The following is a 57,671-nucleotide window of genomic DNA, read 5'->3' as shown; positions in this document are numbered from 1 at the left end:
CTACCGCTCCGCACTGGCACATGCCTTGGCGGCAAGGACCGGGGAGCTGGGTGCTGCCGCCGTGCTGGCCGACGCCACCGCAGAACAGATCGTGCGCGCCAGTCACCAGCTATCCACCGCCGAACAGCAGTCGCTGGCGAATCTTTCTTCGACACAACCGATTACGCGGGATGCTGGCGTTCGCTCGGCCGTCGCCGCCGCTCGACGTCTGACTTCGATTCTCGTTGTCGAGCAACACATGTTGGATATCCAGCTGGCACAGGTGCTCGCCGAAGCTACCCCCGACCAACTGGAGGAAGCGCTCGGTGCGCTCACGGACCGGCAACAGAAGATCATCCGCGCTGTCTTCACGCGCAGGCTGTCCCTCGAAACCATGGTTTCCGGTCTCGGTTACCGGGATGAGGCGACAGCCAAGTCGTTCGTGATGAACACACTCCTGCGACTCGGAAAGCACTTGGCCGGAATACCCGTTTCCGCACCGCTGAGTGACGCAAAGTCGAGTGGAGCGATGCCATTCGGGCGTGAGCAGCATGTGGCTGGACGTAGCGCGGTCGCCCAGGCACCGCCCGGCGAAACCGCCTTCGAGCGCGGTCGTCGTGAGGCCGAGGAGGAACGAAGGGCCGCCGCCTCAGGCATCAGCGAAGCCGAAATCGACCTGCTCGACAAGCTTTTGTCCCGCCTGGCTCCAATCGGGCCCCTTACCGGTCGTGCGTCCGGTCCCGACCCTGTGGCGATCGACCTCGGTGATTCCGACGCGCTCGACCCGGAATCGGGAGAATCCCGCACAGGCGGGCACGGCGCCACCGAATCCTCCACGCAACGGTCGAGCCGGGATTCGGCGAATGGGATCGACGAAGAAGCGACGGCCGCGCATACCCCCGCAGATGTCGCTGCGATCCTGCAGAACAGCCTGCCCGGCGCGGTCAAGCAGGTCCTCGGCCAGATCGATGTCGAGCTGCGCTCCATGACAGATGCCGAGCGCCGCGACGCCGCCACCCGAGCCGACCTCACCCGTCTTCCCGGCTGGGTGGTCGACCGCCTCGCACATGAAGCCAAGGCTCAGGAACTCGCCCGCGACACAACCACCCCCGAGCAGCGCGCCGAATGGCACAGCCGGGCAGAACGACTCGATCACGAACTCGCTCATATCCTCGGCTTGCCCGAGCCGGGAACCGGATGGACCGACCGCATCAGCAGCGACCCGCTGCACCACCTCCGCGCACTCACCCGCCGCCCGGACGCCCCCGCCGAACTCCGTCACCTCGTCGACACCGCCACCCGACGCCTGAATCTCGAGGACGTCGCCGCGGCCGTCGAACCGCTGCACCGGGCGCTGGCCGACTGGCCCATCGCCGAACACACCGACCGGGCCGCCGCCATCGCCTGGGAACTCGCGTCGCAAGCCCGCGCCGACGGCGGCGGGACACCCGAAATCTCCGCGGCCATCCACGGACAACCAGGACAACGCTGGATCGAGATCCACGTCAGCGACGACAGCCGCACCCTGCCTGCGCGCGAGAGCGGCGACCGGCCCGGGTGGCGCGCCGTCGACCTCCTCGACACGCACACCGAAACCTGGGGATGGGCGCTCCCTCGCAACAGCGGAAAACAGATCTGGTTCAAGCTTTTCGAAACCGCCGACACCAACGACCCCTCGCAACCGCCCCACGAACTCATCCTCGACCTGCCCATACCGCAGGGGTCCTTGCGACAGGGCCCGAGCCTCGCGCGGCGAGCAGTACGACAGCGCTTGCGACAGGCCGGTCACCCCGATCCCTTCGATCTGACCGTCCTCGTATCCGACCTCGTCCAAAACGTCTACCGCTACGCCGACCAAGGTGACGCCCGGGTACGAATCCGGCTCGACGGAAACATAATTCGCATCGGGATCACCGATACCAGCCGTGGCCTACCCGCACGACAAGAGGCAACCACCCAGGGCACCGTCAGCGCCGCCGCTTTCACCGATGACCAATCCGCCGAATGGGCCGAAACCGGGATCGTCGCCGAGACCCACGGTTTCTTCCTCGGCATGCTCGAAGCAATGGCCTCGTCCTGGGGCGTGATCCTGGAACGCGCCGGCGGCAAGACCATCTGGTTCGAAGTGCCGATGCCGCCATCTACAGCACCCGACACCACCACCGATCAACCACCGGACACACCCGCATCCGATCCGGGCGCCCCCGAATCGGTCGGCATCGACCTCAGCGCCGGCGACCGGACGGGACTCGGCCAGGACCCTTCGACCACCAGCTCGGACGCCGGTCCAACCCACCCGAACGATGGGACGCGGAACCGGTCGACCCCACCCACCGACACCGACGGCCGGCGCCCGCCCACGCCCGGCAACCGAATCGACCCGGTCGCACTCGCCCTCGAACCCGACGAACCGGAAACGCCCGAATCGCCGGCTTCTACCCGGGCACCGTCCGACCCGAACGAACAAGACCCCGTCCCGCTGCCCACAATCCGGGAACTGGTCACGGATCAGGGAAAACTGAAGACGTTGCGGCAGGAAGTCGACGCACTGCGGCGGCAACTGCTCGAGCTCAGCAACGGGCGCGCGGATCTGTCGAGCGCAGCGGCGGTGGACAGGTTGTTCGGGGCACTGCTGCAACTCGGGCGAGAAGGCAAGCTGAACCCCCGCCAGGCTCGCGCACTCCCGCTGGTCGAGGAGTATCGCGAGAAGTCCGGTCTCCTCGACGACGCCGAACGCGTCCGCGGCGAATACCGGGACCACAAAGCCAATACCGCTCGCCGGACGGATCAGCCGGAAGGCGCCGAGCCATCCACCTCCCACGGACCCGATCCTGTCGCTATCGACCTCGACCCCGACGAAAACGCGCCCGCAGACCGGCAGCCCGACAACGCGGAAGCCCGTGACACCGAACAGCTGCGGACGCTGCGCGCGGCGTTCGCAGCGAGACTGGCAAGCACGGCGGAGACTTCGAACGATCCCGTGCTGAATCGCGCACCCGCTCTGATCGATGAACTGATCGCCGCCCGGCACCGGCCGGACGCGCGGGTCCCGGCGGACCGGCTGCGGTTGCTGGAGCAGTTCGCGCACCAGATGTGGGCATGGTTGGCCGGCGCGGACGAAGCCGCCGAGGCGAACGCCGCCTACGAGCAGGGGCTGCGGGAAGGGACGCCGGCGGTCCTGCGGGCCCGGCAGGACGCCGCGGAGATCCGGCTCGGATCGGCGCTCGCCGCCGTCGCGGAGGTCTGGGCACAGACCCGCCCCCGAACAGACACGCCGATCATGACCCGGCCCGCCGACCACCTCCGGCCAGGAGAGACCGAACGGTTGCGCGACGTGGCCGAAACGATCTTCGGGGAGATGGTGGCCGCGGGGGCAGCGGTCGATGCGGTGAATACCGCCGACAGCCGACAGCTCGCCGAGGCCACGCGGCGCTATGACGCGCTGCGAGATATGTCGCAGTGGCTGGAGGAACTGCTGACCTTCGCGGAGCAATGGGATACGACACGGATCGGCCGAGAGCGCCTCTCGTTCCTGCTCGACCACTTCCGCGCGGTCTCAGAGCTGTTGGCGGCGACCGAACTTCGCGACGCTGCGGCCACTGCCCTGACCGGTGCGGCCGATCGTGAACGACGACGCGCGCAAGCCGCCGAGAACTACGGCATGGCCGACCGCGCGGTCCGCAATATCGCGGAGATGCTGGGCGAACCGCGGCATCGCACGACGGCCGCTCCCCCTTCGGCGCAACCCGGCGCACCCGTCGTCTGGCCCGGCGCGGACGGACAACCCGACTTCATCGCACAGACACAGCCTCGGCAGGACGATCCCACCGAGCTCGGTTCCGGCGAGTCGGCGTCACCCGACCGAACCCCCGAGGGCGCAGCGCAACCCGGGTCGGAACACCCACCGGGACGCCATGTCGATGAACCCCGCGGCTCGGATGAAACCGCACCGCGGCGCTATGTCGAACAGAACCTGACGGTGGAGGATCTGGGTGCGGTCGCGGCAGCCAGCGATCAGGGCAGGCACGCGCACAACGAAGACGCCTTCGCCCTGATCCGAGTGAATGTCGGTGGCGAAGAGGCCACCGCACTGATCGTGAACGACGGTCTGTCCCGGCCGAAGGGCGGTCACCGCGCCTCCGCGGCCGCCAAGGCAGCCGCCCACGATTTCGTGGTGGCGGCGCTGCGGCGAGCCGACCGCGACGGCCGGATCGATCCGGTGGCCGTAGTCGAGGGTGCCGTGGCCGCCGCCCAGGAGGCGGTACTCGCCTTGCCCCCGGAGTCTCCCGCAGACAACCCGCCCGCCACCACGATCGTGGTCGCGCTGATGGAGTCGGGACGGCTCACCGTCGACTGGGTGGGCGACAGCCGCGCGTACTGGATTCCGCTGGACGGCGGCCCGCCGATACAGCTGACCAGGGACGACTCGAAGGTCCAGGATGTGCTGGACGTCTTCGAGGACACCACTCGTGAAGAAGCCGAACACTCGCCGATCGGTGGCCCGGGTCTCACCCACAACCTGGGCCGTTCTCTGGACGGGCTGAAACCGCGCGAGAAGACCCGAGACGTCCGCGGCGACGGTGTCGTCCTGGCGCTGACGGACGGTGTGTGGGAACCGATCAGCCCCGACGACCCCGAACCCGTCGCGGCCATCGTCCGGCAGTCGCTCGCCGAGGCCCCGGGCGATCTCGGCGCCGTCACCCGCGCACTGGTACGGGCAGGCATCGAAGCGGGCACGGCCGACGACGTGACCGCCGCAGCGGGATTCCTTTCGGCCGCGAACGTCGACACCCCCGCGGATACGACGACGGACCACGACGGGCCCGCGACCCCGGCCGACCGAGGACCCGACCCCGTCGCCATCGACCTCGGTCCGGACGAAGCCGATCCCACGCAGGTGGGATCACGACAAGCCGAAACTGCCCCGCCGCGGAACTCGCTGAATCGAACCGGAGCGCAGCAGGGCCCACAGCACGGCACGACCAACGAGGCGAACACCGCCGGCAGGGCCGCCACCCCGTGGGACAGCGCATCGCGGCTGCGGCAGGCCCTCGAGCATTATGTAGCGAGCGGACGACCGGAGCTCGCGACCGCCCTGCTCCGGCGACGGTTCGCCCTCGAGATGGCTGACCTCGCGAATGATTTCGGTCAGCAGGCAGCGCGCCACATCGCCGACGAGGTGGCCGCGACCGCGATCGCACGCCTCGGGACGCTCGGTAATCGAAATATCGAGTTGTGGTTGAACAACATTGCGCGAGAGGTTATCTGGAACCATCGCAGTACCGCGGGCCCCTGGCACAGCATCCTGGAATTCGTTTCCGAATGCGCGCAACTCCAGCGAACCGATCCGCTGGTCCGGCTGCTCGCCGAAGCCCGAACCACGGATGTGCGGCGCATCCTGGAAGGGTTGCCGAGGCACCGGCGTGACCGTTTGATCCGCGCCTTCTGGCCCACGGGTCCGGCCACGCCACCTACCGCGTCCGACGGCACCGAATCCGATCGTGATGCGCTCTGGGTCGCAGCACGCCAATTGGCCACGGCGGTGGCGGCCGCCGCGAACTTCCCTGCCCAACTACCGGTTCAAGCCGCCAGCAGCACACCTCGGATCGCCCGACCCAGTAGCCCCACCGCGACGACGTCCTCGCCTTGGCTCACCGGCAGGGAACTCGAGGTGCTCAACCTGATCTACCAGGGTGCGACCTATGCGGAGATCGGGCGCCGTCTGGGTGTCGACACGAAGGCGGTCAGAAACTACCAGAGGAGTGCGGCCAGGAAGTTCGGTACCGCCGGCCCCATCCAGACGGTCCTGGAGGCCAAGCGGCAGGGATTCGTCCACGACAGGGACCGACCACCGGCCGGTACCGTCCGGCTGTCCCGCGAGCAACGACAACTCCTCCAGTTGATGGCCGACGGCCTCACGGATCAGGCCATCGCCGAGGTGCTGGGTGTGGCCACGCTCACCGTCAAGCGCCGCCGAGCCCGAATCGGCGCCGTACTCGGCGAGACGAAGCGAACTCCGATACTGATGAAAGCCGCGCGGCTGGGAGCCTTCGACGAACCGGCGAACGAAGTCACCGCGCCGAGCGCGCCGCGCAGACCGGACACCGTCGCCATCGATCTCGGCGACCCCGACGAACCCGACACACCGGCGGAACAATCAGAGCAGGGCACCGCGACGCCCGGCGCCACCCCTTGGGCTCGGCCCGCGCAGAGCGAGACACCGCCGGGAACCGCGGCGCTCGATATGAGCGTTTCACGGCCCGGTTCTCTGCTGCGTCGAGTCCAGGAGGCGGAGCTGGCCCGGTACCTCTACAGTCGGCCGGAGGTCAAGACCGCGGCGGTGGCGGTGCTGGACCGGCTGGAGACGGTGATCAAGGGCCTGTTCCAGGACGTGCTCGAGGATCTGCCCGCGACGGAGCGAGACGAGCGGATCCGAGCGGTTTTCGACGCGTCCGCGAGGCCGCGGTGGGGCGGCATGGTGCTGCCGTCGGTGCCGATGGACGAGCTGAAGCGCGACGGAAACCTGCGCGAACTGTTGTCGGCCATGCTCAACGCCATGATTCGCAACGCCGAGCTGGGGGAAGCAGCGGTGGGTCTGACGCTGGACCAGGGCATCGCCCGGTACATGAATCAGACGCCGGAGTGGCGACGGAGCAAAGCGCGCGAACTGGGGCTGGACTTCGACGCGCTGGAGGCGGTTCGCGCGGCCGTTCTCGACGACAAGCAGCCCGGAGAACCGGTCACCTGGAAAGACCTCAACCCGGTCGAGTACGTGCGAAGGCACGACGACGCGGCCGATCGGGCCTACGCGGAGTACGAGCGGCGAAAGGCGGCATTCCCCGAACGAACCTCGGACGCGCCGCATCTCCTTCCCACTTCCCGGGATGCCGCCGCGCTGGGCATGCCGCTGTCGCTGCGCGAATTCGCCGCACTGCCGGAGCGGAGAGTGCTGCGGATCAGCAAACTCGACCTCGGGGGGAGCGTGGCGATTCCCCGTCTCGACGACGGACGCGTCGATATCTCCCGATTGGAAGCCCAGCTGCGAGAACACGACGACTCCGTCGCCTATGTCGCGCCCATCTACTCGCTCGACCCGCGCGGACATCGAATCGTCGACGACGAGGGTTGCCGCATCGCATCGATCAGCGTCTACCACGATGAGGGCACTGTCGGCCCCGAGGAAGCCTTCGCTCTCGACCACGCCGAACGGGTCGTTCAGCTCCCGTGGCGACCGGGTTACGTCTACGTCGATCCCGATCCCAGCAACGACGACATCCGCAGCCTGGCCGAACAGGAAATTCCCTCGAACGCAGGCATTTCCGGCACCGCCACCCGGATGCTCGCCCGCTTCGACTGGCTGCGCCCGCCGGGCGTCTCCCGGCACGATTTCATCGCGGCGCTGATCGCCTTCATGCTTCCCTACCAGCACACCGTGTACGAAATCGTGCGGGGCTTCGAGATGGCGGGCGAGCGGATGGGCGACGACGCGGATTCGATGTACCGCACGATCATCGAACAGTTCGGCCCCGGGCAGCTTTCCGAACGCGCGCCCCGGGCCGATCCGGGTGATACCGAACGGCGACCTTCGCGGACACCGTGGCAGACCGTGCGGAACGCAGGCAGCACTCGGGAAGAGGTGGTGCCACACGCTCTGCCGGGTCGGCAGGCACCGCAGACGACCGCGACCGCCGATTCGTTCGACGAATGGATCCAGGAGCTGCGGAACCTGGGAATCGACACCGAACGGATGGTGTCGGATCTGTCGGAAATCTGGGACTACCTGCACCTCGACCCGAAAGTCCGGGATGCGTTCCCGGATGCTTCGAGGTCCAGTGAAACCGAGCACACCGGCATACTCACCGCGCCCGCGTCGTTGGCCGATTTTCTCCGCTACGGCCGGCCGCACATGACCAGACCGGAACTCGTGTCCGCGATCTCGAATCAGGTGCGTGAACTCATCGAGCCACGGGCGATGGGACACATCGTCGAGCAAGACGTACCTGGAAACGTGCGCACCGCCTACCAGAACGTGGCCGGGTCGCTCGAACTCGCCCGGGTCGGGTCGACTCGACAAGAGTTCCGGGTGTTCACGCGACTTGTGGAGGGCGAGGACTACAAAGAAGTCGCGACGGAACTCGAAGTAACGCCGTGGGCGGCGCAGAAATACGTCAACTCGATCTACGCCAAATTCGGCATCGAGGGGCGCAACGAGCTGGAAGCAGCAATCCGCGCCCGCCACGCCGACAGCACCGCCGCGGCCGCCTCGCGCAATCTCGCGGCGCCGACCGAGACCACCGATGAGACACCGCGAACCGACAAATCAGCGCGCCGCCCCGGGGACATCGACCCCGTAGCGATCGATCTGGGCGACCCGGAGGACAATGAGCCCGCCGAGGGGCCCGCCACACCACAGCAACCGACCGATCCGCCCGCCGAGGAGTCGTTGTCGACGCGAGAGCTGCTGGTAGTCAATAGACCGTTCGCACACCTACTGCTGGGAAGGTGGTATCTCCCGGCAGAGGTCGGCAACATCTTCGGCACCAGCCTCGCCACGACTGCCGCACCCTATGCGCTGATGAACGCAGGCCAATCGCCGGCGGCCGCCGCCATAGCCGCCGCCGCGGGGTGGCTCGCGAAGGGCGCCGATCCACTGGCCGGCCGCACCGCCGACCGTTCCGATCGGCGAAAGATAATGCTCCGGGCCCAAGCGATCGGCGCGGCGGCGGCTGCCACCACCACCGGTTTGATCCTTCTCGATGCGCCGAATCTCGCCCTTACGGCGGCCGCGGCATCACTGGTCGAGGGTACTGCGGCGACCTACTATTTCCGCGCCTTCCAAGCGGTGAACGGGGACCTGCTACTCACCGATGCCCAGAAGCAAACAGGCAACGACCTGAGGAACGTCACCGGATCCACGGCATCTGTCACCGGACAGGCCCTCGGTCCCGGCCTGGCCGGTATCGCGCCCGCGGCGCCATTCGGCCTGAACGCCCTTTCCTACCTGACGAATTGGGTGAACCTGAATAATTTGTCGTTGCCGCCCCAGACCTTCAGTGCGCCGCAATCCCTGTTCCGCGATATCGCCGCCGGTGCACGGACACTGTGGGACGACAAGTTTCTCCGTGACTACACAGTAATCTCCGCGATAAACAATGCCGCGTTTGCGATGATGGGCTTCCGCACCGCCACCGTGGTGGAAGCCTCCGACCTGGGCTGGGCAGGAGGAGCGGTGGTCGCCGCGCCTGCCATAGGCGGGATAATGAGCGGCGTTCTGTCGAAGGCGACTCGCAATGTAAAGACCACCACCTTCTACCCGGTAGCACTGGCCAATATGGCGGGGGGCTTCGCACTCCAGGCCGCGACCACCCACCCCGCGGTGATCGCGGGTGCGACATTCGTGGACTCGATGGTGATGTGGACCATGGGCGCCCGGGCCGGCACGCACGAGCAAAAGGTCATTCCCTCGGAAATGCGAGGTCGAGTAGGAGGTGTGAAGGGCGGGATCTTGAATGTCCCCGCCGGTGGCGGACTTTTCGTTGCCAGCGCCCTCATCGGCGGTGCCGCAGCGAACGCGCACAGCGGTGACACGGTTGCCGCGCTGGCGGCGACTATCAGCGCAATCACCGCGGCAGGCTACGGCGTTGTCCTTTTCGTCAGACAGGGCCGGGTCTTCTATCGGATTGTCAGCAAAAGCGGCCGCGGGTTGTTCGGTCGACGCGGACGCCTCGCCGAGACCGAGACTCCCGCCGAGCCAACGCAGATTCCGCCACGGGCGGGCGCGGGCTCGCCTACGCAGGCATCTCCGGATACACCCGCCCCCGCACCCGAGGTCATCGGCCACTGCGCCATCCATATGAGCCGCGTCCACCGGGCGCTGGGCTACGACACCGCGCCGGAACCCGTCGACACCGATCCGCGATGGAAGGCCGAAGACAATTGGCGCATCACCGAACAGACCCTCGGCGCCCAATTCCGCCCGATGAAGACGAGGGGTCTCGACCCTATCGCTATTGCTGTCGAAAAAATCCGCAGCGAACGCAACAAAATCGACAGTGCCGCTGTCACCGTCGCCGGCCACATCCACTACATCGTCGACGTCGAAGGCCAAATCCTCATCTTCGACACCCTCATCGACGATACCGACAGCGACACCCTCCACGTCCGCAACTACGACGGCGACGAAAACGGTGAGAACGAATGGAAACCCTCGTACGACACCTTCGAAGAGGCCTTCGTCGCCTACTTCAGGAGCACCGAAGACGGCACCCCCGCTCCCGCCCGCCGTCAACTCCCCGAGTTCCTCCACCGCAAACATCCGGTCCAACTCCGGGGGCGACCCGACGATGAAATTGCGACCGGAAGCACGGAGTCGAGCGGACATGCCCGACAATCCAGCCCAGGAACCGACACGCCAGCCCGCGCAGCCGCGGCCGCCCCGCGCAATCCGGCCGCGCCGACCGAGGCGACCGATCGGACACCGCAGACCGACAAGTCAGCGCGCCGCCCCGGGGGCATCGACCCCGTAGCGATCCACCTCGACGATCCGGACGAACCAGCGGGCAACGAGCCCCCTGAGGGGCCCGCCCACGTCCACCGCCCCGGGCCCGATTTCCCGCATCGCGGACACCCCGTACAGCTCCTCGGCCGACCCGAGGACGTCGGCGGGGACGCGGTATCGCGGTTGAACCCAGCGGAGGTCGGTGTTTGGCTGCGCGACGAACTGCGCCGACTGACGGGCAATCCCGATGTCGAGGTGCATGAATTCGATCGGCCCGATCTCGACCCGGAGACTATCCGTGAGATCGCCCGGGCTCTGGTCGACATGGCCACGCAGCACCCGCAGGTCGATATCGGCAGGATCGAAATCGGCTGGCTCTCGTCGAAGACGGGCGCGGCGGCGATGCCGAAGACCAATCCCATCACCGGTTCCGTCACAACCGAATATATGACATTCAACGTCGACTATGCCACGGGTCCGGGCAAACTCCATCGGTGGATGCAAAACCGAATCGCCTCGGGGAAGGCGCATCCCAGCATGGCAGGCCGTCCTGCGTATGCGATCGTCGTGCACGAGTTCGGCCACATACTCGACTACGCGGGACGGACGGAGGCTCGATACCGTGCCGAAGAAACGCTATTCGATTACTACAAAGCAAATCGCCTGGGAGAGCGAACTTATGCGGCGTTCACGGCCTGGTTGCGCCGCTACCTGACCGTCTACAGCTTCGACAAGAAGGGCTATTTCAATCCGACCGAGGCGTTGGCCGAGGCATTCGTCGATGTCGTGCTCAACGGCCGCGAAAGTGTCAACGAGCCGGTGCGGCTGCTCTACGACCTGCTGGTGGACTCCGTCGCGGCAGCCCGGACAACGGCAGACAGCGGCGAGGTGGACCACTCACCGGCCCCCGAGCCCGAGCAGGAGGTTACGCAGGTCATCAGCCAGATGCGCGATCTGGGCAGTGCGCTAGGGCAACTGGCCGACAGCGCCGGAATGATCGATCTGCCCGTGCTGCTTCGCATCCGTGCGGAATTGGACGCCCTCCTGAACGATCGGCTCGCAGCCCGCCCGGATGCCGCGCGCCGACACGATCAGACGATCGCCACGCTGCGGGATTTGACCTCTCGCCCGGACCTCGCCGAGAGCGATGTCCGAGCGCTCGCCGAGATAGTCCCGGTGAAACGCACCCGAATGTCAGGATTGTTGCCCGGGAATAATGATCGGTACGTCCAAGCGCTGCTTGCGGCGGCCCGCTCGCAGCTCGCGGATCTCGACGCCGACCGGCCTTCACGCGTGGCCGTGGACATCGCTGTCAGCGAATTCTTCGACGGCCTCCGTGCCGCGGCCGACGATGTGGCGCGAAAGTTGTACTCGGGCAGTAGATCCGAGTGGACCGTACAGCGCTTGCTCGACAACAGCCGTTCGATGCTGTCCGCCGCCGAGGCCGCTCGGCGTGCCATCACCGACGCGTGGCGCCGCATCCCCGAGGATCGGCTGCTGCCGCTGTTGTCGGAACTTGCCCGTGGCCGGCTCAGCCGAGATGACGTCATCGATACTGTTATCGCCAGATTCCCCGCGCCGCAGGGCGTGTCGGGCGGCGTCCGGGAAGCACTGCGCCGGGCAGAGAATGCGGCGTTGCGCAGCTACACCGAAGCCGCGGTGCGCGGGTACGTGTTCGGGGAGCAAGACGCGCGGACCATCACGGCCTTCGAAGAGGTCTCAGCGACGGTGCGCGCTGCGGTGGGGCTGTCGGAGACCGATCGCGACCTGTCCGCCGAGGTGCGTGACGCCGTGGTCCGGGCCTTCTCTCAGAACGATGCCCCCGCCTCCAGCACCGTACAACCGTCGACACACACGGGAACGACCCCGGGCAACACCGCCGACCCCGTCGCGATCGTCCTCGGCCACGGTGACGAGCACGAATCCACACCACCGATCGACAACGCCGAGTCGCCCGACCCGTCGGCCGCGCGGGCGGAGGGACCTCGGACGAGCAGGACGGCAACCGAGATCGTGGCCGCCCTGGAGCACGCCGACTGGCTGCCGATCGAGGTCAGGGCTGCGGTCGGTGATAACCGGCGAGCGTTGGCCCAGCGCGTCGACAGACTCCCCGATCTACAGCGAGAATGCCTGCGCCAGAAACTCGTCGAGGGGCACACGACCGCTGCGGTGGCCGCCCTGCTGGGCAAGAGCCGCGGGGCCGTCAGCATGGCCCAGCGCCGCGCCATGGCAAGCTTGTCCGAGATGCTGCCGCCCGGCTCGCGGGCTTGGCTGCAGGCCTCGCAGAAGACAGCGCAGCGTCAGGCGGCCGAGCAGGAAAAGACCCCCGACGCGACCGCACCGCCCGTGATCTCCGAAGAAGACGCGGCGCTCGACGCCGAAATACGCAAGGTGGAGCGTGCGCTCGGCATCGAGACCGATGCCGAGCGCACGCTCGAGCTGACGTTGTATATGGAGGACAAATTCCGGGATGTAGCCATCGCGGCGGGTGTGGCTCGGCCCGAGTTGCTTTTCGGACGTAGGGAGTGGCTGAGCTGGCTGGAAGCTCGCCACTACGCCCAACAGCATCTCGGCGATGAGCTGAGCGTGGAGTTCATCCTGAAGTTACATGAGCTGCTCGGGCGGCGGACGGCACCGGAGTCGGCAGGAACGTTCGGTTATTCGAAGAACAGGAACTGGGCCTGGTTGCGCTGGCCCGCATCCGAATACCAGCGTGCGGCAATCAGTGCCAACCGTCTTCTCACCTATGTGCCCGGGCCGTTCGAATCCGGCCCGTACGGTGTCGTGTTCTATCCGGCAGACGAGGGCAAGCCAGGAGCACGCCGGGCCCGGGTCCTGGATGCGCCGTTGACCGAGGCGGAGATCGCGGCCATCGATGACGATCCATTGCTCGGATACCTGCCCGCATTCCAGACCCGAGAATACGGGGTCATCCTGTACCCGAATTTCGGCAGCCCGGACGGGACGGCCGCGGACGTCGCAGCGATGTGCGAGTGGTTCAACGCCGCAGTGAGCAACCCCGACAACGATCCCTACGAAGTAGCGGCAGACCTGGAGCTGTGGAGCATTTCCGGGCATCACGGGAAGGGCGACTATCACGGTCGGCTGTCCAGGATCCTGCTGAACTGGGCGCTCGAAAAGCAAGGGAAGCCCGCCAGCGCTATTCCGGAGTTCGACGAAGATCTCCTCACCATGCGCGACGCCTGGGTGGACACGGTCAAGGCGGGAAGTCTGCGGTACCGACTGCTCGAAGCCCAGGTAGAACAATCCGCGGGTATCGCGGATCCGGTGTCACTACTCGGTCTGGCGGGTGCGCGAGAGCGCTACCGCCGCATGGGTGGAAGGTCCGCGCCCTTCGTGCCGGGAGAAGAGCACGATCCCCTCGCCTGCAAGCGACTGCTGGCCACGCTGCTGTCGGACGCGCCGCTCCCCGAAACCGACGAGCAGGTGGTGGCGATTGTCGACCGATCGCTACGTGACGGGCCGAATGGGGGCGGGGACTCAGCGCCCCAGCCGGATAGCACCCCGCACGAACCCGCAAAACCGACATCATCCGGCAATCGCATCGACCCCGTCGCCATCGACCTCGGCGATAGCGACGAGTCCAACCGAACGACAGCCTCGTCCTCAGGGCCGAGCCGGACCACCTACGACACGGTGCCACTGCCGGATTCCCTGCTCGAGCCTGCGGACGACATCGAACTGGTGTGGCCCGAGGTGGATTCACGCGGCTGGTTCGTGCTGCCCGGGACGGGACCCGACAAGCAGCCATTTCACACCAGCAACCCCGAAGGCGACCCTTTCCTCCTGCTCGCCAACGGAAAGTTCGTCACCGTCGACGGGTTGCACGAGGATCTGCTCAGCGCCCTCCTCGCACAGGGCGTATCGCTGGATGAGATCAGCGGCTTCGGATGGTGGCGGGTCAGCGGCCGGGTGAAGGCTCTCGATGCGTTCAGCCGAGGTTTCGAGGAATGGAACGGGGATCCGATGAACCCCGCGCAGGTCCTCGACGCCTTGGAAAACAGCGGAGCCGATCTCGGCGTGTGTGAATTCGACGCACAGTCCGGTTCCGAGCACCAGGGCCTGATGTGGCGAGGCGCGGCAGCCGAGATGCCTGTCGGACAGATACTCAGCCATGACGGCGACGCATACAAGCTGTTGTCCGGCTACTCGTCCGCCGACGATGGCGCGGGTAACCGCGTTGTCTTCTGGAACGACCTCGTCGCCTGGGAAGCGACCGCCGAGGGCCACTCGTTCACCATCCGGGTCAACGCGGCCCGAAGCGAACCTGCCGAGTTCACGATCACCGTGCGCGCCGACGGCGACTCTGTCACAGCGCATTGCACTGCCGCCCGGTTCGGACAGGATCGGGCGCGAGCAGCGGCCGCGTGGTCGGTCGTGCACGACAAGTTCACCTCCTGGCTCGCCGAGTCCGGCGCGTCCTGGGCGATCGGCAGCGAAACCGCTCCGACCGAGGATATTTCGGTCGCGACCACCCGACCCGCGACAGTGGCGGACTCGGCCCAACGGTCCGAGCGAATCATTCGCGCCGAGCCGGAGGGCCGATACAGCCCGAACGCGGCCTCGGAAGCCGCGTCCTGGCTGGCCGGACAGCTCGACGGCTGGCCCACCGAACAAGTGAACCTCGCGTGCGCCGAACTCACGGCCATGGTGACCGACGCCGCCGAACACCGCCGCGGCAGGATCCATCTGGTGGTGGAGACAACCGATGACCGGCTGCGCGTGACGCTGCTCGACACGCACGCCGCCTCGATGCCGCGGAACGCGCGAGGCGGTATCCCGACCCGCTCCGGTCTCGCTGTTCTCCCCGGACGCGCTGTGGCAGCGGATGGTCCGACGCCGATACGCTCCGGCGTCGAACTGTTCAAACGCCATGAGCACGGCTGGCACCAAGCCGTATGGTTCGAACTGCGTAAGCCTCACCCGGACCAAGGCATAGGGCGAGCCGAGGCACTGCGATCGGCGGGCGAAACTCTGGCCGCAATCCCGGATATGACACAGGCGGGATCGGGGGCCCGCAAACCCATTACCCCGCAGCGACGGACCGGGTCCGAGAACAGCAGCTCCTCCGCGGAATCCGACAGCCGTTCTGGCCCCGAACAGAGCCGGTCCGCGCAGACGAACAACCAGCCGGTCGGCAACCGCAGCGACCCAGTCGCAATCGACCTGCTCCCCGAGCCCCAGCCGGATGACCCGGCGGGTGCCGGGAATCGAGGCGACGCGGATGCACTGCGAGCAAGGCTGGAGTGGTTCCGGCGGAATGCTGCCGGAGGCGATGTAGCCCTCACGCGCATCCGGAACGGCATGGGCCGGGCGCATCTGGCACATGACCCGACGGGAAATCGGGCGGACGAGATCATCGACGCGTTCCGGGAGTATACCAAATTCGCCGGGCCCAACATGCCACTACGCGCCATGGGCCGAAACCTGTCGCCGCATCAGCGAATCGAACTGGCACAACGGGAGGTGACTCGGGAGGAGGTGCTCGCGGCCGGAGTAAGCCTCGGCTGGCCGGAAGCTCGGTTCCGGGAGGAAGCCGGCGTCATCGCCGCCCAGATAAACCGGATGGACTGGGCATTCCGGAACGCCCTTCCATCCACCGGACCGGTCAGGATGATCCGAAAGCTGGACGATCTCGTGCGGGTCTTCGGTCGCACCGACAACTTGCTCGGTTACCGATCGATCAACTCCGGTTACACGTCGCTTTCACTGTCGGATGACGTGTTCGCGGACCACGATGTCGAGGTCATCGTCTACGCGGATACCGGATCGGCGCTGATCGCCGTGGAGTCGGTTTCGGCAATGGACACCGCGGCCGAGGGTGAGTACCGCGAACGAGAAATCATCGCCCCGCGTGGATCGACGCTCGTACTGCTCACCGAGCCGACCGCAGTCGACGGCAAAATAAGACTCGAAGCCGAACTCGTATTCACCACCGCAGCCCAGCACGCAAGTGATCGGGTTCCCAACTCCACACACGACGATCCGCCCGAGGCACCGCTGCCGGCGGAAACCACTACGCCACCCGCTCCCGGTTCCCGGATGTCCGCCGTCGAATTCGCCGTGCGGCTCGATGAAGCCGAACGCTCCGGGCCGCCCGTCCGAACGAAGCCCCGCCATATGGCCGGCCAGATCAGCCGCGTGGAACTGCTCACCTATCCCAACGGTTTCCAGGTGATCGAGAAGAGCCTGCTGGCGTCCGAGTCGCGCGCCGCCGAGATCCTGGTGTCGGCTGTCGGCTATCTGATCGGGGCACCCGTACCGCCGGTGATCCCCACATACGACCGCGAAGATACCGTGCTGATGCCGTGGCTACCGGGCGATTCCGTTCCGAACATCGCCACCCTGGATGCTGCTGCTCTGGAGATGTTGCGGAACCATCCCGACGCGCGCGAGCTGGGTTTCCTCGATGTAGTCGTCGACAACTGGGACCGAATGGACAACATCCTGCGCGACGGACACCACTACTACGGCCATGACCACGCGTTCGCCTTGAAGCGGCCCATCGACCCGAGTTCGAGTCCGATCTCGCAGCGCTATGTCACCGGCGTCGACCGCCACAACGAAGCCGACCCGTACGAATTTGCGGCCATCGACCGGAGCCGATCAGAACTCGATGAGCACATCCGTAACGTCAGCGCACTGCGGGCGTTGTTCCTGGTCTACCGGTCCGTGGACGCGCATCGACGGGTGCTCACACGACTGGAAGGGATGCGCGAGCACGCTTCCGACGACGCACCGCATGATTCGAAACGGCTCGTGTCCGGCGACCGCGAGATCGCCGAGTTCTGGCGAGATTTCCAGGATTTCCTGCTCCGTGCGGGGATCGTAGTAGTGGGGGACCCGGCCATCGAGGAACTGGCCCACGCTCGTACGTCGGATGTCCGGGCTGCATTGGACAGCCTCACGGAGAGGCGGCGACGCCTCATCGATCTGTTTCGGCGCGGGTCCGGGACGCCGGCCTCGGGACAGGCACAACCGATCGATCACGGGATCGAACCCGCCGAGATAGTAGATGCAGCACGCGCACTCGCGATCTCCGCGATATGGTCCGGCCCGGAACAGAATCGGTCCGTACAGACGAACGACTCGGCAGGCGACAACCGCACAGACCCTGTCGCGATCAACCTGGACGACAGCGCGCTCCCGGCCGACGACGAGACCGCCACAGCCGAACCAACTCCGCACACCCGCTGGGCCTTCGGCACCGACGAGGGCGAGGCAGGATCCACGCTTCCAGCCGATCCACTCCCCACCCGGCAGGAGGAGAAGCAGGCGGCGGCGGCAATCGCCGCACTGCGCCATCAGTTCGGGGAGCACGCGACACTATGGTCGCTGGTCGAGCGTGTCGACCCCGACGAGGTGGTCGATGCCGCCCGAGCACGCGCCAGAAGGAATGCGCGCTGGTGGTTCTCGCTGTCCACCGAACAGCAGGCCGGGATGGTGGCGGTACACCCCGCCCTGATCGGCAATACCGACGGCATCCCGTACAGCGTGCGCGATTACGCCAATCGCCGGACGCTCACCCGGCAGCTCACGCAGCTACGCCGGATCATCGGTCACCGCACACTCACCGCCGCGGAGAAGACGCATCTGCTCAACCTGGAGACCACCCGGGATCAGGTGGCCGAAATAGAACGCCGGGTCGAGGAAGTCGGATCGCCGCCGGTACAACTCCTCGCCTTCGACGCCCAGAAGTACGACGGCAACGGCCGGATCTCCGTCTCCATCGGAGACGCCGACGAGGCGACGAACGTCACCCGCCATGTCGGCGGCTTCCGGACCACGCTGCGGTCACTGCTGTACCGATACGGGTTTGCGGGCGCGCAGTACGAGATGACCTCACGGTATGCACCCGAAGAGACCGTGGCGGCCATCATCGATATCGGCTACGAGCACCCGACCAAACTGCTGAAGGGAACGGCGCCGGTTCTCCCGTTCGATCCCGCCTATCACCGGTTCGCCGAAGTCGGTGGCTACGTCGTAGCCCGAGACACCGTGTCCTACAACAGTACTCGCGAGGCGTTGGCCGAGCATCGTGGAACCGCGCTGCCGCGGTTGCACACTCTTCTCGGACACAGCTACGGCAGCACGACCGTGTGCTACGCGGGCCGGGACGCCCGGCTGGCCGGCGAGATCGACCAAGTGGTTCTGACGGCCTCCCCGGGCGCGGGCCCGATGACCGGGGCCACGGACTTCGGTATCGGGGCCGAGAACGTCTACGTGCTGACGGCGACCCGTGATCCCGTCGCCTGGCTCGGCGCCACCACTCCCGACCGGCGCGGCCGATTCCTCAACCGCGGTCTGGGACCGGATCCGGCCGGCGAGTCCTGGGGAGCGGTGCGGGTCACCGCGGAACCACCGAAGACACCGGAGTTCCGCAAGCGCATGCAGGTCCATCAGGGTTATAACTCGTATGCCGATGTCGAGGCCCGGCTGCCGACCGAGTCGCTGGACAATATCGGCCTGATCACCGCGGGCCGTGGCGCCGAGGCCACCCGCGCCGAACATCGGCCGGCCGATGGGGGCCGCGGTCCGGCTCTTCATGTCACCGATCCGGAACGCAGGAGGGCCGCCCGCACCCGCGCATCGAACGATGGCTTCGCTCCGGCGGAGGCCGCCGAAATCGAGCAGCTCATCGCCGAACTGCTGACCTTCCGCGACAAGGACGGCAATCGTCCGTTCGCCTACCTCGAGAACATGCCGATTCCCAGCGCCGCCGAACCATCCGGGCCGGATTGGGTCGCCAACCGCGGTCAGTGGTTCCGGGCGCTGCGCAAGGGCGACCACGTCGAGCTGCGGACCGTAGATCTCACCGCCAAGGATGCCTTCGAACTGAAGCGCTTGCTGCGACGCTCCCCCATCTACCTGACACTCGCGCTGGTCGTCGCGACTGGTTTGAAAGCCGAGCAGCTGCTGGGTATTTCCGACCGCGGCCCGCTGTTGTTCAAGCAGGAGAAGCGAATACAGGGCGACGAGACGATCACCATCTGGAAGTTCCGGACCATGCCGGAGGACCAGCCGGAAGGACCGACCAACAGCGCCGCCGTCGATCGGGCCATGCCGTTCCAGCGGTACCTGCGCGACACATCGCTCGATGAGCTGCCGCAACTGCTGTCGATCGCGACGGGAACCATGTCCTACCTGGCGGGCAGACCGATGCTCGACGGCGACCGTGTCCAGATGCGCAAAGTCCTCACACCCGAGGAATACGAATTCTGGGAGCAGCACCTCAAGAACGACCTGTGGTCGGCGCTGCACTTCCCCGGCTGCCGTGGTTTCGACCGCGAGTCGCCGGAATATCTGCGCACCAGATATCTCGCGGCCCGACTCTATTCGCTGATCGGAAGCCGCTCGGTCGACGAGTACATGCTCGGGGTGATCGACCAGTACCTGCTCGGCATAGTCGGCAGCCAGGGCCGAGTACTGATCCAGAAGCTCGCCGCCCACCTGCACGGCCGTTTCCTCTCCAGCCCCGGTGCGAGTACGGAGACGACCGATGTCGCAGCACAACCGTCGCCCGACGCCGAACCCACGCGATCCCCCGATGGTGACACCGATCGACCGGCCATGGACAGCGGCGCGGCGCAACCGTCACCCACCCCGCTGGTGCCTGCGCCCGACGACACGCTGCTCGAGCGGATCCGCGGGATCAACCCACTGCGCAACTGGGGCATCAGCGCCGAGTGCACCATCACCGCCGACCTCCGGCTCAGCGGCCGGCCCGACATCGTCGCCGAACCGTCGGAAACAGGACGAGCACCCGGTGACGACAGCCGATCCCACATCCGGTTCATCCAGGCCCACTACGACACGACGTTCCAGCACGTCGAGAGCTGGACCGACCTCGAACAGCAACTCCTCGACGCCGGCCACCTGGCACGCGGCATCATCGCCTACCGCCACCAACCCCTCGGAAATCCCCACGGCCACACCGTCAACGTCGTCAATCACCACGGCACCATCCGCTACCTCGACGGGCAATCCGGCCGAGACGTCACCAAGAGCATCCACGCACTGACCAACCGACTCACGGAACCTGCGAGCCATCGCAACCGGCCTCCGGCTATCGACGCCCACTTCCTTCGCACCGACGGCCACTACACCGGATCCCGCCCCGGCGCACCGGGTGTAGCGAAGCCCGTCCCTGGCACACCCACGGTCGACGAACCCGCCCGCGAGCCCAGGGATTCCGACCAGGACTCGCAGAGTTCGCCGGAATCCGAGAATTCCGCGAGCATGTCGAGCACCCGCGATAACAGAAAGACCCCCGGCAACGGCGTCGACCCCGTCGCGATCGACCTCGACCCCCATGGCGAAGACTCCGGGAGCCGCGATGTCGTCGTTCCCGGGCACGCCACCGGTACCCCGGCGGGGGTTGCCGAGCTGGTGGGCGAGGATCTGTCGTTTCGCGGGGATGTCGCCGAACAGCTATTCGCGCGACACATCCCGGCGGGTGAGCCGCCGGTGACAACGACTCGCGCCGCATGGGAGCGGGATGTCCGCCGGGCGGTGCGCAGTGCCGAGGCGAGGCTCGCAGGCCTACGCCCCCGTCCGGGGACCGAATCGGCACTGGGCCTGCTCGGCCTGCCGCTGTTGTCCGAGATGTTTTGGCCACGAAAGGATCTGGCGGATGACGGCGAGCAGCCTATCGGCCTGCACAGCGCCCCGATACTCGACGGCCTCGACCGGGACAGCGCACCGGCGGGATCGGGTGGGAGTCATCACACCCGAATCGGCCCACCCGCGTGGGTGTACGCGGCATTCGCCGCCCGCAATCCCTGGCCGCCCGAAGTACGGCCGCAGGTGCTCGACTGGTGCGTGCAGCAGGTTCGGCTACGGCACGGCGGCGCTGCGGAAGGAGACTTCCACCGCTACCTTGCGATCGAAGCACGAATCGCGGCTATCGGCCAGGCGCTCCACGCGCCCGCGGACATCGCTACCGACCCCCGCCGGTACACCGATCTGCTGTCGGCGTTTTCCACCAACCTCACCTTCGTGCGCCGCGAAGCGGCCATCGGCCGGGCACTCCTGAAGCGGGGGAAGCTCACCGCCGAGTCCTCGTACCTGGCCGCCCTGCGTCAGGAAACAGGACATCGACCGGTACCCGAGGACGAAGGTCAGCGTGTGCTCGAAGCATTCGCGAGCCACCTTTCCCAGGGACGGCCGTCGAGTATCGGCGCCTCTATGACACCGACACTCGATGAGCCGCTCCCACCGCGGCTCGGGTCTTCGATTCGACGATTGCTGGAAAGAGGACGGCAGGGCGAGTTGAGCGTCGCTATCCGGCCTCCGTCGACACAGACACAGAGCAGAACGCACAGACTGCACGTGACCGGCGCCGCCTACGAGCCGGACCCCGCCCGCGAGGACGCGGTACGTCTCCGCATGCACGCCGCGGTGATGATCGATCAAGCTGAATTCGGCGATATAGAGTGCATTTTCGAGCTCGATGCCGCCGGAATCGTCACGGCTTACGTCGAGCCCGGCCCGGCCGACGACTTCCTACCGGAGTATCGGTCCGCCCGGCGCGACACAGGACGAGGGTCGTTCCTCGACTTGGTTCGGCACTTCGTGCGCGGTGCCGGTGCCGATGTGCTGAAGGTGAAGGTGGCCGACGACGCGGGCGCCGCGGAACTGCACGGTCGCGACCTGCTGCTGCGCGCGGGCCTGGCACCGGTCGAGAACGCGCCCCAATGGCTGAGCGAACGCTGTGCACCACCGGTGGTCGCGGCCGACCCCGTCCCTTCGGGCCTGGATCGACGACTCACTCGCGAGCAGGTGATCGGGTTGATGGAACAGGTCCGAGTGACCTCGCCACACGAATCCGAAAACCAGTGCGGTGTCTGGCATCTCCCGCTACCTGCCGGACCGGACGCGACCTCGGAACCGATGGTGACGGTCCGGGTGTACCTGGACGAGGCGGAGCGGTTGGGCTTCGATCTGGACTCCTTCGCCGCGCCGGCGGCGGAAGCGTCGGACCTGTTCCACCAGGCCGGGGTGCGGGGCCCGCGGCTGCTCTATGACTCCGAATCATCGCCGATGGCACTGGATTTCAAGACGCGCGTGACGATTCACGAGCACATCTCGGGCGATGAAGTCCTGCCGGACGAAGGTTGGGACCGCACAACCGAGGACGTCTTTCTCGAGTTGTCTCGACTACACCGCCTGTCCTCCACCCCCCACGCGAAGCATCACTGGGATTGGGAGCAAAGCCGCCGGGTGCTGGAACTGGAGCACGGCGACTTCGACCACAGGCTGGACACACTGATCGGCGGTGTCCCGCTCTTCGTCTCATGGCAGCCGAAGCTCCTCAACGAGGGCAGCGAGCTGATGGGCTTCACGCACGGCAACCCGATCCGCCGCAAGATGCGGCGCGGCGCCGACGGCCGCATCGGGTTCACCGATTCGAAACTCGCGCAGTACGCGCCCATCGCGTGGGATTGGGCCCGGTACTACCTCGTGAACGACTGGGCCGACGACATCGAACGACGTGCTGTGCACTCCGAAATCCGGACGATTCTGCAATACCGATACGGAGACGGTGTCGGTGACGAACTGGTAGCGGACTTCGAGCGCTACGTGCTGCTGGAGGCACGCAAGTCGATCATCGGCGACGCTTACCGGCTACCCAAGAAGATCGCCACAGGGTTCGCGACCATCGAGGAGGTACTTCCGGACTTCTACCGGAACGTCGCCCTCGTCCGCCGCGCCGCCAGGCAGGACCCCATCTCCGAGGAGGCGGTTCACGATCTGCTGGCGGAATGGGCGCTACGTGAGCTGGAACTGCTGGACGCGCCTTCCGCCACCACGGCGACTGCCTGGGAGATTCCGCCGGCTCCCGCGACGGAACCACGCCGGTGGATGCGGCGGATGTCGCAGGCGGCCGACCGGGAGCTCGGTGCCGGCCACCACGATGTGGACAAGTCGGCGGCACTGGCCGCCGTCCAACGCTGGGACGGACCGCGACGGCTGGAGCCGGTCAGGCTGCGGTGGCGGGGCTCTTCGGACAGCGTCACCGCCGTCGTCACCACTGCGGTCGTGGAAGGCACGCGCATCTTCGGCGAGGTCTATTTCACCTTCTCCACAGATGCCTCCGGCCGGATGATCGCAGACTGCGTCGGCGGCCTCGAAGACAATAAGGTCGAACCTCTCGTACTCGACTTCGTTCGTGACGCGGGCGCGGACCGGCTCCGGGTGACGTTGATCAGCGACTGGCCGGCGGCGGCCCGGGCCGGATTCGACTGGAACAGGGAGCATCTCGGTGAGATGGAAGCGATCCGCGAGACCCTGAGCGACGCCATAGAGGAGCTCGAACAGCGCGAGCCGGACGTCCCGCCCGCCGTCGTAGGCGTAGGCCGAAGGTTGCGGGCAGGTGACCTCCCGACACCGAGGGAGCTGTTGGATGCCGGGCTGATCGACGCCGGTATTCCGTTCGAGAAGATCGCCGCGCCGTGGGCCGGGTGCATCGACATGGCCGACGCTCCCACCGCCACGGACATCGAATGGAGCCAACCCGAAGCGCCGCCGGTCGTAGCCATCCCCATGGAACCGCCCGCACAGGAAACGTTGCTGGACAACATCAAGCGCGAAGGCAGCGGCACGCTGGACTCGAAAGTTACCGCCAGGCAGATCCTGCGGGCCAGACTCCGAGCACCCGACTACGAGGGAAACAACAAGCGGGCGTGGCGCTACCGAGACGACAACGGCAACCGGATAGTCGTGCACCAATTACTGCCGACGACCGCAGGTGAAAAGGACCTCACCCGGAACCCCGATCCGTCCCATCGGAATGTCCGCTGGTTCCACCGGCTTCCGTTCGATGCACCCGATGCCGTGCAACTTGCCGGCACTGTGACCGATGTTCCCGCACGGGTATACCGGTGGCGCGATTACTACGTGGAGGAGTATGCCGACGGACGCACCCCGGCGCCGGATGGTCCGGATTGGAACCTGATCTTGAACAAAATGTTCGAGGCGAAGCGACGTCTGCTGAATGTGCAGCTGCCCCCGCATCTGCAAGTGCGTCCTGTGACCGAACACCTCCACCTCTACCTGGATCAGCAGCGCCGCAACTACCGTCGCCGCGCGCCCTGGCTGGATCGGCTGTTCCGCCTCGCGCCGCATCAGGCCTGGTCGCCGGAGACCGACGACGCGATTTGGCGGCCGAGCCTCAATCACAACGACATGACGCTCAGTAACCTGCGAATCGATGACGAGAACGACACCGCCACGCTGATCGACTGGGACAATGCCGCCGTCACCCACCCGCTGTGGGATTACGTGACGATGCTGTGGTCGAACTGGCCGCCGGAGATCGCCGAGCAGGTCGAGAACAAGATCAGGGCCGAGGTCCGCGACCTCGAGGCCCACGGGCTGGTCGGACCGGGCGCAGAAGCGGAACTGGATCGGCTGCTGACGATGGGTTGCCTCGACTCCCTCTACGCCGATTCACGCAATTTCGTCCAGCAGATCGCGGAGGATGCCGGCAAGGCCGACCGGCTCACCGGACGGTTCTACTCCGACTATCGACGGCTGTGCCGCCTGCGCGGATGGGAGCCGGAGTCGCCGGATGTCGTTCGCACGCTGATGCTGGAAGCGGTGAACGAGGTGTGCACGAGGCAGGAGCTGGCGCCGCTGCCGAACGAGCCTGCGGCGCAGCCGAGTCGGCAGGCCCCATCATCCGCGGAAAGTCCGGAGGCTGTCGCGTCCACGGCACGCCCGGATTCCGTTCTGCCGGCCGCCGAGATTGCAGGCGACACCGAACTGCTGGCTGTCGCGAACGGTCTACTGGATCGACCGTACGGTCCGCACGACTACGTCGTGACACCGACCGCCGCACGGTACACCGACAGCGCCGGGAACCGGTGCTTGACCGTCTCGGCCACCATTGTCGCCGGGGGCACGTGGCGCGTCGACGAAGCGGGCGACATGCGCTTCCATGTCGGCCAGGGCGGAGTCGCCGAGGGCCTACCGGGCGTCGACGAAGCGGGCGACATGCGCTTCCATGTCCGCCAAGACGAAAATGGCGCGGTCACGGTTACTTTCGACCACCTGGTGGTCGACGCGGCCTTCGCGGGCGGGCACTTCGCGCAGCATTTCGTTCCGCAACTGCGCCAGTGTGTCGGCACGGATGGCCGGGTCATCGTGCCCGTCAACGGCCCGACCGGCTTCACGATTGCGGCACAGCACGGTCTTCGGCTGGATTCCGATCCGGACCATCTGGCCGAATCGCGGGAGAGCACCGCACACCTGCTGAGCACCGACCCGCGGGAACTCATCGCGGACCCGATGCTCGACCGGTTCGACCGGCCCGCCGAGGCACGACCGACCTTCACGGAGCTGGCCGCGTATCTCGAGCCGTCATCACAGCGGTGGCCGCAAGACCGCCGGTGGTGGGGCGTGCTGGACGGTGCGTCCGCGGACGTTTCCGATCCACCCCCCGGTGCGGCTCCGCGACCGACAGCCCGGATGGCGTCCCCCGGTTCCGCGACCGAGGATCCCGCGTTGACCCGAACCGACATCGAACTTCTCACCACGTTGTTCCGCAACCGAGCCCACTTCGCCGGGAATCATCACGGGGTCTGGATCTTCGAGCTGAACGGCCGGAAGGTTGTCATCCGGGCGTCGATCAATACGCCCAATCCCAATTTCGATCCCCGGATCGGCCTTACGTTCGGGGAATCCGCCGCGGTCCGGCTGTGCCGCAAGGCCGGTGTCCGGGTACCGGCGCTGTACCACGTCGGCGCACAGGAGTCGTACCCCGAGCATTACCTTTTCCACGAGTACCTCGATGGGGAACACCCCACACCGGATGTTCCGTGGCAAGACGTCGCGGAGGCCCTGTTCCCCGCGCTCGATCGCCTGCACGCCCTGCACGCCGAGCACTGGGCCGAGGCCGAACCCGAGCAACAAGTACCCACCACCCGCGTCGAATGGGAGCAGCGACTGGTTCGCGAGGTGGCACGGATCCCCCTGGAGTTCGACACCGATGATCGGCTGCACGGCGAGCTGGGTCTGCCCGGCCTGTACGAGATCTTCGACGTGCGGCCCGCATCGGACGACGATATCCAGCTCGGTGTGCTGCACGGCGATCCCACCTTCCCCAATATGAAGCTGGGCCCCGATGGGGTCGGGCTGCTCGACCTGGAACTGACCCAGCCGGGATCGCCGGTGTGGGATTACGTGGCGTTCGCGACAAGGAACCCGTGGCCTACCCCCACCGTCCGGAACGAGGTCATGAACTGGTGCCGGGCGCGGCTGCGGCGCGACCACGGCGCGGACGCCGCTGCGGACTTCGACCGATATCGGCTGCTGGAGGCATGGAAATCGGTGGCGGGAGACAGCTTCCGGTTGCCGCTGCTGATCGCCCGCGACCCGGGTTTCCTGGACGACGCGACGGATGCGCTGCACCGCAACCTGGAGGTCGTGTTCGCGGCGGCCGGCCGGCGGGCACCGGATGAGGCCCAGGCACGAAGCCTCTTGCAGCGATGGTCACGCCAATTCGTACGGCAACGCGAAAACAACCGGTCGGCAACGGATTCGTCCGCCGACCGGTCGCCGGCCGTCGAAACGGCCACCCATGCGACGGAACCGAACACGTCCGGACTGCCACGCCTGTCGGTGCGCGAGTTGCTGCTGCGGGCCGCGAGCGGGCACGACAGCGCCGCCGCGGATGCCGGCCTGTCCGAAGCCATCGCCACCCTGCGGTGTACCGACGGGCCCGCCAGGCTGGAAGCTCTCGCGGCGGAATACGAGCCACTCGATGACGCCGACCCGAGCGTGGCGAGCCGCATTCGACTGCGCACCGTGCTGATGGACGACACCCGCGAATACGGCGAGATCACCGTGCGTTTCGACCTCGACGAGTACGGACGTGTCACCGCACGTCCGGAACCGATCGGCGCGGACCTCGATCGCCTCGCCGCCGACTACGGCGGCCCGTACCTCCTCGGACCGGCCGAAGACCTGGCCCGCCGGATGGGCGCCGATGCGATCGAGGTCGAGGTCTCGCGCAAAGACGGCGTCCGGGCGGCGCAGTGCGGTTACAGCTCGGTCTCCGAGACCGGCGGGCAGGCCGGGCCGGGTGCGTGGTTCGCCCGCCGATGGGCGTACAAGGACCTCACCGATCCGGCGGCGCCGATCACCCCGATCACATTCCGCCCTGCCCTGCGCCGCCCGCAGGGCACCGATTACCTGCTCGACATCGCCGAACCGGTCCAGAACGGCGGCTTGGATCTCGACGACGCGGCCCGCATGCTGATCACCGTCGTGACGAATTCCCCCGATGTAGCCGGTCACTACACGGAGGTCTGGTGCGTCGCCGACGGCAGCGGAAACCCGGTGAAGGTGCGGCGCATCGTCGCCACGCCTGGAGACAAGGATCTGGCCGCCAATCCCACGCATCCGAAACTGCGCGACGAAGCTCGGCTCGTCAACCGGGTCGCGCTGAATGATGAACGCGCGGAGGATCTGGCCCGGCGCGCAGGTGTCGACGTGCCGACGACGATGGCCCAGTCCGACGACTACTCATTCCGCGAAATGGGCCCCGGCCGCGTCCCCACGACCAGTGACCCGGACTGGCCAGAGACTTTGCGCGCCCTGCTCCGACAATTGCGGCGGTTGCAGGCGGTCGAGCTGTCCGACGATCTGTTGGTCCGCACCGTAGCCGACCAGGAACAGCTGTACCTGAGCATGCAACGGATCAAGCAGGAACAATCTCATCCGTTCCTGCGCAAGATGGGAATACCGCTGCCGCACGAGATCTGGGCGCCGGGCGACACCACTTGGACGGCCGGGCTGAGCCACGGCAACGCCACCCTCCGCAACCTGTGGGTCCGGCCCGACGGCGAAGTACGTCTCGACAACTGGAATCTCACCGGCGTCCGGCACCGGTTGTGGGACTACGTCACCGTCTTCTGGAACTCGTGGCCGCCGGAGGTCCTCGGCCGGGTGACGAGCATGGTGGAGGACGAAATCCACGCCCAGCACGGTGAGCCCGGAGTGCGGGAGTTCCGGCGGCTGCGCGCCATGGCCGCCCTCGACTCGCTGTACACCGACTCCCGATACTTCGTGCACAAGATCAGCCTCGATCCCGCCACAACCGGCCCCCTGACACGTCGTTTCTACTCCGACTACCTCGCCCTGTGGAGCTACGCCGAGGCAACCGGGCAGTGGTCGTCACGGGGGACGCGGCTGACCTATCCGCAGGTCCGCGACCTCATGCTGCATGCCGCCGACCCGAGCCGGGCCCTCCCCGACCTGCCCAGCACCGATCTCGACACCACGGCGCACTCGACTCGGCGGACCACCGTCGCACCGGACCCGAATCTGTCGGAGGTGCCTGCCATACCGGATCTGCTCGCCGACCACCCTGCCGAAAGCGAGTTGCTACCGAGATTGTCCGGCCTGCAACGGGAGTACGGCCTCGAGCTCGAGCTCCGGCTGACCCGTGTCAACTATCTGCGCACCGACGACGAGTCCATCTCCGGAATACGGATCCGCGGTGTGTTCGTCAGCCGCGGCCAGAATCCAGCCGAGGCGGGCGATCTGGATCTTTCCATCCAGTTCGACGAAAATGGCTGGCTCACCGCACGATTCGACAAACTGTGGATCGAACCGTGGCGAGCCGACACCAGAGCCAGTGACCTGGTTGTCTCCCCACTCCGCGCCTTCCTCCGCCGGTCCGAGGTGGAAGATGTGACCTTCACGGTGCACGGTCGCCGCGGGGCTCGCGCCGCGATCAGGCACGACCTCGACTGGAACGGCGTCACCGATCCCCACCATCTCGCCGCGGGCATGCGGGCGCTGAGCAGCCGCATCCGCGCGGATCTCGCCCTGGAACCGGACGCCGTGGTCACCCGGGAGTTGCGACAACTCCTCGACGAACTCGATTCCCCACCGAACGACGCCGCACCGAACGACCGCTACCCCACCCTCGCCGAAATCGACCGCCACCTGCCGAGGGGAATGCACGCGGCCGACTTCTTGAGGGGATTCCACTGGATCGGCCACACCACGCCGTGAGATCGGCACGCCCACACCATTCCATGAGGTGCGCCCACCGGATTACGACCGTCTGGGCGATGGCGACGCCACCATGTCACCGCCCACAGCGTCTGGACAGGACCGAAGGCTCGCGAGAAGGGCTCACGGTCAGGGTTGCCCCGGCTCCTCGCCCGGCCGTTCTACGAGCGTTTCCACGAGGGCCGAGGCTATGACCGCCACGGCGCGCCACCTCACCGATCAGCACGCGGTTGTCTCCTCCCGATCCGGACCGAGCGCGGCAACCCGGCGCGCCGCATCGACGGCGAGGTCGAATCCGGCATCCGGGTCGCGCAGGAGCCGCTCCGTGGCGCGCGCATGCGCCCGCACCGCCGGGTCGGGATTCGCCATCGCGGTCCGGAGGACCGGCTCCACCAGCTCACCGAGCGCGACGAGAGCGCGGCTCAGGCTCAAACGTACCTCCCGGTCACCTCGGCCGAACTGCGTGGCCAGTTCAGCGGCCAGCCATTCCTTCTCGCCGTCGGGCACGAGAACGACAGCAGCACGCCACGCACTTCGGGCGACGTCGTCGTCGGCCTCGTGCAGCAACGACCGGGTGATCGCCGACCAGGCGGTCGGGTCCCCGATCTTGGACAACGTGTGCAGCGCTTGGCTGCGGGCCTGCGCACGCTCGGACCGCAGCTCCGCCCGCAGCCTCGGAACCGCGATCTCCGACGGCATACGCGTCAGCGCCCAGGTGAGCATGTCGCGAACGAAGAAGTCGGGCTCGATCGCGCACCGTTCTATCAGCGCGTCGACGAAACCCGGCTCGGCGCGCGTACCGGCCGCCAGCGCCGCCTCGAGCCGCGTCGACGAGTTCCCGGCCGCCAGTGCGTCGAGCAGCCGCATGTCCTGTGGATTCCTGTGGATCGAATTCATGGGGACCACCTCCGACAGCCAGTGAAGGCGTTGACACAGTGAGAAGGTCAAGAGCCGTGCCGAATTATCCGAAGCTCGGGGCACTCGCCCACTTCTCCCCCGCGAGCACGACGTGGTCGAGGAAGCGCAGGCCGACGGTTCGGGCGGCTTCGCTGAGGAGCGTGGTGGTGCGGCGGTCGTCGGGGCTGGGAGCAGGATTGCCGGAGGGGTGGTTGTGCACGATGGCGAAGGCTCGGCCGTCGTGGCGCAGGACGGTGTTCAGGATTTCCCGGACGGGGACGGCGACCTGGTCGACGGCGCCTTCGGCGACGAAGACCTTCTGACGGAGGCGGTTCTGCGCGTCGCATACCAGCACGAGCAGACGCTCGACCCGGCAGCCCGCGAACAGCGGGAGGGCAGCGGCGGCCACGTCGGCGGAGCCGGTGAGCCGGATCGACGTGTCCGGCCTGCCGCGGGCCCGTGTGCCGAGGTGGAAGGCGGCGATGATCGCGGCGGCCTTCGCCACGCCGATGCCCGCCCGGCGCGACAGCTCCTCCGGACGCGCGGACGCCAGCCCGGCGAGCCCGCCGTGCTCGACCAGCAGCTCCACCGCCAAGTCCAGCGCGCTCGCCCCGCGCCTGCCCTGCCGTAGCAGTAGGGCCAGCAACTCCGCGTCGCTCAGCGCGTGCGGCCCGAGTGCCAGCAACCGTTCCCGCGGCCGCTGCGAAACCGGCACGTCGACTAGAGAGACCGCCATGACTCCCCCACCCCTCGGTCACGCCAACAGTGCCCGCGATTATGCCAAGGGCCACCGACAGTTCGGCCGGACCGGACCGGCCGCGCCTGCCTCGCCGGTTCCTCGCGTATCGACCAACCCGGGAGTTCAGCAGCGCAACGCCGACCCCGGCCCGAGGCACGTCCGCCCCGGGCCATCTCGCGAACCGTACGGACAACTCGGCAGCGGGACGCCGCGCCCATATGCTGGCTGTTGTGCGGTTCGGTTGCCGAGACGGTCGCGAACTGGGGAGTTGATGGCGATGTGGTACCTGAAGGCGCAATGGCACCACGACTTCGACGACGAGCCGGTCGAGCTGTTCAGCGAGATCGGCGACGACGGTTTCGAGGTGCGCAAGGTCGAGGTGTTCCGCGACGGGCACGCCGACTGGGCGGAACCCGGTCACGGCACCGGCACGACCGAACTCGGGCAGATTCCGGTTCCGTCCCCGGACGAGCTGAACGACGAGACGGAGTTCACCGCCCTCCAGATCGACGCCCGGGAGTTCGAGGAGGTCTGGCTGCGCGCTCTCGACGAGCAGCGGCCCGCCTCCCCGCGCTAGCCGGACGTCCGCCCGCGATTCGCCTAGCGGTCCACCACCGCGACGTCCGGTAGTCCGACGAACGCCTTCGCGGCGAGCCTTTCCAGATTATGCAGCTGACGCTCGTGCACGACGATCCGGCGCAAGGCCTCGTTGATGGTGGCGTAGCTCGTCGACGTGCCCATGATGGCGGCGGCCGCGGCGAGCAGGTCCTGGTCGAGATCGATCCGCACGGATTTCATGCGCCCTCCTTCGTACTTTCGCCATCTTGCGGCATAAAGCGGGTTCATGTCCGGCAAATCACGAACTCCGGGTTGCATTAATACCCTACGGGGGTATAGTTCCACGCATGGAACACAGGCACGACCCGTCGGGCGAGCACACCTCGCACACCGCGCACGCGACGCAGGACGCCGGTCAGCACACCGCGCACCACTCCCCCGCTACCTGGCAGATGGCGGCCATGGCCACGCTGCACTGCCTCACCGGCTGTGCCATCGGCGAGATTCTCGGCATGGTGGTCGGCACCGCGCTGGGCTGGAACAACGCCTCGACGATGGTGCTGGCCATCGTGCTGGCGTTCGTGTTCGGTTACGCGTTCACCATGCGCGGCGTACTACGGGCGGGCCTGCCCTTGGCGGCCGCCATCGGTACCGCGCTGGCGGCGGACACGGTGTCCATCACAGTCATGGAGATCGTGGACAACGCCGTGATCCTGGCGGTCCCGGGGGCGATGGACGCCCACCTGGACACCGTGCTGTTCTGGACCACGCTCGCCTTCGCCTTCGCCGTGGCGTTCGTGGTCACCACGCCGGTCAACAAGTGGCTGATCGGACGCGGCAAAGGCCACGCGGTGGTGCATGAACTGCACGGCGCGCACTGATCAGTACGACGCCCAATCCGCGCCTTCCACTTCCGGATTTGCCCGCAATAGGCCCGTTCGGCTAGGCAGATTGCCCAGCTGAACGGGCTTTTGTTGTCGCCGGGTCCCGGTGGTGCTTGCATCGAGATATGTTCAGCGAGGCGCAGCTGTACTCGCCGGTGACCCGCACCGGCGACGGCGACGTGACCGTGCACCTGAGCGACGAGCACCCCGGCGTGCACGATCCGGTATACCGGGCCAGGCGCAACGCCATCGCCGCGCTGGCGCTGGACTACGCGCCGGGCAAGCCGCTGCCCCACATCGCCTACACCGACGAGGAGCAGCGGGTTTGGCAGATCGTGTCGGCCGAGCTCGCCCGCAAACATCGCAGCCATGCCAGCGCGGAGGTACTCGCGGCCGCCGAGGCGCTGTCCTTGCCCACCGATCACATCCCGCAACTGGACGAGGTCTCCGCCGCGCTGGCACCGCTGACCGGATTCCGCTACGCACCGGCCGCGGGCCTGGTGCCGCTGCGCGAGTTCTTCGGCTCCTTCGCGGATCGGATCTTCCACTCCACGCAGTACATCCGGCATCATTCCGCGCCGCTGTACACCCCCGAACCGGACGCCATCCACGAGATCATCGGGCATGCCAACCAGATCGCCAGCCCCCGCTTCGCGGCGATCTACGCGACGGTCGGCGCGGCGGTCGCGCGGCTGAGCACCGACCGCGCATTGAAATTCCTGGCCGACGTCTTCTGGTTCTCGATGGAATTCGGCGTCGTCCGGGAACACGGTGACATCCGCTGCTACGGCGCGGGCCTGCTGTCGTCCTACGGCGAGATCGAGGAGTTCCGGCACGCCGAGCTGCGCCCGCTCGACATCGCCCAGATGGGTACCGCGACCTACGACATCACCCACTACCAGCCGATTCTCTACTGCGCGGACTCGATCGCCGAGATCGAGGACGTGATCGGCGGCTTCTTCGCGACCATGGACGACGACACCCCGGATCGGTTCCGGCAGGCCAGCACCGCCGGGGCATAGGGCCGGTCCGAGGCTCGGCCGTCAGGGCCGGCGATCCGGCCCGAGCGGGAGTCCGGCGTCCAGGAAATCCATCGTGCGCGCGATGTTGTCGAGGTTCATCGGCGCCATCGCCTGGACCGCCAGCCCGGCGCCCGTCATCGCGCCTGCCGCCACCCGCACCTCGAAGTCGTCGGGCGAGCGGCCGAGGTGATCGGCCAGCAATCCGGACAGCAGATCGATGCTGCGCATCATCTCCAAGCCGATCGCGGAGCGCAGTTCCGGCACGTGGAACAGCAGCGCTTGGCGCTCCTGCTCGAACGCCAGCTCGGCGGCGGGCAGGTTCGCGAAGACCTCGCGCACCGCCTCGCGGAAGGCGGCCATCGGGCGGACGTCGCGCGGCTGACGGCGCAGCGCCTCGATGATCACCGGATCGAGATCGTCGGCCAGTACCAGCTGTTCCTTGGACGGGAAGTAGCGGAAGAAGGTGCTCGGCGAGACATCGGCGGCCGCGGCGATCTGCTCGACGGTCGTCTCGTTGTAACCCTGCTCGCGAAACAGCCGGAAAGCCTCGAGGCGAATCGTCCGGCGGGTCCGTTCCTTCTTCCGCTCGCGCAGACCTCGCGCCGTCCCGTTCGCGGGTAGCTCAACCGACATGAATCGATTCTGCCGCACCCGGCTGCCGCGCCCCGTCGGGTTGCCGCACGCGGATGAACGCCGCCGTGAGCACGGCCGCCAGCAGGCACAGCGCGGCGCAGGCCCAGAGCATCGCGCTCATGCCACCGAGGAAGGCGACCTGCACCTGGTGCAGCATCGACTGATCACCCAGGTGGCGCGCCGTGGCGACGCCCGCGTTCACGCCGTCGTCGATCGGTTCGCGGTTCAGCGCGCCGAGTTCGGACCGATACCGGGTGGCCAGCACGGTGCCCAGCACCGCGACGCCGATGGTGCCGCCCGCCTGACGCAGCGCCTGCAACAGCGCGGACCCGGAGCCGGAGCGCTCCGCGTCCAGTTCGCCCATCGCCATGCCCATCGCGGCGGGCATGACCAGACCCATTCCCGCGCCCAGCAGCGTCAGCCACACGGCGGTGAAGCCGTAGCCGCTGTCCACGGTGGTGAGCGCGCCCAGCACCAGGGAACCGGCCAACACGGTGAACCCGGCGGTGATCACGACGCGGACGCCCAGTTTCGGCAGCACCTTGTCGACCAACCTGCTGCCGACGAGCAACCCGCCGATCAGCGGAAGCAACCGCAGGCCGCTGCCGAGCGCGTCCACGCCGAGCACCGCCTGGAAGTACTGCGGAACGGTGAAGAACATGCCGAACATGGCGAAGTTCACCACGATGGAAAACCCCGTGCCCCAGCGGAATCCGTCGGCGGCGAACAGGCCGAGATCGACCAGCGGATGCGTCGTCCTGCGCTGCCAGGCCAGGAACGCGCCCGACAGGAGCACACCCGCCGCGACAATGCCCCAAGCCAGGCTGTCGCCCCAGCCTTTCTCCCCGATACGGATGAAGCCATACGTCAGTCCGAGCATGCCCGCGGCCGACAGCGCCACTCCGGGCAGATCGAGCCGGAAGCGCCGCGCGCTGCGCGATTCCGGTACCAACGCGGCGACGGCGAGCGCGCCGATCACGACCATCGGCACGTTGATCAGGAACACCGAACCCCACCAGAAGTTGCGCAGCAGCCAGCCGCCCACGATCGGCCCCAGCGGCAAGCCGATCGCGGTCGAGGTGATCCAGATCGTCAGCGCGCGTTGGAGCTCGGCGGGCTCGGGGAACATCGCGGGCAGCACCGACATCGACAGCGGCATCATCGCCGCCGCCGCGAGCCCGAGCGCGACGCGCGCCGCGATGAGCTCGCCGGGCGAGGTGGCCACGGCGCAGGCGACGGACGCGACACCGAACAGCAGCAAGGCGGCCAGCAGGAACTTCTTGCGGCCGTAGCGGTCGCCGAGCGCGCCCGCGGGCAGCATCACCGCGGCCAGCGCCAGCGTGTAGGCGCTGCTGAACCATTGCAGCGCGGCGGTATTCGCGTTCAGGTCCACCGCGAGCGTGGGCAGCGCCACGGTCAGCACGGTGACATCGAGCCCGATGGTCAGCATCGCCACGGCCAGCGCGCCGAGGGCGAGCCAGCGGCGGGTCGAGTCATTCTTCATGACGCCTCCGAAAGTGATAGATACAACTTTTTGATAGTAACTGTCATTTGGTAGTTGATGTCAATACCGGCGTCCGGAGGGATGAGTGTGTGCGGCCGATCACCGGCGCGCTCGCTAGGCTCATCGGCGATGAAGATCACTCGCCGTGCCTTGCTCTGCGTGGGCGCCGTGCTGGCCGTCGCCGCGATCGCAACGACGGCCGCGCCGTCCCTCGCCCAGCCCAGCACCACTACGCCGTTCACCACCCCGAACACCGACGGCTGCCCGCAGAAGACGCTGCCGCCCGCGCCGATCGACGCCTCCGAGGTGCCCGCGCCCGGACAGTCGGCTCCCGCACCGCTGCCGATCCCTTCCCCGCCGATCGGCGGGCCCCGTCTCGGCGAGTGCGGCGTCGTGCTTCCCAAAGCCGCACCACCCGCCCCGCAGGAGATTTCGGCGACGGCCTGGTTGGTGGCGGATCTGGACACCGGCGAAGTGCTCGCGGCGAAGGACCCGCACGGGCGCTACCGGCCCGCCAGCACGATCAAGGTGCTGCTGGCCACGCTGGCGCTGCGCACGCTGAATCTCGACAAGGTGGTGGTCGGCACGCAGGCCGACGCCGATGCCGACGGCACCCGGGTGGGCATCGGCCCCGGCGGCCGCTACACGAACCGGCAGCTCATGCAGGCGTTGATCATGGCCTCGGGCAACGACGCCGCGCATGCCATCGCCGCGCAGCTCGGCGGCGACGCCGCGACCGTCGCGAAGATGAACGACCTCGCGAAATCATTGCGCGCCATGGACACTCGCACGGCCACACCGTCCGGGCTGGACGGGCCCGGGATGAGCACTTCGGCCTACGACCTCGCCGTGCTGTTCCGCGAGGCCATGACCATCCCGCTGTTCGCGGAGCTGATCCACACCGAGCAGGCCGACTTCCCTGGCTACCCCGCCGACCCGGCGGTTCCCGGGGACACCGACCGCCCCGGCTACCCGATCGGCAACGACAATCAGCTGCTCTACAACTACGACGGCGCCCTCGGCGGAAAAACCGGCTTCACCGACGACGCGCGCCAGACCTTCGTCGCCGCCGCCCAGCGCAACGGCCGCAGGCTCGCCGTCACCCTGCTCAAGGCCGACGTGCGGCCGATCCGGCCGTGGGAACAGGCCGCCCGCCTGCTCGACTACGGATTCGCGTTGCCCCGCGGCGCCTCGATCGGCAACCTGCCCGGCGCGGTGGTAGCCCAGCGCGATCAGAGCGCGGTCACCCTGGCCGCGCCGCCCACGGCGGGCAGCGACCGGGCCACGCCTTCGGTGCCGGGAAGCGACCCGTCAGCCATGCCCGCAGCCGAGGATCGCCGCACCGGCGCCAGGACCATGCTGATCATCGGCGGTGTACTCTTGGCCGCCGCACTGTTGCTCGGCGCGCGTCAGGCGAACCGGCGACGCTGATCGATCGTTCACCGACGGCCCGGCAACCTGCGCAATCCGGAAAGCGCGAGTGCCGCGAGCGCGCCCGCACCGAAGTAGGTGGCGCCAACGCCCACCGATATATCGCGTGCGCTGACCCGCGGTGCGATCACGGCGGGTCCGGGTACGGGAATCTCCGCTTCCGGCTCGTTCTCCGTGGCGGTGGCGGCCCATGCGGTGGCGAACAGGACGATGCGATAGGTGACGTAACTGAACACCATCAAGCCGATGATCGAGCCGAAGGTTGCGCCCGCCGGGCTGCTCAGCACCGAGCGCAGATAGATCGACGCGACGATTTTGAACACTTCGAACACCACCGCGGCAAGCGCGGCCGCCTTGACGGCGCTGGCCAGTGTCACCGGCTCCCGGGGCAACCTCGCGATGACCCACACGAACACCGCCCAGGAGGCGAGGAACCCGAGCAAGGTCGACGACAGCCACAGCAGCACGCCCGCCCCGGGCGCTTCGCCGAGGCCGAGGCTTTCGAGTAGCCGCGAACCGAGGGCGCTCGAGGCCAGCGCCGACAACCCCAGCGACACCGTGAAGGCGAGACCGAGACCGACGAGCGCCCCCAGATCGGAGAGCTTGGTCATCAGCCAATTGCCGTCCGGAGACTTCTGTTCCCACTGCTCGGTGAGCGCGGCCCGCAGGTTGGCCATCCAACCCAGTCCGCTGTAGACGCCGGTGAACAGACCCAGGACGCCGACCGTGCCCCGCGACTCGACCGCCTGATCGACCAGGTCGTTCACTTGAGTGCCGAACGATCCCGGAATGTTCTCGACGATCTTGGCTCGCAGCTCCTCGAGCAGATCCGGATTGCTGGACAAGACCAGTCCCGCGACCGAGAAAGCGATCATCAGCAGCGGGAACAGCGACAGCACAGTGAAATACGTGATGCCCGCCGCGTAGTAGTTACCCCGTTGCCGCTGGTAGCGCCCCGCCGTACGGACCAGATGGTCCAGCCACGGCTGTGCCTGGACCCGGCGTTCGATCCCGGCCTTGACGTTGTCGATCACCTGCACCATTCGCCCCTTCGACCAAGAGACCTCGCACGACGCCTGACGGGGCGCACGAAGGTGAAGTAGCCGTTCAGCGACTCAGCAAACCGACCCGGTCGTAGACCTGCGCGAGCGTGTTGCCGGCGATCTCTCGCGCACGCTCCGCTCCAGCGGCGAGTATGCGGTCGAGCTCACCTTGATCCGACAGGTACTCTTGCACCTTCGCACGCAACGGCGTGACGAATTCGACCAAGGCGTCGGCCACGTCGGCTTTCAGCTCGCCGTAACCCTTTCCCTCGAAATCCTTCTCCAGCGTGACGATCGGCGCGCCGGTGAGCGAACTCAGGATCACCAGCAGGTTGCTGACGCCCGGCTTGTGTTCCGGGTCGTAGCGAATCTCGCGTTCGGTGTCGGTGACCGCGGACTTCACCTTCTTCGCGGTGACCTTCGGGTCGTCGAGCAGGTTGATCAGGCCCGCGTCGGTGGAGGCGGACTTGCTCATCTTGGCGGTGGGATCCTGCAAGTCGTAGATCTTCGCCGTGCCCTTGACGATGTGCGCCTCCGGCACCACGAATGTCTTCTTGAACCGGGTATTGAAGCGCTGGGCCAGGTTTCGGGTCAGCTCCAGATGCTGGCGCTGGTCCTCGCCGACCGGCACCTGATGGGCGCGGTAGAGCAGGATATCGGCGGCCATCAGCACCGGGTAGGTGAACAGGCCCACGGTCGCGTTCTCCGCACCCTGCTTCACCGACTTGTCCTTGAACTGGGTCATCCGGCTGGCCTCGCCGAAACCGGTGAGACAGCTGAGCACCCAGGCCAGCTCGGCGTGCTCGGGCACCTGGCTCTGCACGAACAGGGTGGACTTCTTCGGGTCGATGCCGAGTGCGAGCAGCTGGGCGGCGGCGGCCTTCGTGCGCGCCTTCAGCTCCTTGGGATCCTGCGGCACCGTGATCGCGTGCATGTTCGGGATGAAATACAGCGCGTCGTAGTCGTCCTGCATGGTCACCCAGTACTGCAGCGCGCCAAGGTAGTTCCCGAGATGGAACGAGGAGCTGGTCGGCTGGATCCCGGAGAGAACCCGCTGCTTGCGTTCGGCGGCCGGGCTGGGCGCAGGACTGGACATACTCCGATCTTCCCATGCGGCTCAAGCGGAATTTCGCTGCACCCAGTTGCGCGGGTCCACCCCCGGCATACTCGGCCGTCCGCCGCTGACCAGTTCGTGTTCGCGCTGCGACAGCCTCTTGTAGACCGGCGCGCTCGGCCCGGCGAGTGTGCCACGCAACACCGGCGGCACCAGCGGAACCGATATGTGCGCGGTGCGAACCGCCCGGGACAGCCCCTGGTAGGCGACCTCCTCGGCCACGCCCCACCGCATCCCGTACATCCGGCGGATCCGGGGCGGCAGGCTGCCCTGTACCAGCAGGTAGAACGCGGAGGTGACCTGCTGCAACGGCACGCCCTGCGAGTAGGGGACGCGCTGTCCGGCCAGGTAGGAGCCGACCAGCCGCGCCTCGTCGGTGAGGAACAGCTCGTCGGAGGCCAGGTAGCCGTCGAAGTACGCGCGGAACTCGCGGTAGCTGCCCGGCGCCGCGTCCGCGGGCATGCCGAACAGCTCGCCCCAGCGCACGTAGTCCTGGTAGAGCCCCTCGCGCTCGCCCTCGGTCATGGTGCGCACCAGCAGGTCGTACATCACCTCGGCCGAGTCGAAGGTGAAGGCCATCGTCATGAACATCAGATGCGGATCGAGCGCGGAGTACCCGGTGCCCGCGGGGTGATGGGCTCCGGCATCCTCCGGCAGCGCGCCACGCACTGTGACATGCCGTTTCCTGGTGAACGCCAGGGCGCGGTCGGCCTCGGACCTGCTGCCGAGGAACACCGCCTCGAACAGGCGGCCGGTCAGCGCGAGCCGGGTGTAGGGCGTCATCCGATGCTCGGTGTTCTCCGCGGTGCCGACATAGAGCAGCGGGTGCACCGCGCCGATCACCAGTGCGCGCAAGCCGTAGGTGAGACCCACCGCGCGCTTGCTCATCACCCGCCGGACCATCGAGTGGTCGCTGAAATAGCCGGGCTCGGACATCGTAGCCTCCTCGTCGAGCGCATCTGGCAACAGCATCCCCCAGAATCCGCCTTTCTGGCAAGACTCTCTGCCAGAATGTTGCGTTGTCGGCACCCGGCGCGGGATCCAGCGCACCTGTAAGAATCGAAGGGTGACGGCGCAACGGACGTACGGGGGCATCTCCGCCGAGGAGCGCCGGGCGCAGCGGCGTGCGGCGCTGCTGGAGGCAGCGCTGGAGATCATCGGCACCGAAGGGCTCGAGAAGCTGACCGTGTCGGGGCTGTGCGCGCGGGCGGGCCTCAACGAGCGGTATTACTACGAGAACTTCGACAGCCGTGACAGCGTGCTCACCGCGCTCACCGACGGAATCGCGGAGGAACTCGCGGCGGCCATCCTCGCCGCAGTGCGCACCACCGCGCCGGACACGCGCGCGACCGCGCACGCCGCGATCACCGCGGGCGTGCACCTGCTCACCGACGACCCGCGCAAAGCGAAAGCAGCCCTGATCGCGGGCATGGCGACACCGGAGCTACGCGCCCGCACCACCGAGACGGTGCGCGCGTTCGCGCACATGGTGGCCTCGGAGGGCACCGACTTCTACCGGATGTCCGATTCGGCCCCGGCCTCGGCGATCGACTTCCGTGCCCTGTACCTGGTCGGCGGGCTGGTGCAGACGCTGACCGCCTGGTTGCAAGGCGATCTGAACCTCACCCGCGACGAATTGATCGAGCACACCGTCGACGTGTTCGTCCTGCTCGGTGAGGACCTCGCGGAAAAACTGCGGTAACGGTCCCGCTCACAGCCGCAGGGACACGTCCTCGAGGTCGGGCGCGTCGCCTTGCAGGACGACCCGGAAGAGCACGTCCCGCCGCGCCCAGTAGGCCGCGCAGTCGCGCATGGCCTCGGCGAACCAGTCGCGCTCGATCGGCTCGTCGGCGAGCAATCCGGCCGAGTCGCGCACCACGGCAACGTATCCGGCCCCCTCACCGAGGAAATCGTCCAGGTCACGCAGGCATTCGTCGAACGCGTCCTTGTTCTCGCCGAAGTAGTAGGGGAATTGGAACGCGGCGGCGAACTCGTCGAAAAGCCGGGCGGTGGTGGTCATCTTCGCGCCGCGCAACTCGCGCACCAGGTAACCGGGGGGCGCCTTGTCCCGCACGCCGCTGAACTCGGCGGCGTCGACGGCGAGGGCGCCGAACGTGACGCGCGGCGGGGCCAGTTCCGCCCTCGGCGGCGCGTCGTCCGCGTCGGGGCGGGCAAGGAACTGCGACAGCGTGACGGTCTTTGTCATCAGCGCATCCTCGTGAAGGTCTTGTAGTGGTCACCGGTGTACCAGGCCGAGCCGTCGCTGCCGGTGACGATGCGTTCGGCGTCGCGGGATCGGCCGGACTGTTTGGGATTGACGTCCCATTCCTGATAGGTGATCAGCTTGCCGGAACCGTCCGCGGCGGGCAGGCCGCCGCCGCGGTTCTGCCATCGCTCGCCCCCTTTGGTGCCCGGGGCATTCGCCGAGCCCGGCCACCGGCCCGCGTCGATCTCCCGCAGCGTGACGTACGCGCGCTCCGGCACGCCGGACGCCTGGGTGACCGGCGACGCGCTGTCCCCGCGCGGCGCGGTGGCCGTACTCGCCGCCGCGGTGGTCGCGCGACTCGCGGAGGTGGACGTGGTGGCATCGCCCCCGTCGTACAGGGCGAGCACCGCGGCGAGCAGCACCAGCGCGACCGCGCCCAGGACGCCGAGACCGCGCTTGACCAACGGCGACCGGTTCATCGGTGCCGCACCGTGAACGGAGCGTGGGCGGACCAACGCTGGTCGTAGGCGGCGGCGCGCTCGACCACCGAAGGAACCGGAATGCAGACCCCGTTACGCGCCTTGCTGGTGGCGCGGCTATCTGTCATGACTGACGAATCTACGTCACCTGCCCGGCAGCCGGACCAGGGACGCAACGCCGTCCAAGAGGCCGGTCCAGGGGCTTCCGTCGTCTCGGTTTCCCTCTGGGCTCACTCGTCCGGCGTGTACTCGGCGTACTGCCCCGACTTGGGGTAGGTGACTACGGCCAACTCTCGTGCGGCTTGCATCAGTGCGTCTATGGCCCGGTGCTCCGGACCGAGGTAGGGGTTCACTTCCTCGGCAATCTTCTGCAACCTGTCACGGAGTGTCACCGAAAGCTCTCGAGGCAGCTTTCCGGGGAACTCCGGCGGGCTATCAGGATCTATCGGGTACTCGACCGGTTCGGGTGTAGACACGAGTCGGGCTCCTTCAGAATCGGCGGTGACACTGCGAGGCGGGCACCTCCACCGTGCCGGATGCGTTGTTGTAGGTGAACTGGTGCCCCTGAATCTTGCCGCGAATACCGACACTGACGCGGCAATACCGTCCCCGGTGATCTGGGGCAGTAGCACCGTCGGCACGCTGCGCGTGAACTCGAAATCGCAACTGCGGGCAGCGTGGGCCGTGCCGGTAGCCGCTGGACTCATGCCGATCAGCACGGCCACAGCGATAAGCCCAATAATGGTTTTCAACGATTATCCCCCGATTTCGCTATCAGTCCGGGACCTAACCCGCTCCAGAAGATCGGGCGGTGGAGGTTGCCACTCGTCGAAGCTGGAGAGTAGAAACAAGTCCAATCTCGTACCGGGGTCACGTTCCGGAATCATCTATGAACCGCCTTCACGTTCGATTCGTTCCTGAATCGCCCGTACGGACTTCTCTTTCGGTATCCGCTGAGGCCAGAACACCACCGCGAAGAACGCGACCAGCGGGACAGCGAACGCCACGAACAACCCCATCACGCGGGCTCCGTCTCGTCGTAGACCGAGCCGAGTCGTTCCGCTTCACCAGGGCCGAACACCCGAGCGTCGTTGCACGACTGCCGGGGATGATGGAACTCGACATGCACGCCCGGCTCTGCGTCGTCGGTGACATCCCACCGTTCGAACACACCACCGGGGAACGGGTAAAGCTCTGTGCCTCTGCGTTGCTGGTCTCCATCTGCGCTCATCTCAACCCCTGTAGTCGGCTGTTGGTAGGCACCCCGTGACCGGTTGGCGTCACATGTCACGGGGGCCAGCTCAGACGCTAAGGACCTGCTATCAGCCGGGTCCATGCTCATGCTCAAACATGCTCGGATTGATGTTTTCGCTCTCCAGATCGCCATGACTAAGGCATGATTAAAGGCGTTCGAAGCATGAACGCGCATGATCCGATTGGAGTTCCCAACCATGCGGTTACAGTTCCTCGGCAGAGGCGGCACAGAGGGCGGCGGCTGCCCGTCGTTGTTCGCCACCGACAGAGATACCTACGTCGTGCAGGGGTGGAAGACGGGCACACCGGGAACCATCGAGATACCACACTTGCTACTAGGCTTCGCTTTACCGGACACGTTCGTCGGTGCCACCATGACCGACACCGGCCGGGGCACATTCACCCTTGAAGGCGAGCCGCTGACGGACGCTGAGACGCTGGCTCAGATGGACATCTACCCCGGCGAAACGGCGGTGGTGGTCCCACGAATGACGAGGGAGTTCTACGGCAATGCTGCTAGCGCAGGGTGAGGCGTTCAACGATCTGTTTCGGCAGGCGAAGCGGGAAGCCTTTCACCTCGAAGTTCGGGACAACTACTATCCGCCCGACTACCCGCCACTCGTTCGGTTCCTTGCAAACGAACCCGATGACTACGAATGGTTTCAGCCGTGGTTGAACCACGTGCGGGAAACTGTCGGACGTGGCGTAGCAGTCAACCGAGCACGGGTAGTCACCGTGCCGCATAACCATTACACGCGATATGCGAAACACGTTGCCCGCCTCAATGCGGAGGCCGGCGAAGATGTGCGGTATCTTCCGCGTCACCGGATAAATCCCCGTGAGCTGACAACTGATGATTTCTGGATCTTCGATGACGAAGTGGTCGCCTTCACGGTCTTCGAGCCGGGCGAAAACGGTAGGTGGCTCGGTGGTGCGGTAACCACTGATCGCCGAATAGTCGAATACATCCGAACAGTCAAAGAACGGGTGTGGTCCATGTCCACCCCATTGGCTGAATACAGTGAGCCGTGACAAGTTCACTGGATCAGGCCAAGGAAGCTCTCGGAGCACGGCTCCGGGAGCTTCGCCTAGATGCGGGTGTCAGCGGCACCGAGCTTGCCCGGCGTGCCGGATGGCATCAAACCAAGGTGTCGAAAATCGAGTACGGCAAGACCAAGCCTACAGACGCCGATATACACGCCTGGTGTGCCCATACAGGCGCTGAAAACCAAATCCCTGATTTGATAGCCACCCTGCGCAATGTTGAAGCCGCATGGCTTGAATGGAGACGTGTACTCGGCACTGGCACCAAACGGAGACAACAAGCGTCTATCAAGCTAGAAGCCAAAACCGAGGTAATGCGGGTTTATCATCCGTTCCTGATACCGGGCTTGCTTCAGACAGCGGAGTACGCCGAGGGTGTTCTACGAAGCGTTGTCGAATTTCAGCAAGTACCGAACGACGTTGACGAAGGCGTATCCAAGCGGATGGAACGCCAGCAGATCTTGTACCGGCGAAACCACAGGTTCCACTTTGTCATTGCGGAACAAGCCCTACTAACCACGGTGGGAAACGAGCAAACAATGATCGGTCAACTCGACCGGCTGTTAGCTGTTATAGGAATGCCGAGGGTAGCTCTCGGCATTGTTCCGGCAGGGTCGCCGTATCGGGTATCCATGACGAACTTCACCATCTTCGATAACACGCGGGTCATGGTCGAAACCGTCACAGCCGAGTTGACGGTCACTCAACCAAGAGAAATAGCCCAATACGGCAGAGCCTTCGGTGTCCTCGCGGGTCAGTCCGTCACCGGCGACGCTGCACGGGAGCTGATCCGCAAGGCGCTGAACGCTCGTACGCCCCGCCCGTGACCGTGACCATGTAGGGGGTATTCGCTGGTCAGCGGTGCGGGAACCTGCTCCGCGAACTCCACCGTCACCGGAGCATGGTCGGACCAGCGCTCGGCGTACGTCGCTGCACGCTCCACGCGTGCCGACACGGCGCGGGATGCGACACCCTCTGTTGTGTAGACCGCGTCGATGCGCCAACCGGTGTCGTTGTCGAACGCGCGGCCCCGGTAGGACCACCAGCTGTACGGGCCGTCGACCCCGGGATGCAGGTGGCGCACCACGTCGACGTAGCCCGCGGCCAGCAGCTCATCGATCCACGCCCGCTCCTGCGGCAGGAAGCCTGCCGACTTCAGGTTGCCTTTCCAGTTCTTCAAGTCCCGCTCGGTGTGCGCGATGTTCCAGTCCCCGGCGACCACGAAGTCCCCGGTTCGCGCGGTGAGATAGGCGCCGAGTTCGGCCATGAAGCGGTACTTCTCGTCTTGGCGCACCGTGCCCGCGTCGCCCGAGTGCACGTAGACGCTCGCCACGGTGACGTCGTCGAAGTCGGCCTCGAGATAGCGTCCCGCGGCAGCGAACTCGCTGCTGCCGAAGCCGACTCGCACGGCGCGGGGCGTCCGCCGGGACAGGATGCCGACACCGGCGCGGCCCTTCGACTCCGGCTCGGCGTGCGACAGTTGCCATCCCGCGTCGAGCGCGGGAGCCAGCGCGGCCCGGACCTGCTCGTCGGTCGCGCGGGTCTCCTGCACGCACACGACGTCGGCTTCGGTGGCCGCGAGCCAGGCCAGCAGCCCCTTGCCCGCGGCGGCGCGGACACCGTTCACGTTCACTGTCGAGATATACGGCACCTCCCGACCGTACAATGCTGGTCAGATCAAGTCCCCCGGACACTGCCGTCCAGGAAGGGGTGAAGACGATGTCGTCCGACACCTCCCAGTCCTCCTCCGCCGCCGCGCGCGGCTCCACCCCGGCGAAACAGCCGCAGCCGATCAAGGCACTGCATGTGGGTTCCGGCGATCCCCTGCTGTTGCTGCACGGATTCATGATGTCGCCGCACTGCTGGGAGCAGACCGCCGCGCGGCTGTCGACGCACTGCGAAGTGTTCGCGCCCGCGTTCGCGGGGCACTGGGGCGGTGCGCCCACCGAGGGCCCGGCGGTCAACGTCTCCACGCTGGCCGACGGGATCTGTGATCAGCTCGACGAACTGGGCTGGCGCACCTGTCATATCGCGGGCAACTCCCTCGGCGGGCTGGTCGGCGTCGAACTGGCCCGCCGCGGACGCGCCCGCACCTTGACGCTCATCGCGCCCGCAGGCGGCTGGCACGCGCCCTCGCTGACCCAGTGGCGGATCAACCTGAAATTCCTCTCGCTGGTGCCGATCGTCCAGCTCGGCAAGCGCTTGGGCGGATTCGCGATCGGCAACCCCCTCGCCCAGCGGATCGCGCTGCTCGCACTGAGCAAGCAGGCCTCCGCGGTCTCCCGCCGCGACGCCGCCGCCGCCCTCGCCGCCGCACTGCACTGCCCGGCGATGGTGCCGATGATCCTCGGCGCGATGCGAGCGCCGGCCCAGGAGGACCTGTCCACCCTGCGGACGCCGGTCCGGCTGCTGCTCGCGGAGTACGACCGGGTCATCCCCAACCGCGTCTACGCACGCCGCTACCTGAAGGAACTGCCCGAATCCGCCGACCGCATCCTGGTCAACGGCGTCGGCCATGTGCCGATGCTGGAAGCGCCCGACCGCATCGCCACCCTCATCGCCGAACACGTGTACGCCAGCCGCACGCGGTTGCGCGCTGTGTGATTTGGCCGCGACTTCGTCGCGGCGTGTTCGCGGCCCGGCTCGAAACTACTGCGCGAGCAGGCCCTTCGCGATGTGGGTCACCTGGATCTCGTTGCTGCCCGCGTAGATCATCAGCGACTTGGCGTCGCGCGCGAGTTGCTCCACGTGGTACTCGGTCATGTAGCCGTTGCCGCCGAAGAGCTGGACCGCTTCCATCGCCACCTCGGTGGCCGCCTCGGAGGCGTACAGCTTCATCGCGGAGGCCTCGGCCAGGGTCGGTGGTTTGCCCGCGCGGCCCCGCTCCAGCGTGTTGAACACCATGTTCTGCACGTTGATCCGCGCGATCTCCATCTTCGCCAGCTTCAGCTGGACGAGTTGGAAGCGTCCGATCTCCTGTCCCCAGAGTTTGCGGCTCTTGGCGTACTCCAGGCACAGCCGATGACACTCGTTGATGATGCCCAGCGCCATGAAGGCCACGCCGATGCGCTCGGCGGTGAAGCTGGACCGGGCGCTGTCGCGGCCGTCGCCGCCCTTGTGCTCCTCGGTCTCGCCGAGCAGCCGGTCGCGGCCGACGCGCACGTTGTCGAAGAACAGTTCACCGGTCGGGGAAGAATGCAGGCCCATCTTCTTGAACGGCTTGCCCTGGGTGAGACCTGGCATGCCCTTGTCGAGCACGAAGGTGAGCACCTTGCGTTCGCGCCTGTCACCGCCCGCGCCGTCGTCCAGCTTCGCGTAGACGATCATCACGTCGGCGAAGGGACCGTTGGTGATGAAGGTCTTCTGACCGTTGAGCAGGTAGTCCTCCCCGTCGCGCTTGACGTAAGTCTTCATGCCGCCGAACGCGTCGGAACCGGAGTCCGGTTCGGTGATCGCCCAGGACGCCACCTTCCGCATGGTGACGATGTCCTCCAGCCAGCGCTGCTTCTGCGCCGGCGTGCCGCGCGACATGATGGTGGTGGCGCCGAGACCGATGCTCACACCCATCGCGGTGACCAGGCCCATGCACACCCCGGACAGCTCACCGATGAGCACCGCCATCAGCGATTCCTGTCCGGCGAACGGACTCGAGCCGGAGGCCTTCTTCTCCGGCTTCGGCTCCCCCGCCGCCACGGCGGCCTCCCGCGCCTCCTGCTTGGCCAGCATCTTCTGCACGGCCTCGCCGCCCATCACGTCGATCCCGAACTCGCGGAACAACTTCCGGATGACGGGGTACGGCGGCAGTTCGCCGCTGTCGAGCGCGTCCAGGTTGGGACGGATCTCCTTGTCGATGAACCCCCGGACGGCATCGCGGATCAGTACATCGGTCTCGGACCATTCGAACATCGTCGTTCTCCTCACATTCCCCGGGATCAGGGCAGCCGGGCGGCGATGTCGTCGATCAGCCAGGGACCCTCGGTCTCGATGGTCTTCACATCGTGCCAACCCGCCAGCTCGGAGATCGCGCCGCCCTGCACCGCGAACACCTTGCCGGTGATCGGGCACGTCTCGGCGGCCAGGTACGCGACCAGCGGCGCGATATTGGCCGGGGCGAAGGCGTCGAACCCGCCCTCGGACGACTCCGCCTCGGCCGCCAGCATCTCGCCCATGCCGGGAGTGGCCAGGGTGAGCCGGGTGCGCGCGATCGGCGCGATCGCGTTGACCCGCACGCCGTAGCGCGCCAGCTCGTCGGCGGCCACCAGGGTCAGGGCGGCGATCGCGGCCTTGGCCGCGCCGTAATTGGCCTGGCCCGGGTTGGGCAGGGTGGTGCCGGACGCCGATGCGGTGTTGATCACCGCGGCAGCGGGCTGATTGCCCGCCTTGGACTGCTGCTTCCAATACGCGGCGGCATGGTGCAGCACCGCGGCGTGCCCCTTGAGATGCACGGCGATCACCGCGTCCCACTGCGCTTCGGACATGCCCGCGATGAAGGCGTCGCGCAGGATGCCCGCGTTGTTGACCACGACGTCGAGGCCGCCGAACTCGGTGACCGCCTGTTCCACCAGCTTCTGCGCGCCGTCCCAGGTGGCGACGTCGTCGGTGTTGGCCACCGCCTTGCCGCCCGCGGCGACGATCTCGCGCGCCACATCCTGGGCGGGACCGCTGTCGGTCCCCTCGCCCGCGTTGCTGCCGCCGAGGTCGTTGACGACCACCGCGGCGCCTTCCTTCGCGAACAGCAGTGCGTGCTCGCGGCCGATGCCGCGACCCGCACCGGTGATGACGGCAACCCGTCCGTCCAGTACGCCCATGTGTTGTCTCCTGAAGTCGCGCCGAATCCGGCGATGGGAAAGAACGCGGCGGAATTCCGTGCCGCCGCTGGAGGATCAGTCGGCGATCTCGGCCAGTCCGTCGCTGAGCACGACATCCTCGCCGCGCACGGTCTCGAAGGCGTAGCGGGTGATCCCGTCGCAGGAGCCTGCCTTCCAGATGCGGGTCTCCAGATCGTCACCGGGGAAGACCAGCTTGGCGAAGCGCACCGCGAACCGCCTGAGCCGATGCACATCCGACTCCGCGACCTCGGTGAGCACCGCCCAGGACGCGAACGCCATGGTGCACAACCCGTGCGCGATGATGCCGGGCAGTCCGGCATCCTCGGCGACCTGCTCGTCCAAGTGCAGCGGCACCGGATCACCGGAAGCCGGTGCGTAACGGAAGGTCTGGTCATGGTCCACGTGCTGCGCCACCACGGCGACCGGATCCTGCTCGCGCAGCCGTTCGTCGAACTTGTGCGCCGGAGCGGCCGCGCCGACCGTCGCGCCCGCGTCGATATTGCGGAAGAAGGCGGTCAGGTATTGGTCGTTGACCGGTTCGCCCGCGTCCGTGCGGCATTCGATGCGGATGGTGATGGCGGTCCCGTTGGGTCGGCTGGTGTAGCCGATCGCCTTGGCGCGCGACACCAGCCGGTCGCCGGGCCGGATCGCGCGGTGGAAGTGGAAGTCCTGCTCTCCGTGTACGACCCGGCCGAAGATGTCCATCGGCGCGACATCGATGACGGGCATCATCATGGCCTCGAAGACCGGGACGATGGCGAACACCGGCGCGGCCACCGTACCGGCCAGATGCGCGGCGATCGGATCGTTCGTCGCGGCCGCGTACTCCGCCACGCGTGCGGCGGTGACCTCGAAACGCTCCTCGTCGGACCAGGTTTCCAAACCACTGTCGTCGAACTCGACGATACGGGCGGTGGCGCTCATGCCGACTCCTCTCCGGCACGAGCGGGGCCCTGCGTGGTCACGCTCCGCTGCCGCCTCCGGGCCTGACCGCTCATGCCGTGTTGGCTGTCGGCATGAGCGGGGCCCTGCGTGGTCACGCTCCGCTGCCGCCTCCGGGCCTGACCGCTCATGCCGTGTCCGATTCGGCATGAGCGGGGGCCCTGCGTGGTCACGCTCCGCTGCCGCCTCCGGGCCTGACCGCTCATGCCGGTGCGGCCAGGGCGTCGAGTTGCTCGAGTGATCGGTCCAGCTGTTTGACGCCGTCCTTCTCCACGGCTTTGCCGAGCGCGCCCTTGATCAGGGCGCCCTCGAAATCACCGGACACCAGGATGCTGCTTCCCTCGCCGTTAGGGCGGATATCGAAGGTGAACTCCGTCTTCACCCCGGCCATGCCGGTGCCGCCGAGGGTCAGCTTGTGCGGCGCGTCCACCGAGACGATGGTCCACTCCAGCTTGTTCGCCATGCCGAGCATCACGATCTTGGCGACCAGCTTGACGCCCTCGGTGAGCACGGCGGGCGGCTCCTCCATGAAGCGTTCGTGGATGGTGAACCATTTGTCCCAGGTCTGCGGGTCGGAGACGACCGCCCACAGAGCTTCCGGGGCGGCGTTGACGTCTTTGGTGGCTTCGATGTGTCCCATGTGTCGACTCCTCGTCGAATTCGTCCGGTGGCCGGGCCGCGTCAGCGATCGGCGCGCTGGTAGGCGGTGACGACGGCAGCGCCGCCGAGGCCGATGTTGTGTTGCAGGGCGGCGGTGACGCCGTCCACCTGCCGCTTGTCCGCAGCGCCGCGCAACTGCCAGGTCAGCTCCGAGCACTGGGCGAGCCCCGTCGCGCCGAGCGGATGCCCCTTCGAGATCAGGCCGCCGGAGGGGTTGACCACCCACTTGCCGCCGTAGGTGGTCTGACCGTCGTCGACCAGCTGTCCCGCCTCGCCCTCGCCGCACAGGCCGAGCGCTTCGTAGAGCAGCAGTTCGTTGGCCGAGAAGCAGTCGTGCAACTCGATGACCTGGAAGTCCTCCGGGCCGAGCCCCGCCTGCTGATAGACCTTCCGCGCGGCCTGGACGTTCATGTCGTAGCCGATCAGGTTCTTGGCGGTCTCGTCGAAGGTCGAGGCGAAGTCGGTGGTCATCGCCTGGCCGACGATCTCCACCGCCTGCCCGGCGAGGTCGTGGGCGTCGACGAAGTCCTCACCGGCGAGGATGACCGCACCGGACCCGTCGGAGGTCGGCGAACATTGCAGCTTGGTGAGCGGGTCGTAGATCATCCGCGAGGCGAGGATGTCATCGAGGGTGTACTCGTCCTGGAACTGCGAGAACGGGTTGTTCACCGAGTGCTTGTGGTTCTTGTAGCCGATCTTGGCGAAATGCTCGGCGGTGGTGCCGTACTGCTTCATGTGCTCGCGCCCCGCGGCGCCGAACATCCACGGCGCCACCGGGAACAGCACCTCGGAGATCTCCGCCAGCGCCATGACGTGCTTGGCCATGGGCTGCTCGCGGTCGTCCCAGGTGGATCCGAGCGAGCCGGGCTGCATCTTCTCGAAGCCCAGCGCCAGCGTGCATTCCGCCAGACCGCCCCGGATCGCCTGCGCGGCGAGGTAGAGCGCCGTCGAGCCGGTGGAGCAGTTGTTGTTCACGTTGACCACCGGGATGCCGGTCATGCCGAGTTCGTAGACGGCACGCTGCCCGGAGGTGGATTCGCCGTAGACATAACCGACGTAGGCCTGTTCCACCAGGTTGTAGTCGATTCCCGCGTCGGCGAGCGCCTTGGTGCCGGATTCCCGGGCCATGTCCGGGTAGTCCCACGCGCGGGTGGTGCCGTCGGCTTCCTCGACCATGCGGCGGCCCGGCTTCTCGAACTTCGTCATCCCGACACCGACCACGTAGACCTTGTTCGCCATCGAACTCCTCAGTTTGTACGTACGCCGCGAGGCGGCCGAACGAGTGAAAACAAACATACAAGGTTGTATGTAAGTGGGCAAGAGGTTTGCACGGCAGCGCAAGGCCCATGCCGGTAACCAGCCGATTGCGTCTCGCCTGCTACATACAGTGAGACATGCATGTTCTGTGATTACCGGGCTGGATAGATCTGATCAGATAATCGCCGGTCGATCGACGAGGATGACGGTCGCGCGGGCGTGAGGAGCGCGCTTCGGACGATTTCCGAGCCATGGCGGCATCCCTCCGCCGACCAGAACATACAGCAGTGTATGTAAGTGTAGGATCGAGCGATGGCCAGGAGCGTAGTCGTGAAGCAGCAGCGCCGGACGCAGGAGCAGCGCAGCACCGAGATGCGCACCCGCCTGCTGGACGCGACGGTGGACTGTCTGGTCGAGTACGGATACTCCGGCACCACTACGCCACGGGTGGCCGAACGCGCCGGGGTGACTCGCGGTGCCCAAGTGCATCACTTCGGCTCGAAAACCGATCTCGTGGTGGCCGCGATCAGTCATCTGGCGCAGTTGCGCGCCGAGACCGCCATGCGGGAGATGTCGCGGGTGGAAGCCGGTGATGATCCGGTGACGGCGGCGCTGGAGTTCCTGTGGGACCTGCACCAGGGTCCGCTGTTCATCGCGACCGTCGAACTGTGGGTGGCGGGGCGCACCGATCCGGTACTGGCCGCGGCGATGGAGAAGGTCGAGCCGTTCGTCAACAACGCCGTCCTGCTGGCGGTCGCCCGTTTCGTGCCGGACGACGTGCGCCGCAAGGAGGCGCGCGACTTCATCTACACGGCCATGGACGCGCTGCGTGGCATCCTGATCTCGAATTTCGTCGATCCGGACGACGAGCGCGCCCGTCGCCGGTGGCGCCGCGCCTCGGCGCACCTGCGCGAGATCGCGGGCCGCGCGCTCGCCGGCCGCACCGCCGAATAGTCCTCAGCGGCGCGTCCGGATTCCGCCGCCGCCCGGCACGTGGTCAGGCGCGGTCGTCGAGCATCGGGAACACGACGTAGTAGTCCCCGTCGGGGACGATGTTCTCCTCCGTTACGACGCCGGTTTGGCCGTCGAGATAGTAGATGTCTCCGTCGATGTTGGCGACGTTGTAGTGATGACCGAAGGCATCGGAGTACCGGTTGCCCGACATGATCGCGTTGTGCCCGGATTCCCGCAGGTTCTCGGATATCGCTTCATGGATCTCGCGATGGCTGTCGCCGTGGAAACGTTCTGTCGAGGGCTCGATGAACTTCTGGGCACCGCTCGGCCCGGCGACGGCGGGACGTCCGGCCAGGATGTCGCGCACCGCCCAAGAGCATTCCATGCAGTTACCCGCCGTCCGTGACCTCGTCGGGTTGACCAGCAGCAGCAGTTCACGCACCTCGGCGAGGGTCGGCGGCCGGTCGATGATCCGGGACAAGATCGTGGCCTGGGCCGCGTGGGCTCGCCGCATGGCATCCGCCTCCACCGGCGTCGGCTGATGGGCGTTGCGAATCAACCGGGACACCCCGGCCGGGCGTATCTCGGCGAGCGGGATCGCGGTCGATCCGGTCGCCCCAGCGGGCGTCGCCCCGGTCCGCGCTGGGCCGATCCCCGCGATCGCTGCCGCGCCTTCCCTATCGGCTCGGTCGAACTCTTGCGCCCCCGTGCGCAAGGTCTCGCCTTTCTCCCGGTAGAACTGGCCCAGTGCCTCGCCCGCGGTGCGGCGCCCACCATCGGAGTCCGCCGGAGTCCCGAGCAGCCCCATCAACTTTCGGCGTACCTCATCGAAGGCCGCGGACAGCGGGCCCTTCATCCCGACTTCGGCGAACCGTGGGAATTCATACGGCCACGGTCCAACGGGCGGCTTACAGTCCCCTTACCGTTGTCTTGTCACCGCTCGCGCCCGTCACCGGATGACGAGTGAAAGCGCTACTGCGGCACTGCCACCGTGCCGTCCGCTGTTCGATCCCGCGATTTCCGCGCGGTCCAGACCGTCACCGCGAACAGCAACACGCCGGTCGCGGCCAAGGCGGCGCCGACCACGGCCGGGGCCGTGTAACCCAGGCCCGCGGCGATGACCAGGCCGCCGAGCCAGGCTCCGGCGGCGTTGGCGATGTTCAGAGCGGCGTGGTTGAGGGCGGCGGCGAGGGTCTGGGCATCCGCCGCGACGTCCATCAGACGGGTTTGCAGCCCGGGTGCCAGCGCGGCCCCGGATGCGCCGACCAGCAACGCGCCGAAGGCAGCGGTATAGGGGTTGTGCGCGGCGGCGACGAATCCACCGAGGATGACGGTCATCGCGACCATCGACACCGAGATGGCACGGTCCACGCCGCGGTCGGCGAGCACGCCGCCGACGATGTTTCCGATCACCATGCCCACGCCGAACAGCATCAACACCAGGGGGACCGCCCCGGCCCGCAGGCCGGCGACGTCGGTGAGCGTGGTCGCGATGTAGGTGTAGACGGCGAACATGCCGCCGAACCCGACCGCGCCGACCAGCAGCGTCAACAGCACCTGCGGACGGCGCAGCGCGCCGAGTTCGGTCATCGGATCGGTCATGGTGATGCCGGTGAGTACCGGTACGAAGCGCAGCAGCGCGGCCACGGTGCAGACACCGATCAAGGCGACCACCACGAACGCGTCGCGCCAGCCGAGATGCTGCCCGAGCCAGGTAGCTGCGGGAACGCCGACGACGTTGGCGGCGCTCAACCCCAGCATAACCGCCGCAACCGCCTTGGCCCGCTGTCCCGCCGGGGCGAGAGTGGCGGCGGCCAGCGAGGCGACGCCGAAGTAGGCGCCATGTGGCAATCCCGAGACGAACCGCGCCGCGACCAGCGTCTCGAACGAGGGCGCTACCACGGTCGCCGCGTTGCCCACGGTGAACGCCGCCATGAGCGCGATGAGCAGCCGCTTGCGTGCCACCCGCGCGCACAGCGCCGCGATCAACGGCGCGCCGATCACCACGCCGAGCGCGTAGGCCGACACCGCGTGTCCCGCGGTGGGCTCGGAGACGTGCATGTCCGAGGCGATGTCCGGCAGCAAACCCATGGTGACGAATTCGGTCGTCCCGATTCCGAATCCGCCGAGGGCCAGTGCCAGCATGGCCGGTATATGCCAAGCGGTTCGTCCGGATGGGGCGGCGGTACTGGTCATCACGGGGCTGGTCACGTGTTCATGTAACCGGTCCCGTCCCGTATCCGCTTCCCGGGCGAACGTGAGTTCGCCCACCGTGATGTCGATGAACGCCGCTCGTCGACCCCGCGAATCGTCCTGAACCGCTACACCCGTCGCGCATCCCCCGCTGCTGCGGCTGTTCGGAGGCGGAGGGCGAACGCGGCAACGGGGCGGCCGTTCACCCGGGCGCTGGTGGGCGAAACAGTGCGGGCACCCGTTCCACCGGTGGGTGGGGCGGGTGCCCGATGTTCAGCCCGGCGCTGGGTGAGCACCCAGCGCCGGAGTCGGCCGAGCGATACGGCTCGGCCCCGCGGTTCGGCGCCTGGTCGGCGCCCGCGAACTCAGCGCAGTGCGCGAGCCAGGTTGGCGTCCAGGGCGCCGAGGAATTCCTCGGTGCTCAGGTAGCCCTGATCCCCGCCGACGAGCAGCGCGAGGTCCTTGGTCATCTGGCCGCCCTCGACGGTCTTGATGACGACGTCCTCGAGGGTCTGCGCGAAGCCGATGACCTCCGGGGTGTTGTCCAGCTTGCCGCGGTGCTCGAGCCCTCGGGTCCAGGCGAAGATGGACGCGATCGGGTTGGTCGAGGTCGGCTTGCCCTGCTGGTGCTGGCGGTAGTGCCGGGTGACGGTGCCGTGCGCGGCCTCGGCCTCACAGGTCTGCCCGTCTGGGGTGAGCAGCACCGACGTCATCAGGCCGAGCGAACCGAAGCCCTGGGCCACGGTGTCGGACTGCACGTCGCCGTCGTAGTTCTTGCACGCCCAGACGTAGCCGCCCTCCCACTTCATGGAGGAGGCCACCATGTCGTCGATGAGGCGGTGCTCGTAGGTCAGGCCCGCGGCGTCGAACTGGCTCTTGAACTCGGCGTCGAAGATGTCCTGGAAGGTGTCCTTGAACATGCCGTCGTAGGCCTTCAGGATGGTGTTCTTCGTCGACATGTACACCGGGTAGTTCTGCTGCAGGCCGTAGTTGAACGACGCCCGCGCGAAATCCTCGATGGACTTGCGGAAGTTGTACATGCCCATGACGACGCCGCCGTCCTCGGGCATCTTCACGACCTCGTGCACGATCGGCTCGCTGCCGTCGTCCGGGGTGAAGGTCAAGGTGACGGTGCCGCCCTGGAACACCTTGAAGTCGGTGGCGCGGTACTGGTCGCCGAACGCGTGGCGGCCGATGATGATCGGCTTGGTCCAGCCGGGAACGAGCCGGGGAACGTTCGAGATGATGATCGGGGCGCGGAAGATGGTGCCGCCCAGAATGTTGCGAATGGTGCCGTTGGGCGAACGCCACATCTTCTTGAGGCCGAATTCCTTGACCCGCGCCTCGTCCGGGGTGATGGTGGCGCACTTCACACCGACACCGTGCCGCTTGATGGCTTCGGCGGCGTCGACGGTGACCTGGTCGTCTGTCTTGTCGCGGTACTCGATGCCCAGGTCGTAATACTCCAGGTTCACATCGAGATAGGGGTGGATCAGCTTGTCCTTGATGAACTGCCAGATGATCCGGGTCATCTCGTCGCCGTCGAGTTCTACGACGGTGCCTTCAACCTTGATCTTGGACATGGATCTTCGTGTCCTCCTAGGATGGTGCCCTCATTGCACGGCCAGGCGAACACGCTTGTGAGCGGACCCCAGCTGTTCCAACAGACAACGTATATGTCCCGCGTTGTCGGCGAGACGTGTGGTGCAAACAAGACGAGCGTACTGCTGCCCGAGTCCTCACCGCACGGGCAGCCCCCGGAGTGAGCTGCGCCACCTTTGTTACCAATTGGTAGGTCGGCGACGGCTCCGAGCACCGCGAAGGGCGTTCACGCAACCGCCGTCGTCGCCATGATCCGCCTTCCGTCCGAGCCCGGCAACCGTCCGGCAGACGACGAGGTCCGCGCGGCCTCACCGGCGTCGCGCGGACCTCGTTCGCGATGGATCAGACCCCCACCGGGATCCGGGCCCCCTCCTCGGAACCTTCGATCAGGTTCTCCGGCCGGTCCCGGATCATCAGCGCGATGATCGGGACGGCCGCGAGGAAGAACCCGGCGCCGACGTAGAAGGCCACGTCGTAGCTGTGGATCGCGGCCCGCGCGGCCAGGTTGTCGATGCCCGGGTTGTCCTGCGCGAAGGACTTCGCGACCTGCACCGAGATCGTGGTCAGCAGCGCCGTCCCAACCGCCCCGCCGACCTGCTGCGCCGCGTTCAGCAGCGCGGAGGCGACGCCGGAGTCCTCTTCCTCGACCTGATGCAGCGCGACCGTCTGCATCCCGACGAACAACGGACCCATACCGAGCGCGATGAGCACCTGCGCGGGCAGCACCCCGGCCACGAAGCTGTCGCCGTAGCTCAGCTGGGCCAGCAGCAGCAGGCCGATGACGCCCAGCACGGCGCCGGCCAGCATCAGCGGACGCGGGCCGAGCTTCGGCAGCAGCGCGCTGGTGACACCCGCCGAGATCGCGATGCCCGCCGGGAAGGGCAGGAACGCGAAGCCCGCCT

General features: G+C 67.1%; 33 protein-coding genes and 1 pseudogene (2 of these 34 running past the window's edge). 11 read left to right on the top strand and 23 right to left on the bottom strand.

The genetic code is table 11. From position 1 onward, the window contains the following. A protein-coding gene (locus ABZ803_RS31620; protein ID WP_357044956.1) for a LuxR C-terminal-related transcriptional regulator crosses the window boundary here: on the top strand, positions 1-29,524 show its 3' portion. It extends 17,825 nt beyond the left edge of the window; only the last 29,524 of its 47,349 coding nucleotides appear in the window; its start codon lies off the left edge, out of view; the stop codon is at positions 29,522-29,524. A gap of 219 nt (positions 29,525-29,743) precedes the next feature. On the opposite strand, the gene ABZ803_RS31615 is transcribed toward ABZ803_RS31620, so the two are convergent. Both ABZ803_RS31615 and radC read right to left on the bottom strand, forming a co-directional pair. Continuing rightward, the gene (locus tag ABZ803_RS31615) at positions 29,744-30,421 is read right to left on the bottom strand and encodes a HEAT repeat domain-containing protein (RefSeq protein ID WP_357044954.1); all 678 of its coding nucleotides are present in this window, start codon (positions 30,419-30,421) and stop codon (positions 29,744-29,746) included. 64 nt (positions 30,422-30,485) lie between these two features. Continuing rightward, a complete protein-coding gene (radC, locus tag ABZ803_RS31610) occupies positions 30,486-31,157 on the bottom strand; it encodes a DNA repair protein RadC (protein ID WP_357044952.1) in 672 nt (223 codons plus the stop codon). A gap of 280 nt (positions 31,158-31,437) precedes the next feature. Here radC and ABZ803_RS31605 point away from each other — a divergent pair, with 280 nt between their 5' ends. After that, on the top strand, positions 31,438-31,737 hold the full coding sequence (locus ABZ803_RS31605; protein ID WP_357044950.1) for a hypothetical protein: 300 nt from the start codon (positions 31,438-31,440) through the stop codon (positions 31,735-31,737). A 23-nt stretch (positions 31,738-31,760) separates the two neighbouring features. Here ABZ803_RS31605 and ABZ803_RS31600 read toward each other — a convergent pair whose 3' ends face one another. Next, entirely contained in the window at positions 31,761-31,958 is a 198-nt protein-coding gene (locus tag ABZ803_RS31600) for a type II toxin-antitoxin system VapB family antitoxin (protein WP_357044948.1), read from the bottom strand. Between the two features lie 107 nt (positions 31,959-32,065). Here ABZ803_RS31600 and ABZ803_RS31595 point away from each other — a divergent pair, with 107 nt between their 5' ends. Both ABZ803_RS31595 and ABZ803_RS31590 read left to right on the top strand, forming a co-directional pair. Beyond that, complete coding sequence (locus ABZ803_RS31595; protein WP_357044946.1) at positions 32,066-32,599, top strand: DUF4396 domain-containing protein; 534 nt, start codon at positions 32,066-32,068, stop codon at positions 32,597-32,599. A 128-nt stretch (positions 32,600-32,727) separates the two neighbouring features. Beyond that, positions 32,728-33,624: a phenylalanine 4-monooxygenase gene (locus ABZ803_RS31590; RefSeq protein ID WP_357044944.1), complete on the top strand. Its 897-nt coding sequence runs from the start codon at positions 32,728-32,730 to the stop codon at positions 33,622-33,624. 21 nt (positions 33,625-33,645) lie between these two features. Here the strand turns inward: ABZ803_RS31590 and ABZ803_RS31585 are convergent, their stop codons facing one another. Both ABZ803_RS31585 and ABZ803_RS31580 read right to left on the bottom strand, forming a co-directional pair. Then, positions 33,646-34,257, bottom strand: a complete 612-nt coding sequence (locus ABZ803_RS31585; RefSeq protein WP_062971188.1) for a TetR family transcriptional regulator — start codon at positions 34,255-34,257, stop codon at positions 33,646-33,648. Next, positions 34,247-35,761 carry an MFS transporter gene (locus tag ABZ803_RS31580; protein WP_357044942.1) on the bottom strand — a complete coding sequence of 505 codons (1,515 nt, stop codon included), beginning with the start codon at positions 35,759-35,761 and terminating at the stop codon, positions 34,247-34,249. Before ABZ803_RS31580 ends, ABZ803_RS31585 begins: the two co-directional genes overlap by 11 nt. A gap of 129 nt (positions 35,762-35,890) precedes the next feature. Between ABZ803_RS31580 and ABZ803_RS31575 the strand changes: the two genes are divergently transcribed. Next, positions 35,891-37,192, top strand: coding sequence for a D-alanyl-D-alanine carboxypeptidase family protein (locus tag ABZ803_RS31575; RefSeq protein WP_357044940.1), 1,302 nt, complete (start codon positions 35,891-35,893; stop codon positions 37,190-37,192). An 8-nt stretch (positions 37,193-37,200) separates the two neighbouring features. Here ABZ803_RS31575 and yhjD read toward each other — a convergent pair whose 3' ends face one another. From yhjD to ABZ803_RS31560, 3 genes are all read right to left on the bottom strand, one after another. Beyond that, a complete protein-coding gene (gene yhjD / locus ABZ803_RS31570) occupies positions 37,201-38,232 on the bottom strand; it encodes an inner membrane protein YhjD (protein ID WP_357044992.1) in 1,032 nt (343 codons plus the stop codon). Between the two features lie 67 nt (positions 38,233-38,299). Then, on the bottom strand, positions 38,300-39,331 hold the full coding sequence (gene trpS / locus ABZ803_RS31565) for a tryptophan--tRNA ligase (protein WP_357044938.1): 1,032 nt from the start codon (positions 39,329-39,331) through the stop codon (positions 38,300-38,302). 21 nt (positions 39,332-39,352) lie between these two features. After that, positions 39,353-40,285, bottom strand: coding sequence for an oxygenase MpaB family protein (locus tag ABZ803_RS31560; protein ID WP_357044936.1), 933 nt, complete (start codon positions 40,283-40,285; stop codon positions 39,353-39,355). Positions 40,286-40,415: 130 nt separating this feature from the next. On the opposite strand from ABZ803_RS31560, the gene ABZ803_RS31555 reads away from it, so the two are divergent. Further along, a complete protein-coding gene (locus ABZ803_RS31555) occupies positions 40,416-41,051 on the top strand; it encodes a TetR/AcrR family transcriptional regulator (protein WP_357044934.1) in 636 nt (211 codons plus the stop codon). Between the two features lie 9 nt (positions 41,052-41,060). On the opposite strand, the gene ABZ803_RS31550 is transcribed toward ABZ803_RS31555, so the two are convergent. The 5 genes from ABZ803_RS31550 to ABZ803_RS31530 all read right to left on the bottom strand — a co-directional run bounded on the left by ABZ803_RS31550 (position 41,061) and on the right by ABZ803_RS31530 (position 43,265). Further along, the gene (locus ABZ803_RS31550) at positions 41,061-41,555 is read right to left on the bottom strand and encodes a barstar family protein (RefSeq protein ID WP_357044932.1); all 495 of its coding nucleotides are present in this window, start codon (positions 41,553-41,555) and stop codon (positions 41,061-41,063) included. Then, positions 41,555-42,034: a ribonuclease domain-containing protein gene (locus ABZ803_RS31545; RefSeq protein ID WP_357044930.1), complete on the bottom strand. Its 480-nt coding sequence runs from the start codon at positions 42,032-42,034 to the stop codon at positions 41,555-41,557. Before ABZ803_RS31545 ends, ABZ803_RS31550 begins: the two co-directional genes overlap by 1 nt. After that, on the bottom strand, positions 42,031-42,162 hold the full coding sequence (locus ABZ803_RS31540; protein WP_357044928.1) for a hypothetical protein: 132 nt from the start codon (positions 42,160-42,162) through the stop codon (positions 42,031-42,033). Before ABZ803_RS31540 ends, ABZ803_RS31545 begins: the two co-directional genes overlap by 4 nt. A 102-nt stretch (positions 42,163-42,264) precedes the next feature. After that, positions 42,265-42,510, bottom strand: coding sequence for a hypothetical protein (locus ABZ803_RS31535; RefSeq protein WP_357044926.1), 246 nt, complete (start codon positions 42,508-42,510; stop codon positions 42,265-42,267). A 542-nt stretch (positions 42,511-43,052) separates the two neighbouring features. Next, positions 43,053-43,265, bottom strand: a complete 213-nt coding sequence (locus ABZ803_RS31530) for a hypothetical protein (RefSeq protein WP_357044924.1) — start codon at positions 43,263-43,265, stop codon at positions 43,053-43,055. 196 nt (positions 43,266-43,461) lie between these two features. Between ABZ803_RS31530 and ABZ803_RS31525 the strand changes: the two genes are divergently transcribed. The 3 genes from ABZ803_RS31525 to ABZ803_RS31515 are packed head-to-tail and all read left to right on the top strand — an operon-like array spanning position 43,462 to position 45,159. Continuing rightward, positions 43,462-43,818, top strand: a complete 357-nt coding sequence (locus ABZ803_RS31525) for a hypothetical protein (protein WP_357044923.1) — start codon at positions 43,462-43,464, stop codon at positions 43,816-43,818. Beyond that, positions 43,799-44,320 (top strand): DUF6879 family protein, encoded by a 522-nt coding sequence (locus ABZ803_RS31520; protein WP_357044921.1) that lies wholly within the window; start codon positions 43,799-43,801, stop codon positions 44,318-44,320. Before ABZ803_RS31525 ends, ABZ803_RS31520 begins: the two co-directional genes overlap by 20 nt. After that, on the top strand, positions 44,317-45,159 hold the full coding sequence (locus ABZ803_RS31515; RefSeq protein ID WP_357044919.1) for a helix-turn-helix transcriptional regulator: 843 nt from the start codon (positions 44,317-44,319) through the stop codon (positions 45,157-45,159). Before ABZ803_RS31520 ends, ABZ803_RS31515 begins: the two co-directional genes overlap by 4 nt. Before the next feature lie 53 nt (positions 45,160-45,212). Here the strand turns inward: ABZ803_RS31515 and ABZ803_RS31510 are convergent. Then, positions 45,213-45,983, bottom strand: a pseudogene (locus ABZ803_RS31510) (exodeoxyribonuclease III); the annotation flags it as partial. Positions 45,984-46,051: 68 nt separating this feature from the next. Here ABZ803_RS31510 and ABZ803_RS31505 point away from each other — a divergent pair. Further along, on the top strand, positions 46,052-46,936 hold the full coding sequence (locus tag ABZ803_RS31505; RefSeq protein WP_357044917.1) for an alpha/beta hydrolase: 885 nt from the start codon (positions 46,052-46,054) through the stop codon (positions 46,934-46,936). Between the two features lie 45 nt (positions 46,937-46,981). Here ABZ803_RS31505 and ABZ803_RS31500 read toward each other — a convergent pair whose 3' ends face one another. The 5 genes from ABZ803_RS31500 to ABZ803_RS31480 form a co-directional block, all read right to left on the bottom strand. Then, positions 46,982-48,238, bottom strand: a complete 1,257-nt coding sequence (locus ABZ803_RS31500; RefSeq protein WP_357044915.1) for an acyl-CoA dehydrogenase family protein — start codon at positions 48,236-48,238, stop codon at positions 46,982-46,984. 26 nt (positions 48,239-48,264) lie between these two features. Continuing rightward, positions 48,265-49,140, bottom strand: a complete 876-nt coding sequence (locus ABZ803_RS31495; RefSeq protein WP_357044913.1) for an SDR family oxidoreductase — start codon at positions 49,138-49,140, stop codon at positions 48,265-48,267. A gap of 75 nt (positions 49,141-49,215) precedes the next feature. Beyond that, positions 49,216-50,085 carry a MaoC/PaaZ C-terminal domain-containing protein gene (locus tag ABZ803_RS31490; RefSeq protein WP_357044911.1) on the bottom strand — a complete coding sequence of 290 codons (870 nt, stop codon included), beginning with the start codon at positions 50,083-50,085 and terminating at the stop codon, positions 49,216-49,218. A gap of 220 nt (positions 50,086-50,305) precedes the next feature. Next, positions 50,306-50,743: an SRPBCC family protein gene (locus tag ABZ803_RS31485; RefSeq protein WP_357044909.1), complete on the bottom strand. Its 438-nt coding sequence runs from the start codon at positions 50,741-50,743 to the stop codon at positions 50,306-50,308. Positions 50,744-50,784: 41 nt separating this feature from the next. Further along, positions 50,785-52,002 carry a lipid-transfer protein gene (locus ABZ803_RS31480; RefSeq protein ID WP_357044907.1) on the bottom strand — a complete coding sequence of 406 codons (1,218 nt, stop codon included), beginning with the start codon at positions 52,000-52,002 and terminating at the stop codon, positions 50,785-50,787. 330 nt (positions 52,003-52,332) lie between these two features. On the opposite strand from ABZ803_RS31480, the gene ABZ803_RS31475 reads away from it, so the two are divergent. Beyond that, the gene (locus tag ABZ803_RS31475) at positions 52,333-52,974 is read left to right on the top strand and encodes a TetR/AcrR family transcriptional regulator (RefSeq protein ID WP_357044905.1); all 642 of its coding nucleotides are present in this window, start codon (positions 52,333-52,335) and stop codon (positions 52,972-52,974) included. 43 nt (positions 52,975-53,017) lie between these two features. Here ABZ803_RS31475 and ABZ803_RS31470 read toward each other — a convergent pair whose 3' ends face one another. The 4 genes from ABZ803_RS31470 to ABZ803_RS31455 all read right to left on the bottom strand — a co-directional run. Next, complete coding sequence (locus tag ABZ803_RS31470) at positions 53,018-53,830, bottom strand: toxin glutamine deamidase domain-containing protein (RefSeq protein WP_357044903.1); 813 nt, start codon at positions 53,828-53,830, stop codon at positions 53,018-53,020. A 116-nt stretch (positions 53,831-53,946) separates the two neighbouring features. Beyond that, the gene (locus ABZ803_RS31465) at positions 53,947-55,170 is read right to left on the bottom strand and encodes an MFS transporter (protein ID WP_357044990.1); all 1,224 of its coding nucleotides are present in this window, start codon (positions 55,168-55,170) and stop codon (positions 53,947-53,949) included. A gap of 362 nt (positions 55,171-55,532) precedes the next feature. Continuing rightward, positions 55,533-56,750, bottom strand: coding sequence for an NADP-dependent isocitrate dehydrogenase (locus ABZ803_RS31460; RefSeq protein WP_040864988.1), 1,218 nt, complete (start codon positions 56,748-56,750; stop codon positions 55,533-55,535). A gap of 361 nt (positions 56,751-57,111) precedes the next feature. Then, positions 57,112-57,671 carry the 3' portion of an MFS transporter gene (locus ABZ803_RS31455; RefSeq protein ID WP_357044901.1) on the bottom strand. It continues 934 nt past the right edge of the window, so the window shows 560 of its 1,494 coding nt (coding positions 935-1,494); the start codon falls outside the window, past its right edge — the gene reads right to left on this strand; it ends in the stop codon at positions 57,112-57,114.

This window comes from Nocardia sp. NPDC047648, from assembly GCF_040642815.1.
Lineage (GTDB): Bacteria > Actinomycetota > Actinomycetes > Mycobacteriales > Mycobacteriaceae > Nocardia > Nocardia gamkensis.
This window is presented reverse-complemented; position numbering and strand designations above follow the sequence as displayed.

What these genes read in the sequence shown, in the direction of transcription:
- ABZ803_RS31585 (WP_062971188.1), bottom strand. Translation starts at nt 34,257, where the DNA reads ATGTCGGTTGAGCTACCCGCGAACGGGACGGCGCGAGGTCTGCGCGAG.
- radC (WP_357044952.1), bottom strand. Translation starts at nt 31,157, where the DNA reads ATGGCGGTCTCTCTAGTCGACGTGCCGGTTTCGCAGCGGCCGCGGGAA.
- ABZ803_RS31600 (WP_357044948.1), bottom strand. Translation starts at nt 31,958, where the DNA reads ATGAAATCCGTGCGGATCGATCTCGACCAGGACCTGCTCGCCGCGGCC.
- ABZ803_RS31480 (WP_357044907.1), bottom strand. Translation starts at nt 52,002, where the DNA reads ATGGCGAACAAGGTCTACGTGGTCGGTGTCGGGATGACGAAGTTCGAG.
- ABZ803_RS31550 (WP_357044932.1), bottom strand. Translation starts at nt 41,555, where the DNA reads ATGACAAAGACCGTCACGCTGTCGCAGTTCCTTGCCCGCCCCGACGCG.
- ABZ803_RS31530 (WP_357044924.1), bottom strand. Translation starts at nt 43,265, where the DNA reads ATGAGCGCAGATGGAGACCAGCAACGCAGAGGCACAGAGCTTTACCCG.
- ABZ803_RS31615 (WP_357044954.1), bottom strand. Translation starts at nt 30,421, where the DNA reads ATGAATTCGATCCACAGGAATCCACAGGACATGCGGCTGCTCGACGCA.
- ABZ803_RS31490 (WP_357044911.1), bottom strand. Translation starts at nt 50,085, where the DNA reads ATGAGCGCCACCGCCCGTATCGTCGAGTTCGACGACAGTGGTTTGGAA.
- ABZ803_RS31475 (WP_357044905.1), top strand. Translation starts at nt 52,333, where the DNA reads ATGGCCAGGAGCGTAGTCGTGAAGCAGCAGCGCCGGACGCAGGAGCAG.
- ABZ803_RS31580 (WP_357044942.1), bottom strand. Translation starts at nt 35,761, where the DNA reads ATGAAGAATGACTCGACCCGCCGCTGGCTCGCCCTCGGCGCGCTGGCC.
- ABZ803_RS31495 (WP_357044913.1), bottom strand. Translation starts at nt 49,140, where the DNA reads ATGGGCGTACTGGACGGACGGGTTGCCGTCATCACCGGTGCGGGTCGC.
- trpS (WP_357044938.1), bottom strand. Translation starts at nt 39,331, where the DNA reads ATGTCCAGTCCTGCGCCCAGCCCGGCCGCCGAACGCAAGCAGCGGGTT.
- ABZ803_RS31460 (WP_040864988.1), bottom strand. Translation starts at nt 56,750, where the DNA reads ATGTCCAAGATCAAGGTTGAAGGCACCGTCGTAGAACTCGACGGCGAC.
- ABZ803_RS31500 (WP_357044915.1), bottom strand. Translation starts at nt 48,238, where the DNA reads ATGTTCGAATGGTCCGAGACCGATGTACTGATCCGCGATGCCGTCCGG.
- ABZ803_RS31485 (WP_357044909.1), bottom strand. Translation starts at nt 50,743, where the DNA reads ATGGGACACATCGAAGCCACCAAAGACGTCAACGCCGCCCCGGAAGCT.
- ABZ803_RS31545 (WP_357044930.1), bottom strand. Translation starts at nt 42,034, where the DNA reads ATGAACCGGTCGCCGTTGGTCAAGCGCGGTCTCGGCGTCCTGGGCGCG.
- ABZ803_RS31590 (WP_357044944.1), top strand. Translation starts at nt 32,728, where the DNA reads ATGTTCAGCGAGGCGCAGCTGTACTCGCCGGTGACCCGCACCGGCGAC.
- ABZ803_RS31465 (WP_357044990.1), bottom strand. Translation starts at nt 55,170, where the DNA reads ATGACCAGTACCGCCGCCCCATCCGGACGAACCGCTTGGCATATACCG.
- ABZ803_RS31525 (WP_357044923.1), top strand. Translation starts at nt 43,462, where the DNA reads ATGATCCGATTGGAGTTCCCAACCATGCGGTTACAGTTCCTCGGCAGA.
- ABZ803_RS31540 (WP_357044928.1), bottom strand. Translation starts at nt 42,162, where the DNA reads ATGACAGATAGCCGCGCCACCAGCAAGGCGCGTAACGGGGTCTGCATT.
- ABZ803_RS31605 (WP_357044950.1), top strand. Translation starts at nt 31,438, where the DNA reads ATGTGGTACCTGAAGGCGCAATGGCACCACGACTTCGACGACGAGCCG.
- ABZ803_RS31520 (WP_357044921.1), top strand. Translation starts at nt 43,799, where the DNA reads ATGCTGCTAGCGCAGGGTGAGGCGTTCAACGATCTGTTTCGGCAGGCG.
- ABZ803_RS31560 (WP_357044936.1), bottom strand. Translation starts at nt 40,285, where the DNA reads ATGTCCGAGCCCGGCTATTTCAGCGACCACTCGATGGTCCGGCGGGTG.
- ABZ803_RS31575 (WP_357044940.1), top strand. Translation starts at nt 35,891, where the DNA reads ATGAAGATCACTCGCCGTGCCTTGCTCTGCGTGGGCGCCGTGCTGGCC.
- ABZ803_RS31505 (WP_357044917.1), top strand. Translation starts at nt 46,052, where the DNA reads ATGTCGTCCGACACCTCCCAGTCCTCCTCCGCCGCCGCGCGCGGCTCC.
- ABZ803_RS31595 (WP_357044946.1), top strand. Translation starts at nt 32,066, where the DNA reads ATGGAACACAGGCACGACCCGTCGGGCGAGCACACCTCGCACACCGCG.
- ABZ803_RS31470 (WP_357044903.1), bottom strand. Translation starts at nt 53,830, where the DNA reads ATGAAGGGCCCGCTGTCCGCGGCCTTCGATGAGGTACGCCGAAAGTTG.